Raw genomic sequence first — 56,733 nt, forward strand, 5'->3', positions numbered from 1 at the left:
GTTTCAGGGGGGAAAGATGGATAAGCAGCGATAGCGGCAGGCGGGTTTGCGGGTCCAGGGGTTCTTCCACACGAACCAGCTGGCCAGCCTGGCGTACCAGATTGAGCCAGCCTGCCAGTGTGCGAAAGTACCAGGGGGGTGCCTCCCCCATGGTCGTGCCTGCCGCGTCCAGCCCTTGCCACTGACTGTCCCGCCAGCCTTCCCGGTAGTCGCCCTGACAGGCACTCATGGGGTGGAGTGTTTGAATCAGAAGGTGCCCGTCGGGAGCAACCATTGCGAGCAGGGCGGTGATCAACTTGCGCACCGACGCATCGCCAAACAGGGAGAAGTTGCATACCGCCAGGTCAAAGTGCTGTTCCGCCAGGGGGCCGGGCAGGGCGTCGTAGTCCAGACAGTGATAGTGGCTGAGGGGGTCCTGCTGACGGGCCGTGTCTACCAGGCTTGCGACTGCATCAATGCCGGTGACGCTGATGCCTTGTGCGGCCAGCTGTCGCGCCAGCCAACCTTCCCCGCATCCCACATCCAGTACGGTGGAGGGCTGATGAGAGAGAATGGCGTACTCAATGGCCGGATTGGTAACGACGCGGCTGGGCAGGCGGTTGTGGCTGATCAGGTGTTGCCAGTGATCAGCACTCTCCCGCCAGCAGTCCAGGACCTTGTGTTCATAATCCGGTGAATCGGCAGGAGAATCAGCCATGGCAATGTCATGCCATTGGTGTCAACGGTCCGGCTGACGCCACAGCACGTTGATAGGCCGGGCGAGCCTCCATCTGTTGCAGGAAGCGCGCAATGGAAGGCAGGCTGGCGATGTCTGCCCGGGCGCTGGCTGCCTGTAGCGGGAAACTCATCATGATATCGGCGCAGCCCGGGGCATCACCGGTGAACCAGGTATGGCTGGCCAGATGCTTTTCGATGACGTCCAGTTGGGTCTGCAGCTGGGGATTGATGAAAGTGCCAATGACCTTCCCACTGATACCCTTGGCTACCGGTTTGGCAAAGAAGGGCATGGGCGTGCGGGGGATATGGCTGAATATCAGCTTCATGACCAGCAGCGGCATCAGTGAACCTTCGGCATAGTGCAGCCAGTAGCGCTCCTGCTGCCAGCGCGGGTCGCTGGCGGGAATGATCCAGTCAGGATCGCCATAGCGATGGGCGAGATATTCAATGATGGCGCCGGACTCGGCGATGACGTTATCACCGTCGGTAATCACCGGGGATTTGCCCAATGGATGGATGGCGCGAAGCTCGGCGGGCGCCAGCATGGTTTTGCTATCCCGCTTGTAATGCTTGATCTGGTATTCCACGCCCAGCTCTTCAAGCATCCAGACGATGCGAAGGGAGCGGGAGTTTTCAAGATGATGGACTGTGATCATGGATGCAGCCAGGGTTGCCTGTTAGTTGGAGGCAGTGTGAATGGGCTGGAGCCTGGCAGCAAGGTGTACCTGCTCGATCAGTTCATCCAGCACCGGTTCGGTTTTCCACGCCCGCAGGTCGTTAACCATGGCCACCACTGCCCAGGTGGTGTTGTTTTCATCTCGGGTATAACCGGCGATGGAGCGGACATCCTTGAGGGATCCGGTCTTGATGTGGCCCATGCCTGCCATGTCGGCATGGCCAAGTCGGCGGCGCATGGTGCCATCCATGGCTACCAGGGGCAGGGAGGCGATCAGCTCTGCGGAAAAACGACTGTTCCACGCATGCTGAAGCAGTTCGCCCATCTGGCGGGCCGAGATGCGCTCCTTGCGGGATAGTCCGGAGCCATTCTCGAAGACCAGATCACTGCTATCGATACCCTTGCTGGCCATCCATTCGCGAATGGTACGGTCGGCGGCTGCCAGATCATCGGCATCACTATCGATACGGTTTCTGGCGCCCAGCGTCAGGTACAGCTGGCGCACCATTACGTTGTTGCTCCACTTGTTGATATCGCGAACCATGGTGACCAGGTCGTGGGAGGACGTGGTGGCCAACAGTTCGGTGCTGCTGTCGCGGGGACGCAGGCCTTCGCGAATCTGCCCGGTGAGAGTGCCACCCAGTTGTTGCCACAGACCCACCAGCAAGGCGCCGGTGTAGTCGGCCTGATCAAGGATGGACAGATAGCTCGAGGTGGAGCAGCCCTCGGGCAATACTCCGGTGAGGGTGATTCTGGTTAGCCCGGTTTCCGTCACGGAGGGGGTGTAATCAAACTGGAACCGGCGGGGACAGGAACCGTATTTGCGCGTCACGATCTGGTTGTCGAGTTCGACACCAGCCAACTGCGGTTCCATCCAGCTATGTACGCCACGTTGATCAGCGCGGGAGCGAATGCGTAACACGTTCAAGTTGGTCAGCAAGCCATTGGGTTCCACCAGAAAGGGGGCGTTGGGGTTGCCCCCGTCGTCGTCGAAATCGGCGATGCCGTTGGGCAGGTTGAACACGCTGCCGTCCAACACCAGGTCGCCCTGAATATGGGATATGCCCATGGACCGCAATTCACGCAGCAGCAGCCAGAGGCGTTCCTCGGTGAGTTTGGGGTCTCCGCTGCCGGCGTAGTAAAGGTTGCCGTTCAGGGTGTCGCCTTCAATGGTCCCGTCAGTGTAAAGGCGGGTGTGCCATTGGTAGGTGGGTCCAAGCAGTTCCAGCGCAGCATAGGTGGTGACCACCTTCATGATGGAACCCGGATTGAACGGCTGGTCGGCGTTCATGAAATGAGCTTCGCCGGGGCCGTTCAGGGGAACGGCCACCAGGGCCAGATTGTTCTGGTCAAGATTGAGCTTTTGCGCGGTGCCCAGCACGGTTTTCACAATCGGTGTGGGTGTGTCGGCGCTGGCTGTTGCACACAACAGTGTGGCGGCAAGCATCAGCAATGCCGGGCCAATTTTAGTCTGGAATGTCGTCACCCGGGTGGCGAGTGGCAGCATAAGAGTACCCCTGAATTCAAGCATCCTCTGGATGCTCTAGGATGGTCTGTTGTTGTTGCGGATGCCGTTCGGCTGAAGAGGCACAAAAAGGGCTGCGAGAAGAACGGCAACGACTGGACTAGCCTACTCCAATCCCCGGGGCAGGTCAGTGTGCCAGTCGATGCATAAATGTAAATTTACACGGACAAAAGTACCGGTTTGTGGGGTTAATCCGGTTTGTGAATGCCCACATCGACGCCCTTGTGTTGCAGGTCGGCGTGGTAGGAGCTGCGGACCATGGGGCCAGATGCCACGGAGATGAACCCTAATTCCTCGGCAATCCGCGCATATTCGCGAAACTCGTCGGGATGCACAAAGCGTTCAACCGGCGCATGGTGTTTGCTGGGCTGCAGATATTGGCCAATGGTAATCATGTCCACGTCGTGGGCGCGCAGATCCCGGATGGTGCCAATTACCTGATCGAAGGTTTCCCCCAACCCAACCATAATGCCGCTTTTGGTGCTCACGTCCGGACGGCGCGCCTTGTAGCGTTGTAGCAGATCCAGGGAATGCTGGTAACGGGCCCCGGGACGAATGTGTTTGTACAGCTCCGGTACGGTTTCAATGTTGTGATTGAACACATCCGGGGCGGTGGCTCCGAGAGTATCGAGGGCGGTGTCCAGGCAGGGGCGGAAATCCGGGGTGAGAATTTCGATGGTGGTGTCCGGGGTGCGGCTACGGACCTGGCGAATGCATTCAGCAAAATGCTCGGCGCCACCATCTGCCAGATCATCCCGGTCTACGGAGGTAATCACCACATAGCTGAGTTTCAGGTTCTCTACAGACTCAGCCAGATGCAGGGGCTCTTCTGCATCCAGTGCATTGGGGCGACCAAAGCCCACGTCACAGAACGCGCATCGACGGGTGCAGATGTCACCCATGATCATGAAGGTGGCGGTCCCTCCACCAAAACATTCCGGCAAGTTGGGGCAGGCGGCTTCTTCACAGACGGTATGCAGTTTCTGCTTGCGCAGCAGGGTCTTGATGCGCTGGATTTCCCCGTTGGCAGGCACCCGCACCCGAATCCAGTCCGGTTTGCGCTGGTAGCTGCCTTCCTCGTTGACCAGGGGAATGGTGCGGACCTTGTCTGCGCCACGCAGCTTGTCGCCGATCTGAACCTTGCGCTTGGCCTGTGTCTGCTCGCTCATGGAATGCCTGTGTTGTGCCTGGTGGACTGACCGTGGGTCAGCCAGTGGGGGTTGAGTTACCGTTATTGTACCAGTCCGGCGCCTGGGCTGTCCGTGGTGTCACACCCAGACGTTTGGCTAAAACGGTCACAAGCTGTTGCTCCATAGTCTCTCGGCTCAGCTGGATGCCAAGTGCTTCCAGAGTAGTCATGGGCTGGCCTGCATGACCGCAGGGGTTGATGCGTTGCCATGGTGCCAGATCCATGGTGCGATTGATGGCCAGGCCATGGTAGGTGGCGCCACGGCGGATTCGCAGACCCAGTGAGGCAATCTTGGCGCCATCCACATAGACCCCTGGCGCGTCGTCGCGACTGGTGGCTTTCACCCCCAGGTCAGCAAGAAATGACACAATGCTTTCTTCGATTGCCGTCACCATGCCGCGACTGCCAAGGCCCAGCCTCTTGATGTCCAGCATCAGATAAATGACGGTCTGACCCGGTCCATGGTAGGTCACCTGTCCGCCGCGATCGGTTTTCACTACCGGAATGTCTCCAGCGTTGAGCACATGCTCGGGCTTGCCGGCCTGACCGAGAGTAAAGACAGGAGGGTGTTCCAGCACCCATAGCTCGTCAAGGGTGTCCGCGGTTCGCTGGTCGGTGAGATCTCGCATGGCTTGCCAGCAGGGCGCATATTCCACGCGGGGGAAGTATCGGATCAGGGCGTCGTTCATGGCCAAGAGTATAAAGCAAGGTGTTGGCTACGAGCTACGAGCTACGAGCTACAAGCTACAAGCTACAAGCTACAAGCTACAAGCTACAAGCTACAAGCTACGCTTGGATAGACAAACTCCCAAAAGTTCCTCAAGTCCTCTGCTTCGCTACGTTCTGCAGCAGTTCCATCTTTGGCGTCAGACGAATAAAAAAAGCCCGGTGGGGGTACCGGGCTTAAGGCAGACCCCTCTCGGGGTAACAACAGTTAATCATTGTCATGCTATTCAGATCAGTCGGTTTCCGGTTTTCTGGTTGACCAGGTGCAGGTTCAGCTCCTGAACGCTGACACCATATTCAATACCGTCATCGTCTTTGATGTTGATGGTCTTGAAAGCATCGAAATGTACTGGAGCACCATTCACGCGCTGAAGGATATTGGGGCTGCGCGGCATGGCAGGAATGATGTTTTTGGCTGCAGGCATGGTTTGAATTTGTGCCATGGGCTCCGAAGATGGGGTCAGACTGAGCCCCAGCATGACGAGCAGGGCGCCAACCAGACTGAGTAGCGTGAGCACTTTCATGCAGTATCCCCTAACGTTTTTGTTATTGGATTTACCCTAAGGGCACGGCCGTGCCAGGCCAATGCAAGGTTAGTGGCGCTTCGGTGTCGGGCTGTGAACTCGAGTTACCGTGTGTAAGAGGTGTATAGATTTAGGCGCATACAAAAGATGACATACGACGCCCGAGTCCCTGGCAGGGCGGTGGAGATAGAGTTCGACTCAAGCGGCCGCCGTCATGCATCCATTGTTAGATTGTCATCTTCACGTGGGGGCATTCGTTGAGCGCCTTGTAGATGGCTTCCACCTGATCACGGTGACGCATGACCACCTGGGCGGTGTAGGACACAAAGGTCCCCTTGCTGCTCGGCTTGCAGGTAAGGTGCGCAGTGGCTTCAAAGTCGTCCAGATGGGTGGACAGGATTTCGATCAGCGCTTCTTCCAGGGGCGCATCGGCGGCGCCCATGATCTTAAGCTGCATGGCGTGGGGAAATTCCCACAGGTGTTCCTGGATAGCCATGGGTTACTCCTGGTCCTGGTGGCCGCACAGGCGGCGTTTGAAACTGACGTAATGGCGGGCCACGGTTTTCCACAGAGGGCCGGGTTTGCCGTTGCCCACGGTGACGTTGTTGAGCTGGATCACCGGCACCACTTCCCGGGTGGAGCTGGTAAACCAGATTTCGTCTGCCTGACGCAGCTGGCTTTCGGTAATTTCCCGCTCTTCCACCGGTATATGGTGGCTATGGCACAGTTCCACAACCAGATCGCGGGTTATTCCGCCAAGAATTTCATGGCTCTTGGGCGGAGTGATCACGGTGCCATTGGCGACGATAAACACGTTGCTGGCTGAGCCCTCGGTGACAAAGCCGTCGCGCAGCAGTATGGCCTCGCTGGCCCCGGCTGCCACCGCCTGTTGGCGAAGCAGGCTGTTGGGGAGTAATGAGACGGATTTGATGTCACAGCGAGCCCAGCGGATGTCGTCCAGAGTGATGGCTTTGGAACCGGTGGCAGTGTCCGGGCTGTCGGCAGCGGGAACCGCAATGTTACCGGTCATCATGAATACCGTAGGTGTCACCGGTGGGTTGGGAAAGGCATGGTCCCGTTTCTCTGTCGCGCCACGGGTGATCTGCAGGTAAAGAGACAGGTTGCCGCCACCGTTACGCTCGATCAGTGCTTCGCAAAGCTCTCGCCACTGCTCGCGACTATGCGGGTTGTCAATTTGGATCTCGCCCAGGGACCGTTCAAGGCGCGCCAGGTGCTCCTCGAAGCGGAACAACACACCGTTGTAGGCCGGGATGACTTCGTAAATGCCATCAGCAAACAAAAAACCCCGGTCCATTGGGGATATGTGTGCATCCTGCGGGGCCATGAAGGCGCCATTGAGGTAGACCTGGCTCATGCGATGCGTGCCTGTGATTGAGCGCCAGCCGCTATATGCGTGACGCTATCTTGCTGGAGGCGCGACCCTTGCGGCGCGCGACCAAACCCGTAGCGAGTACCGAGTTGCGAGAAGCGAAAACCCTTGTTGAATGTCGAAACATGCTTCTCTTGACTCGATACTCCGGGAGTCGCGGCACTCCTGCAACCGGGAAAACCCAGCGCGGGAGCTAGCGTCAGTTAAAACAAGCCCTGGAAGAACATCAGAATATGGTGCCAGATTTTGGTCAAAAAGCCGGCTTCTTCGATGCCTTCCAATGCAACCAGTGGTTTTTCAACCAGCAGCTCGTTGTTCAGGCGCACAGTCACGGTCCCGTATTGTTGGCCTGCATTGATAGGCGCTTGCAACTGCGGTTTAACGGTTACTTCGGCTTTCAGGTTCTGGTGACTTTCCTTGGGAATGGTCAATACCAGATCCTCGGCCAGCCCGAGGCGAACCTCGCGCTTTTCACCCATCCAAAGTGCTGCGGTGTCGAGAATGTCTCCGGCGCTGTAGGCCTTGTAGGTTTCAAAGAACCGGAAGCCGTAGGTCAGCAGTTTCTGCGATTCACGGGCCCGCGCACCTTCTGAATCCGTACCCATGACCACCGCGATGAGGCGCATGTCCCCGTCTTTGGCCGAGGAGACCAGGCAGTAGCCGGCTTCTTCAGTATGGCCGGTCTTGAGACCGTCGACACGCGCGTCACGCCATAGCAGCAGGTTGCGGTTCTGCTGGGTGATGCCGTTATAGGTGAATTCCTTCTCCGCGTAGGTGCCATAGTGTTCCGGGAAATCACGAACAATGGCGCGGGCCAGTGTGGCCATGTCCTTGGCGGTGGTGAAATGGTTCTCAGCCGGCCAGCCGGTGGCGTTCATGAAATGGGTGCTGTGCATGCCCAGTCGACGGGCGTGCTGGTTCATCAGGTCGGCAAAGGCATCTTCCGAGCCGGCCACGAATTCGGCCATGGCGACACTGGCATCATTGCCGGACTGGATGATTATGCCCTTGAGCAGGTCGCCCACACTGACACGGGTCCCTTCCCTGATGAACATCTTGGAGCCGCCCATGCGCCAGGCCTTGACGCTGACCGGGGCCATGTCGTCCTCGGAGAGGTTGCCTTTCTGTAGTTCGGCCTCGGCAATATAGGCGGTCATCATCTTGGTCAGGCTGGCAGGGGGCAGGCGCTGTTCGGCGTTGTGTTCAACGATGATGCGGCCACTGGACGCATCCATCAGCAGATAGCCGCGAGCATCAATTTGCGGGGCGCGGGGAACCATGCTGGCACTGGCCTGCAAGGTGATGAGAGAACCAATAAAAGCAAAGAGCACAAAAAAAGAGCTGCGTATCGACTGGGAGCGCATGGTTATCTGCCTGTAGTTCCTTGTCTTCCTGACAAAATGAATAGGTTTAAGGGGCGGTTTGCAGGGCTTTGACACGCAAATGGCAAAAAATTCCCCGAAAAACCGTCAGCCCCTAAACACCATGATGGCGGCATTTTAGGGCCTGGGTATCAGAATTTGTACCGCCGGGTAACTGTTGTCGGACGATACTGCATTGCCCGGTCGTTTATGGAGTGACCGGCATGGGGCGGTCAAAGCCCGCGCCGGCGACTTGCTGCCGCATTTGTTGACGGCTCATGTCGTTCTGGTATGGACCGAGCCAGACCCGAAACAGGGGGGGCTGCTCACGGATCTCGGCTTCCAGTCCCAGCTGTTCCCGCAGGGATTGGCGCAGCCGTTCTGCGCTGTTGCGATCCTGAAAGGCGCCCGCTTGCAGGTACAGTCGCTCCGCTGCCGGTGCGCTGGCGGTATTGGGGGGCGGGCTGTCCACCGCAGCGCGAACGGCGGTGGGGACCGTGCCGCTGGGAGCCTTGTCATTGTTGGCGCTCAGGGCTTCAACCCGCACCCTTCCAGTGCCAGCCTGTTCGATCCCGAGGCGAACGGCCGCGGCCCAGGACAGATCAATGATCCGGTTCTCGTGGAAGGGGCCGCGGTCGTTGACGCGCACAATCAGTGACTTGCCGTTATCCAGGTTGGTCACGCGCACGTAAGTGGGCAGTGGCAGGCTGCGATGGGCGGCGGTGAACTGGAACATGTCAAAGGCTTCACCGCTGGAGGTGCGGTGGCCGTGGAATTTTCGCCCGTACCAGGAGGCATTGCCCTCGGCCACATAGCCTTTGGCATCGGGCAGTACGTGGTAGGTTTTGCCCCACACACTGTAACTGTCCATGTTGCCGTAACGGCTGCGTGGCTCCTGCCGGGGAACCGGCTCGGGCAGCTTGGACACATCCTTTTGCTCATGGGGAGCGGGAGCGGTGTCCTGCTGCAGGCTGTAGCGGTCGGAGCCGGGGGCGCCGTTTGCGTCCGTCTGTTTGCCTGCAGGGGGCGGGGTGGTGACACAGGCGCCGAGAAAGGCGCTTGCTGTCATCAGTGTTGCCAGGCGTTTCATTGCGAGCTCTCCAGCGCTGCGGCCAGCTGTCGGGACAGTTGTAGCACGGCCATGGCGTAGAGGCGACTGTGGTTATAGCGGGTGATGGTATAGAAATTGTCAGTGGCCAGCCAAAACTCTGCGCCGTCGGTGCCTTGCAGATCGAGCAGGGCAACCCGGGTGTTGTCCGGCAGATCAAAGCAGTATTCGCTGGTGATGCTGGCGTTGCAGCTGATCGGGGTAACCCCGGCCTCACGGGCCTTGGCCAGGGTGAAGCCTGGTTTGTAGCCCTTCTTGGCCAGCGGGATGTAGCCCTCGCCCTGAATGCGGGTGCGAGCCGCCACAGGCAGGCCAGGGGTCCATTTGTGTTCGCTGAAATAGTTGGCCACGGAGCCAATGGCATCTACCGGGTTGTTGACCAGGTCGGTGATCCCATCGTTATCGAAATCCACGGCGTAGGCCAGGTAGCTGGTGGGGATGAACTGGCCAAAGCCCATGGCCCCGGCATAGGAGCCGGTGATGGTGTCTGCATCAATGTGAGCCTGCTGCTCGAGGACAAATAGTGCCTTGAGCTGCTTGCTGAAGAAGGCGCCGCGGGGCGGATAGTCGAAGCCCAGAGTGGCCAGGGCGTCGACCACACGGTAGGTGCCCATGTGTTGGCCATAGCGGGTTTCCACGCCAATGATGGCGAGGATAATCTCCCGCGGCACGCCGTAGGTCTGTTCTGCTCGGGTGAGGGTGTCTGCATGCTGGCGGGCGAATTCCACCCCTTTCTGCACCCGGCTTTCCTGCAGAAAAATCTTCTGGTAAGTGGCCCATGTATGCGTCTTTTCCGCCGGACGGGCGATGGACTCGAGAATCTTCGGCTGGCATTCGGCGCTGCCCAGCACGGTACGGATACGCTGCTCATCCAGCCCTTGTTTCACCAGCTCGGCGATCATGGTCTTGGCTGCAGGGCGTTCCAGGTAGGGGCTGTTATCCGGGCAGGTGTGCTTGAGCTCAGCCTGGGCAGTGAGCGCCGCAATGGAAAGCAGGGAACCAATAAGTCCTTGATGAAATCGCCGCAAAGCCTTTACTCCTTGTTGTCTTCTTTTGCTTCTTCTGCGTGTTGCGTGAAGCGTGCTGCCTGATATGTATTGTTAATAACTGATCAGCCGCCGGTGTGTCTGTATCGACATCAACATCCCGAAGCTGGCCAGCAGGGTAACAATGGAGGTGCCGCCATAACTCACCAGAGGAAGCGGTACACCCACCACCGGTAGCAAGCCGGTGACCATGCCGATATTGACGAAGACGTAGATGAAAAACGTCATTATCAGACTGGATCCCAGCAATCGGGAGAAAGTGTCTTGCGCCTGCCAGCTTATGAAAAAGCCACGCCCCACAATCACCAGGTACATGATTAGCAGAACGCAGACTCCGATCAGACCGAATTCCTCACTCAGTACCGCCAGAATAAAGTCGGTGGAGGATTCGGGCAGAAAATCCAGCCGCGACTGGGTGCCGTCAAGCCAGCCTTTGCCATCGATGCCACCGGAACCAATTGCTGTCTTGGACTGGATAATGTTCCATCCGGTTCCCCGCGGATCCGCTTCCGGGTTCAAAAAAGTGTCTACCCGGTTGCGTTGGTAGTCATGCATGACGAAGAAGTACATCAACGGTGCTGCGGTGACGACAACAATCACGGCAACGGCGATCAGTCTCCAGGACAGTCCGGCCATGAACAGCACCACCAGGCCGCTGGCAGCGATCAAAATTGCGGTACCCAGATCTGGCTGCAGGCCGATCAGCATGGCAGGCAGGCCCAGCAGTACCATGGCGCCCAACACATCAATCAGTTTCGGTGGCAGGTTTCGTTCGCTGAAGTACCAGGCCACCATGGCCGGCACCGCCAGTTTCATCACTTCGGAGGGCTGGAAACGGCCGAGTCCGGGTATCGACAGCCAGCGTTGGGCCCCTTTGGCTTCCGTGCCGGCAACCAGAACCAGCATCAGCAAGACCAGACCGATGGTGTAGATCACCGGGGCCCAGAAGCGGTAACTGCGTGGTGGAAACTGCGCCAGCACAAACATGGCGGTCAAGCCTGCACCAAAGCGGATGCACTGGCGAATGACCAGTTCCATGCTTTCTCCGCCGGCACTATAGAGAACAGTGAGACCGCCCAACATGAGCAGCATAAGCGCCGCCAGCAGTGGTGCGTCCAGGTGCAGTCGCTCGGCCAGTCCGGGGGACAGCGATGCGCCGGTCTGGCCGGGCATCTGGCGGAAGAATTCGCGCTGGCTCATTGGCTGTCCTCGTCGCTGTCATCCGGGGTCGATGGCGGAGTGTCTGTCCCGGCTGGGCCGGTGTCGGAAAAAACCGCAGGAACGTCCAGTTCGCCCTCGTCATTGAGGAGCCAGGCGTCCATCACCTGACGTGCCACCGGACCGGCGGTGGAGCCACCATGACGGCCATTTTCCACCAGTACGCCCACTGCAATGGCGGGCTTGTCGGCTGGTGCGAAGGACACCATCAGGGCATGGTCGAGCATGCGTTCAGCCAGCTCTTCTTCTTTATAGGTTTCATCCTGGCCAACGGAAAACACCTGGGCGGTGCCGGATTTTGCGGCAATGGGGTACTGGGCATCCACGGCCATGATGCGGGCGGTACCCTTGGGGCCAGTCACATCTACCATGGCATTGGTCATCTTGTCCCAGTTGCTTTCATCCTTCAGCAACAGGTCGGTTCGCTCCACTGGCTGGCGCTCGCCCGCCAGGGTGGGGATCACGGTTTTGCCGTGGCTGGCCACGGTGGCCGTGGCGGTGGCCAGTTGCAGCGGGGTGGCCAGCACGAAGCCCTGGCCAATGCTAGCGTTGATGGTGTCGCCATGGAACCAGGGGCTGTTGCGGAACGCTTTCTTCCATTGTTTGGACGGCATCAGACCTTTGGACTCACTGTCCAGGTCAATGCCGGTGGGCTGTCCCAGGGAAAACTGGCTCATGTAGTCGTGCATGTTGTCGATGCCGAGCTTGAAGCCCATGTCGTAAAAATAGGTGTCGCAGGATTGAACCACAGCCAGATGCAGGTCAACGCGGCCATGCCCCCAGCGTTTCCAGTCACGGTAACGATGCGGATCGTTTTCCAGTTGATAGAAGCCCGGGTCGCGAATGCTGCGCTGCCAGTTGGTAACCCCAGTATCCAGCCCGGCAAGACCCAGCATGGGCTTGATGGTGGAGCCCGGTGGGTAGCGACCCTGCAGGGCACGGTTGAATAGCGGGTTGTCGTGATCGGTGCGGTAAGCGGAATAATCCTTGTGGGAAATCCCGGTCACGAACAGGTTGGGGTTAAAGCCTGGCCGGCTGACAAAGGCCAGCACGCTGCCATCGCGGGGGTCAATGGCGACCACAGCGCCACGCCTTTCGCCCAGGGCATCATAGGCGGCTTGCTGGACACGCATGGACAGCCGCAGGCGCAAATCCTGGCCCGGTACCGGCGGTTGTTCCTCCAGGACACGCAGAATGCGTCCGCGGGCATTGGTTTCCACCTGCCGATAGCCTACCTGGCCATGCAGTTGGTCTTCGTAGAAACGCTCGATACCGGTGCGGCCATAGAAGTGGGTGCCGGCATAGTCTCTCTGCTGGTCCAGGGTCATGTTGTCCAGATCCTGGGCATTGATCCGGTTTACGTAACCAATGACATGGGAGAACAGTATGTCGTGGGGGTAGTGGCGCACCGGATCGGCGGAAATGCGCAGCCCCTGCAGGCGATGCTGGTTGACGACCAGGCGGGCAATTTCTTCTTCAGTGAGTCGGCCCCGAAGCGGAACGGGTTCCCAGGGGCGGCGTGCTGCCCGGCGGCGTTTCTCGAACCGCTCCAGGTCTCCTTCGTCCAATTCCACCAGTCTGGCGACTTCCACCAGAAGAGCATCCAGATCGCGGGTCTGCTCGATGATCACTTCCAGGGAAAAATCGGGCCGGTTTTCGGCCAGAATAATCCCATCCCGGTCTGTGATCAGCCCTCTCGGAGGCGATACGGCCTGGGTTTGAACCCGGTTGTTGTCGCTTAGTGTGGTGTAGCGACTGTGCTCGAACACCTGCAACCAGATCATGCGGCTGACCAGAATTCCGGTGAGCAACAACACCAGAAAGACGCCCACGACCAGACGCACGCCAAAAATGCGTTGCTCATGATGGTGGTCTTTCAGGGTTAAAGGTCGACGCATGTTGGCGTTAGCGCACACTCATAAAGGTCAGCGATGATAGGGGTGGCCAGTGAGCAAGGTCCAGCCACGGTAAATCTGCTCCGCCAACAACACCCTTACCAGCGGGTGGGGCAGGGTCAGCTTCGACAGGCTCCACTGTTCATGGGTGCTGGCGGAAAGTTGCGGGCAGAGTCCGTCAGGCCCGCCGACCAGAATCACCAGATCTTGTCCCAGATCTTTCAGCTCACCCAGTTTACGGCTGAGTGCCGGGGTGTCCAGTGCGCGGCCTTTTACCTCCAGCGCTATTGTCTTGGCGCCGGGGCTTTTTTTCACAATCGTATCCAGCCGCTTGCGAATGACCTCGGCTTCACTGCGAATCTGGCTGTTGCTGTCGCCCTTGCCGCGTTTGGGCATGGGGATCTCTTCCAGTTCCAGACGCATCTCTGGTGGCATGCGCTTCTGGTACTCGGCGAAGCCTTCCGTGACCCAGCCGGGCATGCGGGTGCCCACCGCCAACAGAAAGATGCGCATGGCTCAGGCGTCTTGACCCTTGTTGCGGTCGGGATGGTGGTCCGGATTGCGCCACAGGCGTTCCAGATCATAGAACTCCCGGGTGGCCGGCAGCATCAGGTGGACGATCACATCACCCAGATCCACAAGAATCCACTCGCCGGTGTCTTCGCCTTCGCTGCCCACAGGGGGATGGTCCGCCTTTTTGGCGGCTTCGATCACGTTATCGGCCAGGGCCTTCACGTGGCGGTTGGAGGTACCGCTGGCGATCACCATGTGATCTGCCATGCTGGTCATGTCGCGCACGTCCAGTTCGGTAATTTTCTGGGCTTTCATTTCTTCCAGGGCATTGATGACCAGGGACAGAAGCGGGGTGTCTGCGCTCATGGTGCCTCGTGATTGGTTGATGGAGTCAAAGTGGTCGCATTATACAGGTGATGGCGGCGAATATGGGCGCTGACTGCAGGATCCAGCTCGGGGCAGTCGCCTTTTTGTTCCAGGGACTCGCGAATGGCGGTGGCCGATACATCCAGAAATGGCCGTTTCAGCATCAGGCGAAGGCCGCTGGGGTGCTGCATGAGTTGTGCCGCATCACTTTCCGGGAACGCAGCCTGCACCTGATCAGCGGCCAGTTCGCAGTCCGGCCGCGGTACAACAGCCAGATGGCAGAGGGTGGTGTAATCCTGCCAGCGGTGCCAGTGATGCAGGTTGGCGAAACTGTCTGCACCGATCATGAAGACCAGTGGCCGCCCACTGTATTGCTGGCGGAAGTGGCGCAGGGTGTTAAGGCTGTAGCTGGGGCCGGATTGACGCAATTCCCAGTCGTCGACCACCAGTTCCGGGTAGTCCTGGCAAGCAAGACGCAGCATGGCCAGGCGCTGTTCGCCATCGGCCATGGGCTGGGGCTTGTGCGGTGGCACGGCGTTGGGCAGCAGGTGCACTGGCGCGCCGCCCAGCACCTTCGAGACTGCCCGCGCGGCACTGATATGCGCCCGGTGGACAGGATCGAAGGTGCCGCCGAAGAGAACCAGCGGCTGAAGGCTGGACGCCGGATGCTGGACGCTAGGCAAGGTGCGTCCTCCTTTTCAGCGTCCGGCGCCCGGCGTCAGTCATCGGGCGCTTACTGCCTGATATGACCATCACCCAGCACCACCCATTTCTGGCTGGTCAGCCCTTCCAGCCCCACCGGGCCACGGGCGTGGATCTTGTCGGTGGAGATGCCAATTTCGGCGCCTAATCCGTACTCGAAGCCATCCGCGAAACGGGTAGAGGCATTTACCATCACCGAACTGGAGTCCACTTCCGTCAGGAAACGCCGGGCCAGGGTGTAGTTTTCGGTAATGATCGCCTCGGTGTGGCCGGAGCTGTAACGGTTGATGTGCTCAATGGCCTCATCCAGACCCTTGACGATTTTCACCGCCAGAACCGGCGCCAGATATTCCTCACTCCAGTCGGTTTCTGTGGCTTCTGCCATGCCTTCCACCAGGCTGCGTGCCTGCTCACAGCCGCGCAGTTCCACGCCGGCTTCCTGGTAGCGGGCAGCCAGCTGTGGCAGCACCTGGCCGGCGATGGCATTGGCGACCAGCAGGGTTTCGGTGGTGTTGCAGGTGCCGTAGCGCTGGGTCTTGGCGTTGTAAGCCACTTCTATGGCCTTGGTGATATCTGCCTGATCGTCGATGTAGGTGTGGCAGTTGCCATCCAGATGCTTGATTACCGGCACGCGGGCCTCGTTGCTGATGCGCTCAATCAGCCCCTTGCCGCCACGGGGAACAATTACGTCGACGAATTCGGGTTTGCTGATCAGCTCGCCCACTGCGGCGCGATCTGTGGTTTCCACCACCTGGACGGCGGTGTCAGGCAAACCGGCTTCACGCAGGCCAACGCGGATGCACTCGGCAATGGCCTGGTTGGCATTAATGGCTTCGGAGCCGCCGCGCAGGATGGCCGCATTGCCGGATTTCAGGCACAGCGCCGCCGCGTCGATGGTCACATTGGGCCGCGACTCGTAAATGATACCGATAACCCCCAGCGGTACCCGCATTTTGCCTACCTGGATGCCGGACGGACGGTAGGCAAGGTCAGTGATAGTGCCAACCGGGTCAGCCAGACTGATGATCTGCTCCAGGCCTTCCACCATGCCGTCGAAACGGGTCGGGGTCAGTTCCAGGCGATCAAGCAGGGCCGCATCCAGGCCGTTCTGGCGGCCGTTGTCCAGATCCTGCTGGTTGGCTTGCAGAATGGCGCTGCGGTGGCTGCGCAGGGCGCTGGCGATGGCTGCCAGGGCCTTGTCCTTGTCACCGGAGCTGGCGCGGGCCATGGCCCGGGAAGCCTGGCGAGCCTGCTCGCCAAGACGCTGCATGTATTGCTGGATATTCATAGGGTCACAAACTGAATGAGGTAAAGGGCGATATTATAGCGATAACTGGTGCTTTACGCTTGCACACAAATGGTGAAGAATTGAAATCCTTTGCTACACGAATAATGCTAACCCATTGTTTTGTGGTACTAAAGTGCCACTTTTATGGCGCAAATCATTAAAGCGCAGCAGCGTGTGGCTTTTGCACACACCAGAGTGGCGGGCCCCGGCCGACCTTCTGGTAGAGAAAGCATGAAAAACAGGCACTTCTAGAGGCACCCAAAAACGCCATAAGGCGTGCCAAACAACAAGAACAAGATACGGAGCCAGCCAATGGGAATCCATTACGAGGAATATACCCGCGCCTCCATCAAGGCAGACCCTCTGCAGATGTGGGTAGGTAAATGGCGGATCGATTATCTGGCGTTTGCCCATCCCGACAATGCCCACAAGCCGCCTTTGCTGGTTGTAGGGGGGGCGTTCCAGAACTTTACCTCTTACAAGTATTGCGTTGAACGCATTTACGAGGACTTCCCCGTGGTGCTGGTGGACTTGCCGTCCCTGGGCAACAACACCCAGATAGCGCCCGATCTGAGCATGGAAGATCTGGCTGATCTGCTGTACGAATTTTCCCGCCTTTCCGGTCTGGCCAAGGTGCACCTGATGGGCCTGTCCCTGGGCTCTGCCATTGCCAGTACCTTCGCCTACAAGTACCCGGAAGCCACTGGCAAACTGATTGTGGCGGGCATCGTCACCCGTCCACGCAAGAGCTGGCGCATGCTGGTGGATGAATCCAAGCGCGTACTGGCGGAAGGCCGCATGGATGAGTTCAGCCAGGCGGTGGTGTTGTACCTGGTGAACTACAACCGTATCAAGGAAACCGGCATTACCCCGACGGCTCGCAAATTGTTCTACCGGCAGATGAAGCGGCTGTCCGAGAACGAGCAGGAGCGGTATGTGATCAACGGCAGCCGTCTGCTGTCCGTGGAGGGCCTGCTGGGTTACCCGGAGTGCGACACCCTGGTGACCACCGGGGAGTACGACAGCTTTACCCTGCCCTGGGAAAACGCCTCCTTTGCCGAGAAGTGCCCCAACGCCCAGTTCGTGTTGATCAAGGATGCGGACCATTTGCCGCAGCTGGAAAAGCGCGAAGTGTCCCTGGATCTGTTCTCCACCTTCCTGCGTGGGGAGTCCATCGAAAACGTGGCAGGCACGCGCTACTTCAGGAAAGGCGAATCGAAGACACTGGATCGTCGCCGTGCAGAACGCCTGGTGCCCTGTAACAGCCATGGTCATGTCACCAGCGAATCCCGTATTGGTGATCAGTACCGTTTCAACAAGCCGGTGAAGGTGGTGGACATTAACTTCTTCGGTTGTCTGATCAAGCTGGACGAGCCGGGGTTCTCCCTTGCCGACCATGCCCGGGATTGCACCCTGACCATGGAAAGCCCGGATCTGAAACTGGACCTGCTGGTCTTCGATTACGATGACGAAGGCTATCTGCGTTGCCTGTTCAAACACGGCAACATCGCGCTGGCCGATCGTTTCACCGAACTGCTCAAGGACAGCCAGTACTTTCTGAGCCCGAAAAATGACGGCAAGGTGCACCGGATTTATGGCTAATCTAAAAAGCAATTAATAGGTAATAATGAATAATTAATAGCTAAAGGCAAAAGAAAGGTCCAAACCTAAAAGGCCGCACCAAGATTTGGGCGCGGCCTTTTTGTTTTCGGGTCTTCGTTATTAATTATTAACTATTAATTATTCATTGCCTTTCACGCTTGCTTCCATAATCCGCACCATCGGATTGCCGCGGGTTTGCGGGATGGGAAGCTGCCCGTAGTGATCCGCCGGGTTGTGGATCTGCAGGTCGTCGAAGCCGAGCTGTTTGAAGTGATTGATGGCTTCATCGTCGGCATGGAAATGAAAACCCACCTGGCTGCGCGACACGGCGCCGAGCATGTTGCCGAGCACTTTCAGGGTGCGGTAGAAGGGCATGCCGCGGTAGAGCGGATAGTTATCCGTGAGGTAGGTGCCTTGCGGGAACGCGCCCAGGGACGCTGCCAGTTTCTTCCAGAATTCGGAAATCACGTCCAGCGGGAAGTAGTTCACCAGCCCTTCGGTAATCACAACCACCGGTTTGTTCTGGTCCAGTTGCCCAAGGACATGATCCAGACTCAGTGCTCCCTCATCGGCAAAGATGTTGATCGGCATAACCCTGTGCCGATTGCTTAGCACCTTATGTTCCTGCAGCAGTTGTTGCTTGCGGCGGGCCATGTCTGGCAGGTCTGTCTCGATGTAGGTCAGTTGCGGGTATTGCTGGCAGAAACGGTGGCCGCGGGGAGACAGACCGCAGGCAATTTCCACCACCTGGGTGACGCCGCTGTCGATCAGCTGGTGCAGGCGGTGGTCGATCAGGTGATGACGTTGCAGCAGAAATGTACGAATGTTGCCGCCAACGATGTGGCGTCCCACGTATTCAAATGGCGCCAGTGCGCCGTACAGGAAGGCGCCTCCACGGGTGCGGAAGAACGGCGCAGAGATGCCGTCACGGGTCCAGACGTGGCCAGTGTACAGGGCGGTAAAGCTGATGGAGGAGGTATCGCGGGGTTCGCTCATTGTTGTTCTGCTGCTGTTGATCGTGGACTGACAGGCTAGCAGAGTTTGAGGTTCCGGTGATGGCCATTTGGGCCAAATGGCTGTTCGGAAAGGCAAGATTCAGAGTGGGAGCATGGCTGGGCTGGTGACGCGCTCTGCAGGAGCCTGCCTCCAGGCGATTCGCTTGGGTAAGGGATGAGTCTCGAGGGACAAGAAGCGAGCTGCGAAAGGCAAAAAGCCGGTAGTCTGTTTTGCGTGTTGCAGGAAGTGTGTTGTGTGCAGCGTTCCTGCTACCGCTCCATACTCCGCGGCAGCGGCTTGCCCGCCAGCCGCAGCGCCAGATTGGTAATGTGCTGCCAGGGATCGCCCTTGGCCATACCTTTGACGCACTGGTCGGCGCGGATGGCGCTGGCCTGGGCGGCGCGGATCTGTTGCGAGTTGAGTCGTTGGGCCTGGGCCTGCATGGCGCGGGCCCGTTGTGGTGGCAGACGTGGCGGCGGGCCGCCGGCGATCATGCCATCGAGCATGCGGATGTCGCGGCTCAGGGCCCACAGGAGAACCGGGGGTTCGACACCCTCGGCTTTCAGGGTCTGGATGATATGCATTACCCGATGGGCATCGCCCTGGGCGGTGGCTTCAGTGAGATCGAAAGGGGAGTAGCGGCTGGAATCGCCCACCGCCTGCTGTACGTCTTCCGGACTGACCTGGCCGTTTTCCACCAGCAGGGACAGCTTGTCCACTTCCTGTGCGGCAGCCAGCAGGTTCCCTTCGCTGCGCTCGATCAACAATGCCATGGCATCATCGTTGGCATGCAGGCCACGACTGGCGAGACGGTCCTGAAGCCAGTTACGCAGGTTGTTGCCTTCCACTGGCCACACCTCAACGATGGCGCCAACTTCATCCAGGGCTTTTACCCAGGCACTGTTCCAGTCCTTGCGACGATCCAGCTTGGAGCACTGGATCAGCAGCAGGGTGTCTGAGGAGGGCGCGGCGAAAAGATCGCGGAGGATCTGGCTGCCATTCTTGTCCGGTCGTTTGCTGCCCAGCATCAGTTCCAGAATGCGGCGGCCACCAAACAGACTCATGCTCTGGGCTTCGTTCAGCAGGGCGTTCCAGTCGATTCCGGTATCGGAAGAAAAACGATGGCGTTCCTCAAAACCTTGATCACGGGCGGCCCGGCGCAGGTCGTCGAGCAGTTCCTGTTGCTGCAGGGGTTCGTCACCGGCGACCAGATACACCGGTTTCAGGTCCGCAGACAGGTGCTTGCCGAGTTGCTCCGGGCGCAGCCGCATCTCAGTAGGGCTCCCAGCGCTGTGAGGCGGTGGCGACCTGGTTGATCAGGCGGATGGTCATGTCCTCATAGAGGTCATCACGGACCAGATCTTCTTCATCGGAAGAGGCGGTGGCGTTTTCCGGGTACCAGGGCAGGGTCCGAATGGCGCGCAGTCGGGCCGGGGTGGTGAGCAGGGCGCCGGTTTTGCGGTCCTGGAGATGCCAGTAAAGGGTATAGCGCAACTCAATTTCTGCCTGGCGGCCCTGGGCATCCACTGCTGAGGTGCGGCGCATCCAGTCTTCGTCATCAATAATCAGCAGGTAGGGGGACTCGCCGTGCACCAACACGCCTTGTTTCTCCAGCTGGTCTTCCAGGCTGTAGCGCAGCTCGGTGCTGGCCCCGCTGAGAGTGAGGCTTTCCACATTGGGTTTGTGGGTTGCGCCACGTAGCTGCCAGCCACAGGCGCTGAGCAGCAGGGTCAGTAGCAGGGTGATGATGCCAGCAACAGCCTTCATGGAAACCTCATGATCGGGCAGCGGTTCGGTTTATTTCAGGGCGGAATTCCTGCGGGAAAAGTCCGCCGGTTTCCGCCCTGCAGTTTAGTTGGCGACGATATTGACCAGCTTGCCCGGTACCACGATGACCTTGCGAATGGTCTTGCCATCAATGAATTTCTGCACATTGGGCTCGTCCTTGGCAAGGGTTTCCACCGCATCCTTGTCAGCATTGGCGGGCACATTCAGTTTGGCGCGTACCTTGCCATTCACCTGTACCACCAGCTCGATGCTGTCCTTCACCAGGGCGCTTTCATCCACGCTGGGCCACTGGGCTGTCAGTACGGTGTCATTATGACCCAGCGCTTGCCACAGGGTGTGGGCCGCGTGGGGAATGATGGGAGCCAGCAACAGTACCGCCGCTTCCAGCGCTTCGTGTTTCACTGCCGCATCGCCTTCAAAACGGCTGACTTCGTTGATCAGCTCCATCACTGCGGCAATGGCGGTATTAAAGGTATGGCGACGGCCATAATCGTCGCTGACCTTCTGGATGGTTTCGTGGGTCTTGCGACGCAGGGCCTTGGCATCGTCGTCCAGGCTTTCTGCGTTCAGAGCGCCGGGCAGGCCGGCGTCCACATGCTCGGCCACTTGCCGCCACAGACGCTTGATAAAGCGGGAGGCACCTTCCACGCCGGAATCGTTCCATTCCAGGGACTGCTCGGGGGGCGCGGCGAACATGATGAACAGGCGCACGGTGTCGGCACCGTATTGTTCAATCATTTCCTGCGGGTCCACGGTGTTACCCTTGGACTTGGACATCTTGGCGCCGTCTTTCAGCACCATGCCCTGACACAGCAGTTGCTTGAACGGCTCGTCGGAATCCACCAGGCCGCTGTCGCGCAGCAGTTTGTGGAAGAAGCGTGAGTACAGCAGGTGCAGGATGGCGTGTTCAATGCCGCCCACATACTGATCCACCGGCAGCCAGTAGTTGGCGGCGGCGGGATCCAGCATGGCCTGATCGTTCTGGGTGCAGCAGTAGCGGGCGTAGTACCAGCTGGACTCCATGAAGGTGTCAAAGGTGTCCGTTTCGCGCAGGGCGGGCTGGCCATTAAAGGTGGTTTTGGCCCATTCCGGGTCGGCTTTGATGGGGCTGTTGACGCCGTCCATTTCCACGTCGGTGGGCAGCACCACCGGCAGCTGGTCTGCCGGGGTGGGGTGCAGCTCACCGTCTTCAGTTTCCACCATGGGAATGGGGGCGCCCCAGTAGCGCTGGCGGGACACGCCCCAATCGCGCAGACGGTAATTCACTTTCTTCTCGCCAAGGTTGCGCTCGGTCAGCCAGGCAGCAATAGCATCAAAGGCTTCGGCGGAGGTTTTGCCGCTGAATTCGCCGGAGTTCACCAGCCTGCCTTTCTCGGTGAAAGCTTCGTTGTCCAGATCAATGTTCTCGCCGTTAGCCGGCTCGATAACCTGCTTGATCGGCAGGCCGTATTTCTGGGCAAACTCGAAATCGCGCTGGTCATGGGCGGGTACTGCCATGACTGCGCCGGTGCCGTAACCCATCAGCACGAAGTTGGCGATCCACACCGGAACCTGTTCACCGCTGATCGGGTGTTTGGCGGTAAGACCGGTGGCAATGCCTTTCTTTTCCATGGTGGCCATGTCGGCTTCGGCCACCTTGGTGTGCTGGCATTCTTCCACGAAGGCGGCCACGTCGGCATTGTCGGCAGCGGCTTTCTGCGCCAGCGGGTGCCCGGCGGCCACGGCCACATAGCTCACGCCCATGACGGTGTCCGGGCGGGTGGTGTAGACGCGCAGCGGGTCTTCTCCGTCAATGGCGAACTCCAGCTCGACGCCCTCGGAGCGGCCGATCCAGTTGCGCTGCATGGTCTTGACCTGTTCCGGCCAGCCATCCAGCTGGTCCAGGTCGTTGAGCAACTCGTCGGCATAATCGGTGATCTTGATGAACCACTGGGGAATGTTTTTCTGTTCCACCGGGGTATCGCAGCGCCAGCAGCAGCCTTCAATGACCTGCTCGTTGGCCAGCACGGTCATGTCGTGGGGGCACCAGTTCACGGTGGACTGTTTGCGGTAGACCAGGCCTTTTTCATACAGCCTGGTAAAGAACCACTGTTCCCAGCGATAGTATTCCGGGGTGCAGGTGGCCAGTTCACGATCCCAGTCGTAACCGAAGCCCAGGCGCTTGAGCTGGCCCTTCATGTAGTCGATGTTCTCGAAGGTCCACTTGGCAGGCGCCACCTTGTTCTTGATGGCCGCGTTTTCCGCCGGCAGCCCGAAGGCATCCCAGCCCATGGGCTGGAGCACGTTCTTGCCCTGCATGCGCTGGTAGCGGCTGATCACGTCGCCGATGCTGTAGTTACGCACATGGCCCATGTGCAGACGACCGGAGGGGTAGGGGAACATGCTCAGGCAATAGAACTTTTCCTTGCCGGCCTCTTCGGTGACCTTGAAGCTTTGGTTATCCTCCCAGAACTGCTGGGCTTGGGCTTCGATCTGATCGGGGCGATACTGTGCGTCCATCGGGTCTCTTTCTGATCACAATAACAACGGAAATGGGGTGCGGAACCTTTGGGTGGCTTTTGGGCCAGAATAGATCAAGGGTACCGGCAAAGGAGACATAGGATACATGAGCTGGGCACGGATTTCTCAATGCGCTGGGGGTATTCGCGGTTTTTGTCGGACCGGATACCGGGAGTCTTGCCCATGGCGCTGACCTGGCTGGCACTGATGGTGCTGGTGGGGGCAACCCTGCCGGCCATTGTGCGGGGGCTTTTGCCGCCGTTGCCACGACGCATTGCCGGGGTGACGCCTCAGGCGGTAGTGGTGCTGGGCGCAGGCCGACGGCAGCGAAACGGCCAGTTTTCCCTGACCACGCGCGGGTTGCGACGACTGCAGCTGGCGGCCAGATTGGCCTATGAGCATGGTTTGCCGCTCGTGGTCAGCGGCGGGATGAAACATGGGCTTAAGCTCAGCGAGCCTTCCGAGGCGGAACTGATGGCGGAGCAGGTGCGTCGCCACTGGCCTCAGTTAACGGTGTTGCTGGAAGGCGATAGCCGTAGCACCTGGGAAAATGCGGTCAAGACCGCCGAGTTGCTGGCGGATCAGCAAATTGATGAAGTGATTCTGGTCAGCGATCGCATCCATTTGCCCCGTGCGCTGCTGTGCTTCCAGAGTCAGGGGGTGCTGGCCCAGGCCGCCTGGCAAAAACGTCTCCCCAAACAGGCCTGGCGTCCCTCCGCCGGAGCGTTATCCATGGTGCCGGAGATCTGGTACGAGTGGCTGGCGTTGGTGTGGTATCACCTGCGGTACTTATAGCTACGAGCTACGAGCTACGCTCGATTTGATAGAAAAACCTGGAAAAGTTCCCCGGGTTTTCCGAAGAACGTGAATGCCTTCCAGATCGTTGAGTTCGGCGCAACCAGATATCCTGTGACCCAGTAGGAACGTGGCGCAGCGGAGTAACGCACGAAGTGTGGCCCCGAAGTGGGCGTAGTGAATAACCTATGCTTGCATGGCGATACGAGCCACAGCGAGGAATGGGAGATGCCTCTTTTCTACGAAGCCCTGCAGGAACACCGTTTAGGTTGCGAACCGTGCGTAGCACGGCATCCACTGAAGGGCGATCAGGCGCTTCAGTGCTCCACAGGTCTCTGGGAAACCTCCCCCTTTGGTTGGCTCGCTGCGCTCGGTTCGTCCCCTGGAAGGGAACGCCTACTGATTTATTGCCGCATTGCGGCTAGCGGTTTGCAGCGAGCCTACCCCCGACGCTGATCCAGCCTGCCGGTCAAACCACTCAGGTCGTAGCCTGCGGCCGCGGCAGTCTTGAGGATGGTGTCGTTGTCCAGTTCATCGGCCTGGCTCAGGGCCCACAGGGTGGTGCAGCGGGTGCCGGTGCGGCAGAAGGCGAGTATCGGGGTTTCCGCCAGGGAAACGATGGCGTCGAAACCGTCTATGTCGGTTTCGCTGATGTTGCTGCCCACTACCGGCTGATGGGCATACTCCAGTCCTGCGGCTTCGGCGGCGGCGGCCATTTCGGCGCTGCTGGGCTGGTCTTCCGCTTCACCATCGGGGCGGTTGTTGATGACCATCTTGAAGCCCGCTTTGGCCAGTTCGGCCATGTCTTGCGGTTGCAGCTGTTCGGCGACAAAGAGGGTATCGGTCAATTTCCTGGTAGTCGTCATGGGGACTCCTTGATGATTTGTTGTCAGCTTACCGGGGTGTGTGGGGGCTGCAAGTCCTCTTCGCGTTTAGGGGGCTGTTGTTCGATGCATTCCGGTGCCAGATCCTGCATGGCCAGGTAGTGGGTCAGGTAGATCTTGCCGCTGAGTTGTTCGGTAAAGTCGGCCCGTTTCATCTGGTCCATCACCGGGCCCTTGATCTCCGAGAAGTGAAGGGTGATGCCCGCGTCGTTTAGTCTGCGGTTGAGGCTGAGCAGTCCGTCAATGGCACTGGCATCAAGATGGTTGATGGCGGTGCCCATCAGGATCACGTGTTCGGTCTGTGGTCGTTGCAGCGCCGCATCGTAAATCTGGTCTTCCAGACGGCGGATGTTGGCGAAGTACAGGGATTCGTCGATGCGCATGCCCAGAATTCGTGGTGAGACCTTCACCTCGTGGCGCTGCACATTGCGGAAATGCTCGGTGCCGGGCACCAGACCAATCTCGGCCACATGGGGCTGGTTGGTGCGCCACAGATACAGGGCCAGGGAGCTGATCACTCCGGCCATGACGCCGGCTTCCACGCCCCAGCCCAGTACACCGACTATGGTGATCATCATGGCGGTGAAATCCAGCCTGGAGAAATGCCAGGTGTGCCTGAGGGTGGGCAGGTCCACCAGCGACAACACCGCCACCACAATGGTGGCGGCCAGGGTGGCCTTGGGCAGGAACACGAATAGCCCGGTGAGAAACAGTGCTGTCAGTGCGATGCCGATGGCGGTGAAGACACCGGCCATGGGGGTCTGGGCGCCGGCGTCGAAGTTCACCACCGAGCGGGAAAATCCACCGGTTACCGGGAAGCCGCCGCTGAAGGCGCTGGCCAGGTTGGCGGTGCCCAGGCCCATCAGTTCCTGGTCCGGATTAATGCGCTGGCGCCGCTTGGCCGCCAGGGTCTGGGCCACGGAAATGGATTCCACAAATCCGATCAGGCTGATCAGCAGGGCAGGGACCAACAGTTGCTGCCACAGCCCCAGGTCCATGGTGGGCAGGATGAAGCCGGGCAGGCCTCCGGGGATGTCTCCGACAATGGCCATGCCGTCCTGATCCAGACGCAAGCTGGCGGCAAGCAGGGTGGTGACCAGCACCGCCAGTACCGGCCCGGCCTTGCTGATCAGGTCCGCCCAGAATGGCGACAGCCCCATTTTTTGCAGCAGGGGCTTGAACGATTTGCGCACCCAGAACAGGAAGGCGGTGGCAAGGCCACCCAGAATCACCGTGGGCCCGTGAATATCGGGCAGGTGATGGTAAAGAGATGCCCCCAGTTCATAGAGATTGTGTCCACTGAGGGGCACGCCCAACAGGTGCTTGAGCTGGCTGGCAGCAATCAGGATGCCGGAGGCGGTGATAAAGCCGCTGACCACCGGGTGCGATAACAGGTTGGCAATCCAGCCCAGTTTGAACAGGGCCATGAGCATCAGGATGGCACCGGACAGGGCGGCCAGAATAATGGCTGCAGCAATGTATTCCGGCGTGCCAGCCGCAGCAATTTCACTGGCGGCGGCGGCGGTCATCAGCGATGCCACGGCTACCGGGCCCACGGCCAGAGTGCGGCTGGAGCCAAATACGGCATAGGCCACCAGTGGCAGAATGCTGGCGTAGAGCCCCACTTCCGGGGGCAGGCCGGTGAGCATGGCGTAGGCCAGGCTCTGCGGTATCAGCATGATGGTCACGATGATCGCCGCGACACCATCCTGGGCCGCGGTCTGCCGGTTATAAAGCGGCAGCCATCGGGAAGCGGCTACCCAGCCAGGAAGTTTCATCACTGTGCCCTACAGCTTTTCCGGTTTTGCCAGCCATTCGTGCCCTTTCAGCATCATGGAGAAGTAGATGCGTGGCATGGCGTAGCGCTTGAGCCACCACATGCTGGTGCGGGCCACAGCAGGGTTGAGCGGGAAGCTCGGTTGCAGCTTGCCACCATAACCAAACTCGGCCAGCACCACCTTGCCCTGTTCCACGGTGAGCGGGCAGGCGCCGTATCCGGTGTAGCGGGCGGTCATGGGGCGGTTGTCGAGGTGGGCGAGCAGGTTTTCTGCTACCACTGGCGCCTGCTTGCGCACGGCGGCCGCGGTCTTGGCATTGCTGGCACCACATGCATCTCCCAGGCTGAATACATTGGTGTAATGGGGGTGTTGCAGGGAGGCCTCATCCACGGCGACCCAGCCGCCTTCATTGGCCAGTTCGCTGTCGCGGATGAATGCCGGGGCGCGCTGCGGTGGCACCACATGGAGCATGTCGAAGGATTCGGTACGCTCGCGGGTGCTGCCGTCTTCAGCGGTATCACGGAAGGTGGCAGTCTTCGCCGGACCATCCACGGCAATCAGGGTGCTGGTGAAATTCAGGTTGGCGCCGTAGCGCTTCACGTATTCCATCAGCGGTGGCACAAACTCGGACACACCGAACAGTACGCCGCCGGTATTGTGAAACTGCACGTCAATGTCGCCCAGGTGGCCCTGCTTCTCCCAATGATGACAGGACAGGTACATGGCTTTTTGCGGGGCGCCGGCACACTTGATGGGCATGGCCGGTTGGGTAAACAGGGCACGGCCTTTCTTGAGCGATTGCACGCACTCCCAGGTGTAGGGTGCCAGGTCGTAACGGTAGTTGCTGGTGACACCGTTCTTGCCCAGGGTCTCTTGCAGGCCGGCAATGGCGCCCCAGTCAAGTTCCAGGCCGGGGGCCACCACCAGGCTCCGATAGCTCAGATGCTGGCCATTGTCCAGGGCCACCAGGTTGTGCTGCGGCAGGAAGCGTGTCACCCGGTTGCGAATCCACTTGGCATTAAACGGGATCAGCGAGGCAGTGGAGCGGCAGGTTTCAGCGGGGTTGAAACAACCGCCCCCCACTAGCGTCCAGGCCGGTTGATAATAATGGCGATCGCTGGGCTCCACGATCGCCATGGACAGAGAGGGGTTGCGCTTGAGCAGGCTGGCCGCCGCTGCGATGCCGGCAGCGCCGCCACCCACTACCACCACGTCCCAGACAGACATCTCATCCATTGGCATGGCGCGCTCCTTATAATGCGTTCAGCGGAATTTTCAGGTAGCTGACGCCGTTGTCTTCTGCGGGGGGCAGGTGGCCAGCGCGCATGTTGACCTGCACCGACGGCAGGATCAGGCGCGGCATGTCCAGAGTGGCATCGCGGGTTTCTCGCATGGTGACAAAGTCTTCCTCGCTGACACCTTCGTGCACATGAATGTTGTGCTGGCGTTGATCGCCCACGGTGGTTTCCCAGACAAACTCCTGGCGGCTCTCCGGCAGGTAGTCGTGGCACAGGAACATGCGGGTTTCGTCCGGCAGGGCCAGCAGTTTCTGGATGGACTGATACAGGGTGCGAGCATCACCACCGGGGAAATCGCAGCGGGCGGTGCCGTAGTCGGGCATGAACAGGGTGTCGCCGACGAAGACCGCATCGCCAATCACATGGCTCATGCAAGCCGGGGTGTGGCCTGGCGTGTGAATAGCCCGGGCTTCCAGATTGCCTACCTTGTAGGTTTCGCCATCCTTGAACAGATGATCGAACTGACGGCCGTCGCGGGCAAACTCGGTGCCGGCGTTGAAGACCTTGCCGAAGGTTTCCTGCACGGTGCGGATGTGTTCGCCAATGGCCAGCTGGCCACCCACCTGTTGCTGAATCCAGGGCGCAGCAGAGAGATGATCGGCGTGCACGTGGGTTTCCAGCAGCCAGTCGACGGTGAGGTTTTCCTGTTTCACATAGTCGACGATCTGCTGGGCACTGGCGTGTTCTGTTCGCCCCGCATTGGGGGCGTAATCCAGCACGGAATCCACGATGGCGCAGTGGCGGGTTTCCGGATCGGTGACGACATAGCTGACCGTATTGGTGTCGTGATCGAAGAACGCTTTAACTTCTGGGCGTGACATGGTGCTCTCCCGTTGGGAATCGACAATGTCACAGTTATAGGCCGCCTGGCGACCAAAGTCAAATTAGCTATAAGCATATATCAAAAAGAAATATGCGGTCATTTCCTGATTCGGAATCGTGCTCCCGCCACCAGCAAGATCACTGCCAGCACCAGCCAGGGCCAGACGCCGGTGATCATGAACGGGGTCGTGCCCTGGCGGGGCTGGTACTGACTGAGCAGTACATCCCGCTCAAATTGGGGCAGGGCATCCACCACCTTGCCGTGATCATCAATCACTGCCGTGACCCCGTTATTGGTGCCGCGCAGTAACCAGCGGCCGGTTTCCAGGGCGCGCATCCGGGCCATCTGGAAATGCTGAAGCGGGCCGGCAGAGGTGCCGAACCAGGCGTCGTTGCTGATGGTAATCAGGGCATCGGCGCCATGGCTGCGGCTGGCCACCTGTTCCGGGTAGAGGATCTCATAACAGATAAAAGGCGCGATGGTGTGGCCCAGTGCATTCAGGTTGGGCTGTGTCGGGTTGCCTGCCGTGAAGCCGGACATGGGCAGGTCAAAGAACGGAATCAGGCCGCGGATCAGCGATTGCATGGGGACATACTCGCCGAATGGCACCAGCTTCTGTTTGTGATAGACCCGCTCGAGCCCGTCCTCCCCGCGCAGGGGAATCGCCGCAATGCTGTTGCGGTAGGTGATGCCGCCGTTGTCCACCGTGCGCCAGGGGACCCCGGTGATAAAACCACCGCCCCGGGCTGCCAGTGCTTCACCTTCCTGTTCCACAAAATCAGTAATGGTTTGATAGAACTCGGTGAGCGCCGATTCCGGCCAGATCACCAGATAGCCATCAGGGATGGTGGCGGTGAGATCATGATAGATCTCCCGGGTGCGCTCACGCATGGAGAGCTGCCACTTGAGGTCCTGGGGGATATTGCCCTGCACCAGGGCCACTGGCTGCATCTCGCCACTGGGGCGAGTAAAGGTCAGCGTATGGGCGATGCCTGTGCTAGCCAGTACCAGCACAGACAAGGCCGCGGCCAGCCATCGCTGGGGGCCCGGCAGGCGAAGCTGAATTACCGTGCTGGCGAGCAGAACAGCGGTCAGGGTGAGTAGCCACACGCCACCGATGGGGGCGAGCGGGGAGAAGGGAGTATCGATCAGGCCATACCCGGCATACAGCCACGGGAAGCCGGTGAGCAACCAGCCTCGCACCCAATCCAGTACCAGCCAGCTCCCGGCAAAGACCAGGGCGGAGCGCCCCAAACGCCAGCTGACATAAAAACTCAGCCCGTAGAACAGTGCCAGGAAGGCGGCAAAGATGGCGGTAAACGGAATGGCCATCCACAGCGGCATAAAGCCGTAATCATGCATGGAAACATGCACCCAGCTGATGCCGAAACCGAATATGCCCAGCCCGTAGAGCCAACCGCGCAGAAAGGCTTCGCGGGCAGAATCGGCCTGTTGCAGGCAGAAAAAGCCGGCGCCGATGCTGACAAACAGCATGGGCCACAGGTCGTAAGGTGCAAATGCCAAGGGAAAGAGCAGGCCGGCAATCAACGCCAGCAAACGATCTCGCATGGAATTCCTCATTTCATACCGGCAAGCCAGCCGCCTGGCGGTGGGTAATGGAGCTGCCGAAAAAAATTGAATAAAGTGGCAGCAATAATAACGATCAACCGTCGGGGGGAGTTGAACTTTAAACGTTCGACTCAATCAGCCCCGAAACCGGAATGATTGCTTTGGGGGCATCATAGTGAATCGCTTTTGCAAGTACCATCCGGGCACGGAAGCGCTCTGGTTTTGTGTTCATGATGGGCTGTTTCTGTGTCAGCAATGTGTGGATGGCCATGATGACAATTACCACGAGGCCCGTTGCCTGCTGTGTAACCAGTCTGTTGAGCCCACCGAGCAGGAAGGCTCTTCGCCGCTCTGGCAGCAGGTGGATCAATACCTGCAATATCCTCTGAATTTCAAACTGCTGCCGGTGTTGCTGATCTGGGCTGTGGTGGCGGCAGTGATTCCTCCTCTTCCCATGTTGCTTGCCTTCACTGTTTTGGGCGGTATACCGGCGTTTGGTTTTGCTCAGGCGATCATGGCAGACAAGGCGCAGCCACGACGCAGTCATCAGCGTGGACGGCTGCCGGGCTGGCAGGATCTGTCATCGGGTCTGGGTTGGAAAGGGGCTCTGTTGCAGGCAGTGCCGGCCATCATATTGCTGACTGCAGCAGTGACCGTGATGATCTGGGTATCGGCCCCTGTCGGCCTGGTATTAGGGGTGGTAGCCATGTTGCTGATGCCAGCCCTGTGGTTATCGATTCAGGTTCAGGGGGTTGATCCAGGTGCCTGGGCGGCAGCGCTGACTTACATGGTTTCTGCCCCCCGGGATTATCTGGCGGCCGCATTGCTGGGCGCGGTCGGCTGGTTGTCCAGTGTGGCGATAGTCATGGTGCTCATGGATGTCCTGCCCGAACCGCTTGTTCAGGCGGTGGGCGGCGCTCTGGCCGGATACTGGTGGCTCTCCCTGGCAGCAGCTTGTGCTGCCATGCTGGGGCGTCACGGTCGTCTCTGGGGGTTGAATCCCGGTGCAACCAGGGTGACCCAGCCTCTGGCAGAGCGACGCCAGCGTGTCCTGCTTTGTGCTGGTCGTTTCGAGAAAGTGTTGCTGTCCACGGCGAAGGTGGTGAAAACAAAGAAAGCCAGGCTGGCGGACTGGAAACAGTACGATCAATTGCTGCGGATTACAGGAAAAGACCAGGAGCGCCAGCAGCAGGTGGAGCCATACCTGGATGCGCTGGTTGTGGCCGGAGACTGGGCGACCGTGATGCAAGTGCTTAATGAGCAGCGTCAGCGGGATGCCAGTTGGTTGCCTGCGGCACCGTCAATCAGGCTGGCCATCGCTCAGGGGGTTTACGATCAGGCGCCGAAGATGGCGGTAGCTCTGCTCAAGGATCTGCACCAGCGTCACCCGGATTTCACCGGGTTGGGGGAGGCGTATTTGTTGCTGGCCAAAACCCTGAATGAAAAATTTGGCCTTGCCGGTAAAGCGGAGCAGTATCTGCGCTTTGTGGAAGGGCATTGCCGGGAAGCGAAATTGCGGATGCAGGTGAGCGAGTTGCGACAGGCATGGTCAGAATAGTCTTCTGTCTTGACTGGTCAAGGTGGGATCAAATTTTTGATTGTTGTAACTCGACCTTTTTATTTCCGCTGACTCTAGTCCGGCAGCGCCTTGGCCCGGTGATTCAGTCCTTCCCTGAGCAAAGCTTCCCGTAGAATCTGTAGCGCCGTTTTGCAGTGTTCCTTCTCGGCTGGGTTCGCGGCGTGTTGCATGGCAAGCTGCTCTGCATGCTGGAATTCCCGGGCGTGGGTGAGTGTGATCACCAGTTGCCAGAGGGTGGCTTCCGGTAGTGGTTCTGCGGTGCGTTGCTTGTACTGTTTCCAGTGATGAACGATCTGGGTGGCCTGGCCTGTATCGTTGGCGTTGTGGTTGAACAGGGCGGTGGCGGTTTGCTGCAAGTCTTCCTCCGTCGCCTGTCGCATTTGCTGGGCAGTGAAAAGACCTGTGAGTGCGTCAAACAGCTGCGGATCGGTTTTCAGTGCGTCCTGGAAATGCCGTTCGGCGCTAGCGCCTTCCAGTTTGCCCAGTGCATCCCATCCCCGCGCCAGGGCCTGCTGTTGATCGGGACTGAGCGATGGTCCGAATTGCCGGGTTTCGGGTGCAGCATTCTGCCGTGGCTGTATCAGTATGGCGAGCAGGGCGCCGCCAAGACCTGCCAGCAAGCCCGCTGACAGGTTCGCCACCCAGGGCGGCTGGCTCAAAGTGAGGGCTGCCAGCAGGGTGATCGGAAGCAATACCAGGCTCCAGGCCGGAAGTGTCCGCGTCGTGCGTTTCGTCTTGCCGGTGGGTAGAGAGAACACCACGGGCGTGCGTGATAGGGCGCTAGTGGCTGCAAGCAGCCCAACGATACTGGGAGCCAGACCATGCAGAGGAGCCTGCCCCGGGGTAACCATAATCAGATAGCCGGCACCTGCCAGCAGGCTGCTGGCTAGCCAGATCACTACGACACGACCCGGGCCTAGCTGTCGTTCAAGGCGCAAAGCCGCCAAGCCAAGTAAAAACAGTGCCAGCAAGGTCAGCCACAGGGCGCCGCCAGTAAAAGGCGCAGTGAAGAAACGGGATGGACGGGGATCTGCGGCCGGCAGCCCCCAGCGGTACAGGGGGGACTGGGCCAGTTGCTGTGGCACCTGGTCGCGCAGCGTTCGCCATTGCTCGATCTGCTGGGCAGACCAGAAGTCGCCGGCACGTTTGTTGCTGTCTTCGATAAATTGTGGCGACAGAAGCGCGCTGGCATAGGCGTGCGGATTCCCGCTGCGGGCTTGCTCATCCAGGGTTTTGGCCTGCCTGGCGTTGCCGTTGAAGCGCAACCAGGAAAGATAGTTATTCCACTCCAGTTGTTGTAGGCCGCTGTTTGCATACCAGCTCAGGGCCGTTTGCTGGCCTTGCCCCGAATTCAGGAACTGGCTGGCCAGCAGCAGGCAACCCAATACCATGAGTGCCCAGGGAAGCGTCTTCCAATTGATGCCGGGACTGTTGTCAGTCGCTGGTCTGTTCTGTGGTGGGTTCATTATTGTTTTCCCCCGGTGGTGTTACGCGCAGCAATCGTATGGTTCGGCCATCGGCGCTGAGTACAGTGAAGCGGTAGCCGTTCAGGTCCACGCTTTCATCGCGCCCGGGTAGCCGCCCGAACTTCTGCATCACCAATCCCCCGATGGTGTCGAACTCTTCGTCGCTGAAGGTGCAATCAAAGTGTTCGTTGAAGTCGTCGATGGGCGTTAGCGCCTTGACGGTATATTCGTCGTTATCCAGATCCTTGATCAGGTAATCGTCGTCCTCGACATCATGTTCATCCTCGATTTCGCCGACGATCTGTTCCAGCACGTCTTCAATGGTGACAAGACCTGCAACCCCGCCGTATTCATTGACGACGATGGCCATATGGTTACGGCTGATGCGGAATTCTCGCAGCAGTGAATCGAGACGTTTGGATTCCGGTACTACCATAGCGGAACGGATGTGATCCTTGATGGCAAAACGGTCCATACGGGCAGGATCGAGGATCAGCGGTAGCAGATCCTTGGCCAGCAGCACCCCAATGACTTCATCCGGATCGTCACCAAGCACCGGGAAGCGCGAGTGCGCACAGTCGATGATGGTGGGCAGGAAGTCGCGTGGGTCCGAGCTGGAGCGGATGCTGACCATCTGCGAGCGCGGAATCATGATTTCCCGCACTTGCATGTCGGCCACACAGATGGCCCCTTCAATGATGCCGAGGGTATCCCCGTCAATAACGTCGCTATCGCGCATGGAGCGAATCAATTCCAGTAATTCTGACCGGTCACCCGGTGTGGATGTGAAGAACTGGCCGACACGCTCCAACCAACTTCGGCTGGTACCGTTATCCGAATAATCGTCTGACATCAGGGGGCTTGCTCCATGGTGTTGTCTGTTGCCTCGGCATAGGGATCATCAAACCCCTGGTCTGCCATGGCACGAATTTCCAGTGTTTCCATCACGATGGCGTCATCATCGTCGATATGGTCATAGCCGAGCAGGTGCAGCACGCCATGGGTGACCATGTGTGCCCAGTGTGCCTGCAGGGTTTTGTTTTGTTCATTGGCTTCCTGGCGCACCACGCTGTCGCAGATGATGATATCCCCAAGCAGGGGCTCGACAGCATCAGCGGGTAAGCCTTCCGGCATTTCGAAGGGGAAAGACAGCACATTGGTGGGTTTGTCCTTGCCGCGATAATCCCGGTTCAGTTCGCGGATTTCGTCTTCGTCCACAATGCGCAGGGTGATGTCTCCCACCACGCCACCTGCCACCTGAACGGCATGGCGCGCCCACGCCGATAACTGGCCGTCGTCCGGGGCATCCGGGGCCTCAGTTGCCCATTGGATATCAACGCTGGGTATCGGTATCCCGTTCATGGCGGTCGTAGGCCTCTACAATACGTTGAACCAGCGGATGACGAACCACGTCCTTGCTGTCGAATTTAGTAACGCCAATGCCTTTTACGTCTTCCAGCACTTCCAGGGTGTTGACCAGCCCGGAGCGTTGGTGGCGGGGCAGGTCCACCTGGGTGACGTCGCCGGTGATCACGGCACGGGTGCCGAAACCAATCCGGGTCAGGAACATCTTCATCTGTTCCGGGGTGGTGTTCTGGGCTTCATCCAGAATCACGAAACTGTTGTTGAGGGTGCGGCCGCGCATGTAGGCCAGCGGGGCAACTTCGATGATCATGCGATCCATCAACTTGGCCACTTTTTCGAAGCCCAGCATTTCGTACAGGGCGTCGTAAAGCGGGCGCAGATACGGGTCAATCTTCTCTGCCAGATCCCCGGGCAGAAAACCCAGCTTCTCACCGGCTTCCACCGCGGGGCGCACCAGCAGGATGCGCTGCACTTCTGCCTTTTCCAGGGCGTCCACCGCGCAGGCTACCGCCAGCCAGGTCTTGCCAGTACCCGCCGGACCCACGCCGAAATTGATGTCGTATTTCTGCACGCTTTTGACGTATTCGCGTTGATGTGCGCCGCGGGGCTTGATCTTTACCCGGCGGGTGCGGATGACCACATCGTCAGAAGGGAAGGGCACGGTATTGTCGGCACTGGTGCCGGTGGCTTTTTCGGCCACACTGGATTGCTGCAGGTGCAGATGCACCATTTCCGGCGTCAGTTCAGTGCCATCCAGAGTCTGCTCATAGAGTTCTGAAAGAATGGTCCCGGCAGCATCCACGAGATCTGCTTCACCAGACAAGTGAAACTGGTTACCGCGGTTGTGGATATCCACGTGCAGTCGGGTGGCTATCTGTTTGATGTGCTCGTCCAGATGGCCGCACAGACTGGCCAGGCGACGGGAATCGTTGGGTTCTAGACGAATGTGCTGTGAAGCGAGTGGTGTGTCCAAGATGGAAAAGGTGGCCCTGCGGGCTGTTGCAAAGGGTTTCAGAATACTCCGAAGGCGGGCTTCGGGGAAGTGAATTTGCTGTGTCGGATGATGGGCACCCTACCGCCGCAGACCACCAGGCTGCAAGAGGGGATGAATGACTGTCTGACAAGGAGGTCGAGGGGCCTTTTTGTGGCCTCTGGTTTGGTTACCCTTGAGCTACGAATCATTGCCGTTTGCTACATCTGACAGGCCCACTGTGCCGTAACTCTTCGGTGCACCAGTTTTTCTCCCCCTGGTGCCAATTCACGGACTCAATCAGATCAGGAGCGTCAAGATGAAGCGGGAATTACAGTGGTTGACGGGGTTTACAGTGGCAGCGACCCTGACAATGGCCGGGTGCGGCGGTAACGGCTCCAGTAACAGCAACAGACAGCCCTCGCCTCCCAGCGCCCGTTCGGCGCCTCTTCTGGTGGTCCATAACGGGACGGGGAACAAGGGGGTTATCGACCGTCTGGGACCCAATCTTGCTGTGGAGGCCAGTTTCCAGTCCGATGCCAATGAAGGCATCGTGCTTGACTTGCTGGGCAACCTGTATGGCGCCAGTGACATCACGGCGTCTCCCAGCCAGTTTCAGGTGGTCCATAAAGCCTCGTCTCGCCTGGATGGGGCCATGAGCAATCTGGCACTGGATCGTGCCGTGGCTGCGCCGGGCTCCACCAATTTGAAGGGCATTGCCATTGCTCACCAGGCGGGGCTGCTTTTCGCCGCCAACGTAGGTGGTAACAGCATCGAAGTGTATGGCACGGCAGCGGGGGGCAGTGCCACGCCGTTGGCGACTACCGCTCTGCCCGGCAATGCCTGGGATCTGGTCTACAACGAAAGCCAGGATCGCGCCTTCCTGGCCATGACCAATGGCACGGTGCTGGTGATCGATAACTATGTTGCCGGTGACTTTTCCGCCATGAACGCTCGCACCATTACCCCTGGCGATGGTATGACGGTCTCTAATATTCATGGCATTGCCTACCGGGCTGATATCGACACGCTGGTGGTGAGTGATGTGGGCGATGCCGGGGTGGCAGATGATGGCAAGATCTATGTGATTTCCAGCGCCAGCACTGCTGAGGGAATGGTGACGCCGGATCGCACCCTGGCTGGCCCGTCTACGTTGTTGGGCAATCCGGTAGACCTGATTCTGGAGGGGAACCGGGCCTTTATCGCTGAAAAATCCAATGATGCCATCCTGGTCTACAACAATATCTTTGTCGGCGAGTCCGGCGATGTGGCGCCGTCCCGGGTGGTGGACTCGGTGAAACCGGAATCCCTGGTCCGTGATGCCACGGTGCCTCTGGGCGAGGATGTGTCCGACATTGATGACACCCGCATCGCCATTGACGGTGTGCTGGTAACCAGCAACCCGCCATTGATGGGCGAGCCGGATGTGGTGGTGCTGGATACGGCGCTTTCCGGTATTGCCCGCAGCTTCACGGTGGGTGAATCGCTGGAGAGTGTCAGCGTGAATCAGCTGGGTGATGTGTACTTGACTGCGGATGATGGCACCAATACCAAGGGGATACTGGCCGTGATCAACCGTCTCGGCGTGGCCCGGGACGGTGAGATGTTCTCGCTGAGTCGTGATCGCATGGTGAGCGGCTCTAACACCGGCCTGGTCAGCCCGAAAGGCTTCGATGTGGCCGACGGCTTGGGGCTGGTGCTGGTCACCGACAATGGCGACCCGGCAGTGAAGGTGTTTGGTGCCCAGGCTGGCGGCAACGTGGCGCCGTTGTACACGACCGCGCTAAGCGTAGCGCCATGGGATCTGGATTATGACCCGGACAGCGATACCCTCTATGTGGCTCTGGTGAATGGTACCGTGGCGGTGTTCGAGGATTACAGTGTCGACCGCGGCACCGGTGGCCCCGACCGCACCATCACGCCAACCATCGGCGGCATGCCCGTGGCAGCACCCACCAACCTCCATGGCATCGTCTACGTGGCGGACCGCAAGGCCCTGATCGTGTCTGATGTGGGCAGCGGTGCCAACCCCACTGACGGCAAGCTCTACGTGATCGAAAAGGCTGACCGCGCCGACGGCAATACCCCGGTGGTGATCAGTATTGATGATGGCGACAACAATGCGGTGGGCAATACACAGCTGGGCAACCCGGTGGATATCGCCTGGGATGGCTCAAGCCTGTATGTGGCAGAGAAGTCCCAGAAGCAGGTGTTGCGTTTCGACAACCTGTTCAACAGTGCCGGTGGCGATGTGACGCCGGATGCCAGCTTTGCCCAGAACAACCCGGAATCGGTGGTGTTGCTGCCGGACTATCTGGCGCCAGCGGGGGACAATGACGGGCTGTTGCAAAGCAACCCGTAGTTAGCCTGAACCAAGACAGTCGCAATCCGGGCGTTTAGCCCGGGTTGCGCGGATCACTGCCCAACAGTGAATTGCTGTAGGCCTCGGCGATGGTTACATCCACAAACTTGCCGATCAGGTCGGTATCGTCACAGCGGAAGTTTACTACCCGGTTATTCTCGGTACGGCCTTTGAGTTGGCCGGGGTCCTTCTTGGAAAAACCGTCCACCAGAATGCGCTGGGTGCTGCCCACCATCTTGCGGGAGATGTCCTGGGCGTTCTGGTTGATGCGTTGTTGCAGAATGGCCAGACGCTGCTTCTTTACCTCCATGGGCACATCATCGGGCAAGTCTGCTGCCGGAGTGCCGGGGCGGGCGCTGTAGATGAAGCTGAAGGACATGTCGAAGCCAATCTCGTGGATCAGATCCATAGTGTCTTCGAAGTCCCGGTCGGTCTCTCCTGGAAAACCGATGATAAAATCAGAGCTGAAGGAAATGTCCGGGCGAATACGCTTGAGCTTGCGCAACTTGCTCTTGTATTCCAGCACCATGTGATTGCGCTTCATCATTGCCAGAATGCGATCGGAACCGGATTGCACAGGCAGGTGCAGGTGGCTGACCAGCTCCGGCACTTCTTCGTATACCTGAATCAGGGCATCGGAAAATTCCACCGGGTGGCTGGTGGTGTAGCGGATACGGTCGATGCCGTCGATATCCCGGATCAGCAGAATCAGGTCGGCCAGGTCGAGGGTTTCGCCACTGGCGCCCTTGCCCTGATAGGCATTGACGTTCTGCCCCAGAAGGTTGACCTCACGCACGCCCATTTCCGCCAGATGCTCGATTTCCGCCAGCACCGGCTGCACCGGGCGGCTGACTTCCTCGCCACGGGTGTACGGCACCACGCAGAAGGTGCAGTACTTGGAGCAGCCTTCCATGATGGAGACAAAGGCGGATGGGCCGTCGACGCTGGGTTCAGGCAGGTTGTCGAACTTTTCGATCTCCGGGAAGGTCACATCAATGGCCAGCTCCCTGGTGCTGGCGGCCTGGGTGATCAGGCCGGGCAGGCGATGCAGGGTCTGGGGACCGAAGACCACATCCACATAAGGGGCCCGCTCGCGGATGGCGTCCCCTTCCTGGCTGGCCACGCAGCCGCCCACGCCGATAATCATGTCGGGGTTGGCGTCTTTGAGCTTTTTCCAGCGACCCAGCTGGTGAAAGACCTTTTCCTGGGCCTTTTCACGGATCGAACAGGTGTTGAGCAGCAGGACATCCGCTTCATCGGGGTTGTCGGTCTGCTCAAGGCCGTGGCTGGATTCGAGCAAATCCACCATGCGGGTGGAATCGTACTCGTTCATCTGGCAGCCATGGGTCTGGATAAACAGCTTGCGTGCCAAGGGGCACCTCCATCAATGGGCGGCAAGGCCTGTTTGGCCTTGCCTAACCGCTGAATCGCGTCAAAATGGGCGCGGATTATACCAACCGGAGCGATCATGCGAAAACTGCCGTACATCCTGCCATTTCTGCTCATGCTTCTATTGGCCGGATGTGACAAACCGGAAAGTGATTTGCCGGTAAATACACGTCTGGGCGGTGAGTTTACGCTTACCGACCATAATGGCGAGCCTTTCAGTGATTCCGATTTGAAAGGGCAGGTATCGATACTGTTCTTCGGCTATACCCATTGCCCGGATATTTGTCCGGCAGTACTGGCGCGGGTGGCCCAGGTGTACCGGACCCTGGATGAAGCCGGTCTTGCAGGCCAGGTCCAGCCCGTGTTCGTCACCTTTGATCCGCAAAGGGATACGGCTGCACACCTGAGGGAATACCTGCCCTGGTTCAAGGCGGACATGATCGGACTCACCGGCTCCCTGGACGAGATTCGCCAGGTGGCGGAACAGTTCGGAGTGGTATTCATTAAAGGTGAAGAGACCAAAGGGGATGAGGGGGCTGGCTATCTCTTTACCCACAGTGACTATATCTACCTGCTGGATGATCAGGCGCGGGTGCGCAAGCTGTATCCGGCGGATTTCAATATTGATGAGGTGGCAAGTGATGTGGAAAGTCTTCTCTAGAGTGACGGGTGTGGGCCTGGCAATGCTGCTGGCGGGCAACGCGCAGGCTGATCTGGTGCTTAGTGATGCCTGGTTGCGTGCGGTGCCGCCGGTTTCGCCGACCATGGCAGGCTATGTCACGGTGACCAATAACGGAGAAACGCCGGCGATTATTACCGGGGCGCATACCGAAATTGCCGGGCATGTGATGCTCCATGACATGGCCACGCAGAAAGACGGTACTCGCAAGATGCGCCATCTTTCCCGGGTGGAGATTCCGCCGGGAGAGAGCGTCTCTTTTGCGCCGGCGGGCATACACTTGATGTTGATGCATCTGTCCCGGGTGCCAGTGGAAGGGGAAAGCGTGTCCATTTGTATCGAGCAGGGCCCGGAAAGCGCTGTATGCAGTGATTTTCAAGTGAGCAGGACGTCCCCTTTTGACGCTTGATGTGTCCACAAAGATCCGCATAATGTCACCCGTTTGTCGTATTTCTTTATAATGAAAACGACGTAGAAGATGGGGCGATCATGAAAAGAACCATATCAGCCGCGCTGATGCTGGCGCTGGGCACGGGTCCGGCCTTGGCGGAAACGGCGGACAATAATATCGAGCAACAGCTCAAAGAGTATGAGCAGCGTTTGCAGCGCCTGGAGCAACAGGAGCTGGACGGAGCCATCAACGAAGAACAGCGAATTACCATCAACGGTTTCCTGTCAGCCGGTATGAGTCAGGCTGATGCCCCGACTGAGACTGGCAATGCGTCCTACGTGGATGGTTCCGGCAAAGACTGGAGCCATGACTCTCTCACCCGTGCCGGGGTCCAGTTCAACGCCAAGATCAACGAAAAGGCGCAGGCAGTGGTTCAGCTGTTTGCCTCTGGCGAGGACGATTTCGATGCTGAAATCCAGTGGGGGTATCTGGATTACGAGATTACCGAGTCTGTCAGTGCCAAGGCCGGTCGAATCGTTGCGCCTTTCTACATGCATTCCCAGTACGTGGATGTGGGGTATGCCTACCCTTGGGTGACCCCTCCGGCAGAGGTGTATCTGCTGGCACCGGTTAAAACCATGGAAGGGATGGAGCTTGCCTGGTCCTTCGCCACTGGCCCCGTGTTCCATCGCGTTTCCGGTTTTTGGGGCTCCAGCACCGTTGATGGCGGTGCCCGTACGAGCAATGCGCAATTTCAGGCCGACGACCTCAGTGGCATCAATCTGACTAGCCGCTGGAATGACTGGACCTTCCGTGCGGCCTATTCCGGTGCCTCTGTCACCGTGCCGCAGGATGACCTGGATATGTTGATCCCGGCTACAGCTCTGGGATTGAGCATTGACGATGTTTACACCTACTTTGCCGGGGCCGGACTGCAGTTTGACAACGGCAGCTGGTTCTTCGCCACGGAAGTGGCACAGCTGAGCTTCGGCAACTGGTATCCCTCCAGTGAAAGCGGTTATGTCACCGCGGGGAAATATCTGGGCAAATGGATGCCGTTGGTGACCTGGGCAGCGGTCTACCCCAAGAAACTGGATGATGATCTGCCGCAAGCCTTGAATGATGGTCTTGCTGAGCGCCAGAAGAGCTGGACGGGGGGGCTGCGATATTCGTTGACCGATTCCATAGCCCTGAAAGGGGAATATAGCTATTACTACGATTTCGCAGAGGAAGACGTGAGCACCACCGGCTTCTTCGTAACCGATAGTCCGCTGAAAGACGACCATGCATCCGTGGTTCGCCTGTCTGTCGATCTGGTTTTTTAAAGGGGAATTACGGTGAAGAAAGGATTGTTAGCCAGTTTCCTGATTGCAGTCGGAGTCTTATTTGGCGGGGTTGCACTAGCCGGTCCGGTAGTCGTGGTCAGTGCCGACAGCACGATTGGCACCCTGTCCAAAAGCCAGGTCCGACAGTTGTTCAATGGCCAGTTGCGACGGGTATCCGGCGTGGCCGTCAAGCCGCTTGATTTGCCCGGTGGCGGGGCAACCCGTGATGACTTTTACAGACAAGTGATTGGCAAGTCAGCGGAGCAGATGAAAAGTTACTGGGCCAGGATGATCTTCACTGGCCGAGGCATGCCGCCCCGGGAAGTCTCCAGCGAGCGCGAGCTGGGGATGCTGGTAATCAGTGATCCTGCGTTTGTCGGCTATCTGGAAGAAACCCGGGTGCCATCGGGTATGAAGGTGGTGTATCGCCCTTGAATAAGGAGTAGCCCGGCTTAACACCGCCGCGCTTTGCGGGCTGATGCTCCAGGGCCGGTGGTGCTAGGTGAGTGTCGGGTGGCGAAGGATTCAATAAACGGGGGCATGTCAGCACTGCCGGGTTCCGTCCTTTGAAACTCGAAACTCCCTCTCGCTATTTCCTACTCTGAAATCAGTGATTGTCCACTGTCTCCTCCGCCAGTCAGACCCTAAACTGTGGTCATGCGACTGATACTGATATTGCTTGTCCTGCTTTTTGCTGTTCCGGTTCAGGCGGATTGCCGGAATCTGGAGGCTCCCCGTGGTGTGTCTGCACCGGCCGAGAATCAATTGACACTGGCCACACTGAATCTGTGGCGATTACGGGATGAGCGCAAGGATGCGGATTTTGATGATCCGCTTTCTCCCTCGCTGCTCTCCCAGCGCCTGGATGCCATTGCCAGAACGGTGGCGGATTCCCTGAACGCTCCGCACCTGTTGGCCGTGCAGGAAGTGGAGAACCGTGCCCTGCTGGATTCGCTGGCGGCGCGTCTGGCTCGTCGGGGCTGGCAATATCGAACCGTGCTACTGGAAGGCAATGATCCCTCGGGAATGGATGTGGGGCTACTTTATCGTGCGCCGGTGGCACTGAATGGTGCGGATGCCCTGTTCGCCAGTGAACGCTTTCGTGGGCACCACCTGTATTCGCGTCCGCCACTGAAAGTATCAATCCGCGAACCGTTTCGTGCTGATCTGGTGGTGGTACACCTGCGCAGCGCGCGGGATCTGAAATCTTCCCGGGTGTTCGAGAAGCGCAGGCGTCAGGCAGCGACACTGGCCGCATGGGCAGAAGAACAGGAGGCCCCGCTTATCATTGCCGGAGACTTCAACAGCACCTGGGACGCAGGCCGTTTTTCCGATAGTTACCAGCATTTTTCCGCTTCGGGCTTGTTCAATGTATGGCAGAAGCTGGCGCCCAATGAACGATACAGCTATCGCCACCGGTGCCGCCCCCAGGCGCTGGATCACATCTGGGTGTCTGCGACGGTGAAAAGCCGGGTTGAGGCCGTGGCTGTCACCCGTGGCAATGCCGGACGCTACAACGCCCTGTATGGCTCAAACGGGGTGTCACCCATTTCCGATCACGAGGCACTGGTGGTGTATTTTTCAGAGGGAAATTAAAAGCAAGGTTTTGCGTGTTGCGTGGGGGCTAGCGGATTGACTAAAAAGACGCCGCGGGGTTGCTTGCGTGTTTGCGAGGACCAGGGAGAGCCCCGCGGCGTTGAAACGTTGGGCGGCCTAAGCCGCCCGTGTGTTCTGTCTTACAGGGCGAATTCGTAAGCAACGCTCAGTACGACATCGTCGTCCCAGGTGTCTACGCCTGCTACATCTTCCTGATCAACGATCTTGGAAGCAGTGAAGGTGAATTGATCAGTCACTGCATAGCTGACATCGACATGGGTGTAATCGGCGAGAGTGCCATCCACTTCCGGGTCACCGTCAAAGTCATAGTAACCGGCAGTGATGCCGTACTTGTCGTAGCCATAGCCCAAAGCGAAGTAATTGTCTTTGTTGTCAGTGGCGTCGTCACCGTGATCCACTTCGCCAACACCGATAAACGCGTCAGCGCTGAAACCTGCGAAGCCCAGACCGAGGTGCACTTCTTCGAAGTCTGCACTGGACGCCGGTGAAGCAGCGGTAGTACCACCAGTGGTGTAGTTGTAGTCAATGTAGCTGATGTCGTAGCTCAGGCCTTCAATTTCACCACCGAAACCTGCGTACAGATCGTACTCGGTATCATCGGTTTCAGAAGACGCCCAGGCACCAGCATAGAGACCGGAAGCGTGGGAGTAGTCAACGCTACCGTAGACCGCAGCACCGTCGGTCAGCTGCTGGCCACGCCACAAGTACTGGCTGGACGCACCCAGTGTTCCGCTGACTTCAGCAGCAGCGATGGCAGGCGCCATGCTGGCAGCGACAACAGAAGCGGCCAAAACGGTTTTCTTCAGGCTAAATACGTTTTTCATTTGCAACCCTCTTAACAAGTCTAATTCGTTCAGTGTGCGCTGGTGACGCACCGCCTTCTTCGGCTCGCATGAGATATTGCAGAGAGTGTGCCAACTATTTTTTATCTAATTAAAACAGCGGCCTAGCTATCGAGGAAGGAGGAAAGAGTAGGTTAAGTGATGCCTGGGGTGCGCAAAAATGGTGCTGCGCACCGCATTGGTGCAACCGTTATGGGCACTGCCAGTCGATTTGCACAGCATCGACGTTCGCCCCCGAGGCGTCCTCCAGCGACAGCCCACACTGACCCTTGTCGTACACAAAGTGCGCGCGGTACTGGGCATCGGCCTGAGGCGAAAATTGCAGGGCAACACGGCAGCGGTCGCGACTGTTGTCCGCCTGGCGACGGTTGTAGATCACTCCGATGCGGCTTGCGTGGCTGGTAGAGAGGGTTGTCGTGACCTGTGGGCTTTTCTTCATGGTCTCCAGCAGCTCGTTCAGGGCGTCTCCGCTCATCGGATTCTGTGATATCGCATATTCGGTGGGCTTGAAGCCTTTGCCGGGCACGCAGACGACAGGCTGGGCGGCGGTGTTGTTACTGGTAAACGTGATCTGGGCGGTGTCGCCAGTGGCAGGCGCCTGGTAGTTGAGGTGCTGACAGCCGGCGAGTAGTGCCAGGGGAACGAAAATCAGGGCTTTCATGGTGTGTCCTTTTTAAGGCGTTTTGCGAAGTGTAAGTCAGCCGGGCGGCGGACCCAATGGCTAAGCAGCTGCAAAGTCGGGGCCATGGTTGGATTGGCAGGTTTTTTTTTATCAAAGGGTGGCGGTGGTGACGGGAAATCCAGGGTTCCTGTCAGTCTGTTTCTCCAAACCAGTGCACAGCAGCCTGGTGAGTCAGTGTGGATTTTTCCCGCGTCGTGGGCAGCCAGCTGCCCGCATTGGCTGTCATGGCGGTGAGAAATTCAAACAGCGGCAAATGCTGACGTAGCACCCGGTGATGACGATGGGAAATGACCGGGTTGAAGTAGCCAAAGAAATCCAGCATCTGGCGAGGGTTTTTGCGTACCCAGAGCCAGGACCCCATTTCCAGTGTGAAGGGCAGAAAAGTATGGGCCGGGGCCCGTTCCTGGGCATCATCATAAAGATAGTCCCAGAGATCCCCATGGGTGGTGTAGTTGATGGACTGAGGCTCAATCAGATAGGGATGGTGATGGGGGTAGGTCTGTTCCAGAACCTGTTTCAGCCGGAACACCTCGCCGATATGCGGAATCGGGCGATGGGAGCGTGCATAGCAGCACCAGATCCGGTCCCGTCGACCAAAGCCGCTGTGGCAATCAATACTCATGGAGAAGGGCGCCGGGAACAGTTTCTCCTGTACCACCCGGATCATGGCCTGGGCTTCCGGCTCCATGGGGGCGCCGCTCTTGCCCCGATACCAGGGCAGATGCCGGCTGATGCGGTGACCGCCGACCAGAAACGGGACTTTGCCCATGGCATCCACCGGCGCGTTGCGCATCAGATCCACGCCATTGGGGTTGCTGCGGGTGCGCTTCCAGATGCCGCCAGGGTTGATCATTGGCATGAATACCAGTCTGACCTGTTCCAGGCGGCGATGCAGCTGATCATCCCACTGCAGGCGGTGGATCAGACTATGCAGCCAGGACATCAGCACCTGGCTGCCGATCCGTTCCACCCCGTGCACACCGCCGAAGAAACCAATGACGGGCACCCGCGGTGATGTGGAGCCCATCTCGATGACTTTCACTGGCAGGGAAAGCTCCCCCATGGGCACCTGATGCACCGTGCTCACTCGCAAGTGCCGCTCCCCCTCACGAATCAGCGCTTCCAGATCCAGCATTTCCGGGAGGTGGCGTTGTAGCAGATAGAGTCGGTCTTCCATAGGTGAGGGGCACACAGGGCGCGGAAAGTGTCGGAAAGGTTACCGTAGCGAGATAACAGAAATGTGACGGACGGGACTCCCTTCTCTCCACGAAGCCGCTGTAGGAGCGGAGCTTGAGCCGCGATCCGAGCCTAAGCGAGGAGTGAGTTTAGAGTTACCACAAGCGCGTTTCGAAAGGCAAAACCGCACACCTCTTTCTCGGCAGCTATCTTTGGATTTTCGCAATTCGTGACTCGAAAATCGCCTCTGGAATCCTTACCTCGCCAAGGCTCGGATCGCGAGCAGGCTCGCTCCTACAGCGGCTTCGCAGATTTGCGGGAGGCGCCGTCATCAAACCGTGACGTTGTTGTCAGCGATCTGTCACTCGACAGGCATAGCGTGCTCTCAACGGGATCAATCAGAAATCTGGGAACGTCTGCGATGACACTCACTCTGGATTCTGCTTTTACCCTGCGTACCGGGGATATCCTGCTGTTCTCGGGACGCGGTCTGACCAGTGAGGTGATTCGGGTATTTACCCGAAGCGCCTGGAGTCATATCGGCATGGTGGTTTTTCTGCCCGGTAGTGCCGAGCCGCTGGTGCTGGAGTCGACCACCCTCGGAGAGTCGGAGGATGTGCGGCTCGGGAAGCCGGTGGCAGGGGTATCGCTGGTGTCCCTGGCCAGCAAGCTGCAGGACTATCCTGGCTCCGTGGTGGTGCGTCGCCGTCATGGCCCCGATTTAACCCCCCGGCAGGAAAAGTTGTTGCAGCGCCTGCTGCGGCGGCTCATGCATCGCCCTTACAAGAATTACCTGCTTTGTAACGCCATTGATGTGCTCACCGGATTCCAGCGCAAGCCGGACCAGCGTGGCTGGTTCTGCTCCGAGCTGGTGGCAGAGCTGTATCGCAGGCTTGGCTGGCTACCCAGAGACACGCGGGCAAGTACTCTGGTGCCGGGTCATTTCGGTTCCCGATATATGCGACTGCAGAACGGCAAGCTGGGGCAGGCGCATTGGCTCAAGCAGGGACCGGGAAGTCAGCGGATCAGATCCAGCGTCGGGTTTTGCGGCAGTAGTCCTTCCACGCCTCAGCAAACCTTTCGGCATGAAACGCCTCTTCCGCGGCAATTACATGGGAATGGATAACCCAGACCACGGGAATCAGCATCAGCATCATGCCGGCGCTGTGCTGGCTCAGCGCCATGGCTGCCGCCAGACAGGTGAAACCCAGGTAAATGGGATTGCGACTCAGGGCAAAGATACCGGTTGTCAGCAAGGTGCTGGCGGCCCGGTGGGGCATGACTGTGGTTTTTGCCAGCCGTAACTGAATGGCGGCAGCGAGCACCAACAGTATCCCGATAACGGCCAGTGCCAGTACCAGCCACTGGTCGCCGGCAAAGCCAACGGGAGGAAAGTGAATGGCTCGGTCAAGGCCATAGCCCATCAGCAGGCCGCCGAGGTAGAGCGCTGGCGGGGGCATCATTACCTGTGGGTGTTCGAGAGACATGGGCGCCGTCTTTGGGTTGTCGGGTCGGGAGCCTAGTGTAGCGAAGAGAGACAACGGACAGAACGGGCGGATGAGCCGCTGACGAAAAAGTTTTCGGGAGTAACTATTGATCGATTCAAAAAAACTGGGTTATGGTAATTCCAACACCCGCCATAGCGGGAGTGATCGCGATCAAAAGCTGTAACAGCTTAATGCAACTGAACCGCCAAAAGGTATAAAACCAGGGCGGCAGGTGTAGGCGTCACTCTCGCATTTTCAGCGACGCCCCAGCCAGCTTCCCTACAATGCAACTAACGTGCACCTGCACAGGGGATACGCATGGAAGAGCGCGCGGCCAGACTCCACACCCTTTCCATCAACCACCACGCGAGCGCCAGCCAGAACGACAGCACCATCGAGCAAGAACAGAAAAAAACCTACGTTATCGACACCAACGTCCTGATCCACGATCCCAACTCCCTGCTGAACTTTGAAGAACACCGCGTGGTCATTCCCATGACGGTGCTGGAAGAACTGGACAAGCTGAAGAGCGGAAAGTCGCATACGGCGGCAGATTGTCGGGCTGCCATCCGGCAGATCGACAAGGTGCTGGGGCATTGCACCCCGGAGCAGGTTGAAGCCGGCATCCCCATTCCGCGCGGCCCGGATAATTCCACCCAAGGCACGCTGACGGTGCTGATGTCTTCCGTGGAAGACGTGAAATCCCCATTGCCGGACCATCTCAACGACAATCGAATCATCAATGATGTACTTGCCATGAAAGCCCAGGCACCGGATGAACGTTTTATTCTGGTGACCAAGGACATCAACATGCGCCTCAAGGCGCGGGCCTGTGGCATTGAGTCCGAGGATTATCACAACGATCAGCTGGTCACCGATATCAAACAGTTGACCCGCGGTTACTTCGAAGTGCCGGGATCATTCTGGGACCAGGTGACCCAGGTGGAGACCGAGCAAGACGGTGCGGATACGTTGCATTACCTGTCTCATGGTTTGCTTGTCAGCGAAATCCTTGGCGAGGAGGTATACCCCAATCAGTACATCATTGACGAGCAAGGCTTTGTCGGCCGCGTCATGAGTATCGAGAATGGGGTGGTGATGCTGAAGCACTACAAGGCGGACAGCATGCTGGAGCAGGAAGCTTGGGGCCTTAAGCCCATGAATATCCAGCAGGCCATCGCGCTTCAGTTACTGCTGGATCCGGATGTGCATCTGGTGAATCTGACCGGTGCCGCGGGGTCCGGTAAAACCATTCTGGCCCTGGCCGCCGCCATCGAAATGACCGTGGAGCAGAAACGCTTCAATAAGATCATCGCTACTCGCTCCACACCGCCGCTGGCGGAAGATCATGGCTTCCTGCCCGGTACTGAAGAGGAAAAAATGGATCCCTGGCTGGGTGCCATCAACGATAATATCGAAGCCTTGCACCTGAACGATGAAAATCCCACCGGCAGCATCCAATATGTGAAGGAGCGGGCCAATATCCAGTTCAAGGCCATGAACTACATCCGTGGCCGCAGTTTCCAGAAATCCCTGATCCTGATTGATGAGAGCCAGAATCTGACGCCTCATCAGATGAAGGCCATCATTACCCGGGCTGGGGAGGGCTCGAAGGTGGTGTGTCTTGGCAACCTGGCGCAGATCGATACGCCTTACCTGTCACCGACAAGTTCAGGACTGACCTACATGACCGAACGTTTCAAGCGATTTGTGCATGGTGGCTCGGTGCAGTTGAATGGTGTGCCGCGTTCATTGCTGGCGGAATATGCGGAGTCGTTCCTTTAATTAATAATGAATAGTTAATAACGCCGCGACCCTCATTGGGTTTAACCTGGAATGCAAGAGGCCGCACCCGTTTGGGTGCGGCCTCTTTGTTTTCAAAAAAAGAAAAAACTGGCTGGTGTTAACTATTCATTATCTTCTTGCACGTTTCAGACTCGTAAAAATCATCCAGCGACCAGGCAATAAACGGTTCCAGTACGCCTTGCTCCACCAGAACGGATGCGCCTTTGGCGAGGGCGGGGGCGGTGAATTCACGAATCTTTTCTTCGCTGATCTGCATGCCTGAAAGGATGTCAGTCAGCGATTTTTCGCACAGGGCCTCCACGGCAGCCTGGATGCCAACACGGATCAGGCGGCGGGTGTAATCAAGGCGTGCGCTCTCGTCACCGATCTGACAACCCTGTTCCACCAGCTCCTTGACGGTGCCAGCCGGAATCTGGGAAAGGTAGTCCGCTGGCTTGAGCGGAGAGACGCGACGATAGCCGTCGCGGGCCAACTGCTCGATACGCTCGTTGGTGAGCTGCCTGTTGAGCCATTGCTCACCGGTCTTGAGGGTTTCACGAATATTCTTCTGCAAATACCCGCGAATGGATTCCTCCATGCCGCCCATGGCTTTACCAACCACACTCTTGCGGCCCATTTTCATGACGCTGCTGACGCCAGGCAGTTTGGCCAGCGCGTTCTCTTCCAGCAGGAAATTCTTGATGCCGGTGTAGAGCATCTCGCTAACCATTTCGCTGACCAGCGGATGGTTCATGCCGGCATGAATCGCTTTTTCTCGCAGTGATTTTAGCTGCAGGGATTTCTCCAGCACCGCCTCGAAGTGTGCTTCGCTGAGTAACTCGCCAACCGTGGCGTCGTCCTGCTCGGCCGCCTTGATTACCGCCTCTGTGGTTTGCACGATGACGTCCTGCAGACCCTGTGCGCTGTTCGCTTCCAGTACCCACTGCTCCACTACCTGACACAGACTGTCACTGTCCACCAGGTTGCCAAGAGGGGTGTCACCCAGGGTGGTGCTGACCTGGATCATGATGGCTTGCCAGTGATCCGGATTTTGAAGTTGTTGGCAGAGATGTTCCTTGTGGGCGTCGCGCAGTGCGCTAATCAGTTCAGAAGACGACATAGTGACAGGCCTCGTTTTTATTGATTTGGAGCAATGCTCATTGTTGCGTGGAGTTGTTCAATAGCTGTGTAGAGTGAACGTTGACTATCTTGCCCGGCAATCGGGGCGTGGTCATTGACTGTATATTGCGTTATCAAAGGGGATCTGTATGCAACTGCGAGGACAAGTGAAAGGGGCGCTACTGCTAACTGGTATGCTGCTGGGGAGTCCGCTGATAGCCCATGAAGCGGGAGATTTTATTGTGCGTGCTGGCGCGATCAAGGTTGATCCCGATGTCAGCAGTGATGCCTTTAATCCAGCGTTGCCGGCTGTGGGGGGGCTGGAAGTCGATGTCGATGATGATACCCAGTTGGGATTGACGTTCGCCTATATGGTGAATGACTCCTTTGGCGTGGAGCTGGTAGGAGCTACCCCGTTTACCCATGACATTCTGCTCGATACCGGGGGCGGCGTTGTGATTGGCGAAACCAGCCATTTGCCGCCGACGCTGCTGGCCCAATACTATGCTCCGCAAGTCGGCCCCATGCGGGCGTATGTTGGTGCGGGTTTGAACTACACGATTTTCTTTGATGACAGTATCGATGATGCGGTGGTCAGCCCGTTGCTGGGTGGCGCTGACGCCGATGTGAAGCTGAGTAACTCCCTGGGCTTTGCCTGGGAAGTCGGTGCGGATTTCGACCTCACGGACCACTGGCTTTTCAATGTCAGTGTCTGGAACATCGATATCGATACCGAAGCAAGGCTGTACGTGAATGATGCCCGGGTAGACAAGATCGATGTAGAGATTGATCCGTGGGTGTATATGGTGGGGCTGGGTTACCGGTTCTAGTCACGCTGGACGTTTGAGGCCTGATGCCGGACGCAGGGAGGCGATTGGCGGATGGCCCAGGCGATACGACTTTGGCCATTCTGCGAAGCCGCTGCAGGAGTGGCCGTTCGGCCGCGATGCGAGTCCAGGCAAGGACTGCATTTCGAGCTGCGAGAAGCAAAACCAGATGCACGGAGAGAGGTTTGGCTTTCGATCTTGGAGACTGGATTCGGGAAGCCTTACTTTGCCGAGGCTTGGGTCGCTTGCTGGCAGGTTATTCGCTTCGGTCCGCACTGCGTGCGTTACTTCGCAGCGCCAGGTTCCTGCAGCCAGGGATAGCGAAATTTGGAGGCCCGTCCGGCTTATCGAGCGGGCCTTGCTGTTTCAAGCGTCAGGCGCTTCCAGTGTGTCCGGAAACTGTTGTTTGAACACCTCGTAGCCGCCATCCAGACTCACCGCTTGAAAGCCCTGCTCGGTCAACCAGTCCGCTGCCCCCTGGCTACTATTACCGTGGTAACAGTAAATCACCAGAGGGCGAGTCTTGTCGGTATCGGCAAGAAACTGATCCACATTGGCATTGCTCAGGTGCACGGCACCACCAAGGTGGCCGTTGGCAAAGCTGTGCGGATCACGAATATCTACAAACAGCGATTCGCCTGCGTCATAACGCGCCTTGCCTTCCTGAGGGCTAATGCGTTCAGGCATTGCTGGCTTCCTTTTCCTGCAGCAGGTCGGCTGGTGGGTATTCGCATTCCAGCTTCATGCTGATGGCGTTTTCCAGTTCCGGCAGCAGGAAGGCGTCGTCTTCGCAGGCGAAGCTTATGGACATGCCGCTGGCGCCCGCCCGGCCGGTACGACCGATGCGGTGTACGTAGTCCTCCGGGTCTTCCGGCAGGTTGTAGTTCACCACGTGGGATACGCCATCGATGTGGATGCCGCGACCGGCCACGTCGGTGGCAATCAGCACCTGCAGATCGCCGGAGCGGAATCGCTCCAGGGTTTTCATGCGCTGGTTCTGTGGCACATCGCCGGAAATCATGGAGACTTTCAGGCCTTTCTTCTGCAGCCTGTCGTTCACCCGGCGGGTGATGTCCCGACGGTTGGCGAACACGATGACCTTGTCCATGTTCAAACCGGTGATCAGGTTGTAGAGCAGCTTGAACTTGTCTTCGGTGTTGGTGATGTAGACCTTCTGTTCCACGGTTTCCGTGGTGACCTGGGTCGGCTCGATCTCCACGACTTCCGCGTCTTCGGTCCAGCGACGGGCCAGATTCATGACATCATCGTTGAAGGTGGCGGAAAACAGTTGAGTCTGACGGTACTTGCTGCGCGGGGTCATGCTGACAATGCGTTTCACATCGGGGATAAAGCCCATGTCCAGCATGCGGTCGGCCTCATCCAGCACCAGAAACTCGACTCGATCCAGCCACAGGTCGCGGCGCTTGGCGAAATCCAGCAGGCGCCCCGGGGTGGCCACCAGAATATCGATTTCGCGGGTTTGCAGACGTTCCTGCTGGCGGTTGAAGTTCATGCCGCCTACCACGCTCATCACCTGCAGGTCGGTGTATTTGGTCAGTCCTTTGGCGTCTTTCTCGATCTGCATGGCCAGTTCCCGGGTGGGGGCCACGATCAGGGCGCGGGGTTCGCCAGCGTAACGCTTTACTTCCAGCGGATGGTTGAGCAGATCGTTGATCACAGTAAGCAGGAAGGCTGCTGTTTTGCCGGTGCCGGTCTGGGCCCGGCCGATGGCATCGGCACCGGCCAGGGTGTGCTCCAGCACTTCGGCCTGAATGGGGGTGCAATACTGGAAGCCCAGATCCGCAATGCCGCGCATCAGGCGCAGATCCAGATCAAAGTCGTGGAAGCGGCGCTCGCCGTCTTTTTCGGGTACCTGGAATTGATCCAGGCTCCAGGCATTTGCCTTGTCTTTTTGCATGTATTCGCTCAGTCTGAATGCGAGTGATTGTTTTTGCTTTGTCTGCGTCAGGCAGAGTCGGCGTACGGGATCAGGGTGGTGTTTGTGATTGTCAGTGCACCCCGGCCCTCGCCCTAATCACGCATTGTAGAAAAAATAGCCAGCGCTGTCAGAGGATCTTTAGCGATGAACATCCTGCGTGGAGGCATTGTAGTGTTTTGGCTGGGGGTACTGTTAGCCATTTTCATGGATTTACCGGCCCCTTTCGACCGCTTGTTGCTGATTGCCGGTGCGGTAATCGCCTTTCTGCATCTGCTGGAACTCATGGGGTTTGCCTTCTGGATTCGGCGCCATGGCGTGTTTCACTGGCGAGATGGGCTGATGACCATGCTGTTTGGTGTGCTGTATCTGAAGCCGAGAATGCATGCGGTGCGCATGGCGGCACGGGTGCCGTAGCCTGGAGGCGTGTCCAGTATCCAGCCTGCTGCTGAGGTAGTGGGGGAGGAAGTGACGCGCTTATTTGATACACCAAGCCCGAGCAGGTGCTTCCCCTGTCAGGCACTGCCTTCAATTACCCAAACACCAGCACCTTGTTATTGGCCGGTAGGGCATGATCCGCCACCAGCCCCAGGCCATGGCGTGCAAACTGCGCCTCGATCCATGCCTGATCCCGAATGCCGCGCTGCGGGTCGATTTCCCTGAGCCACTGGTCGAAGCTGGCGTTGGATTCACTGGTGAAACGGCCATCCACATTGAAAGGACCATAGATCAGAAAGCGGCCACCCTCGGACAAGTGTCCGCAACCTGCGTCGATACAGCGCACAACCTGATCCGCAGACATGATGTGAAAGGTGTTGGCGGTATACAGATAGTCAAACCGCTCTTCAGGCCAATCCCCAGCCACATCCAGTACCAACGGCTCCAGGGCACGGCTACACGCATCCTGTAACCAGAGACGAATCCCCGGGAGGTTGGCGGCGACGTCGGTGGGTTGCCAGATAAGATGGGGCAGCTGCGCTGACAGCCAGGCAGCATGCTGCCCGGTGCCGGCGCCGATTTCCAGCAGCGTCCCGGCTGCCTGACAGTGCTGTTGCAGTACTGCCAGGATAGGCCCCTTGTTGTTCTCGCAGGCCTGGGAGAAGGGGCGCTCGCCGGAGGCCATTACTTCTTGGCCATGTACTTCTGGCCCATGGCGATCAGTTTCTGGTAGCTGGTGGGCAGCAGACGTTGCATGGTGTCCACTGCGACCGCATCAGAGCCAATCAGCACTCGACGCTTGTTGCCACGCACCCCCTTGAGAATGGTGCTGGCCGCTTCTTCCGGGGTGGTGCGGAACATTTTCTCGAAATCCTGGATGGATTGGTCCTTGCCAGCACCGGTAAGCTTTTCAGCGCTTGCGTCAAAACGGGCAGCCTTGGCGATATTGGTTTTGATGCCGCCGGGATGGATAGAAGTGCAGGATACCGGGCTGCCTTCCATCTCCAGCTCAATGCGCAGGGACTCGGTGAAGCCGCGGACGGCAAATTTGGCGGCGTTGTAGGCAGACTGGGTAGGGATGCCCACCAGGCCAAAGATGGACGAGATGTTGATGATATGGCCTTCGCCGGCCTGCTTCAGGTAAGGCAGGAAGGCCTTGGTGCCGTAGACCACGCCCCAGAAGTTGATGTTCATCAGCCATTCGAAGTCATCGTAGTTCATGTCTTCAACGGTGGCGCCAAGGGCCACGCCGGCGTTGTTGAAGATCATGTTGGCATAGCCAAAGTGGTTTACCACGTCATCAGCGAAATCATAGAACGCCTGACGGTCTGCCACGTCCAGTACGCGGGTCATCAGGCGATCCTCTGCCAGGCCCAGGTCGGAGGCAGTCTTTTTCAGGCCTGCTTCGTTAATGTCGGACAGGGCCAGCTTGGCGCCAGAAGCAGCCAGTTCCTGGGCCAGTGCGCGGCCAATCCCTGAGCCGGCACCCGTGATGACGGCAACTTTGTCTTTGAAATTCTTCATGATGACTCCTCGATTCGCTCCGCAAAGGAGACGTGATAACGGTTCGAGTTTCAAGCTGAACCTGCAGATGGCAGAAAGTGCTGCTCTCTGCAGGGGCTATTCAACGTTGGTTTGGCAAGGAGTGTAGACACTTTGTCAGTGCAGAATGGGCCAATACCGCCGGGTATGCTTCTCAGTGGCTGGCAGCAACGCCGGACCATGCCGGCGCTGGGGATATTCCGTTCAGGCGAGTACCTGGGGGCCGGGCTGGCTCAACGGCGCGGCGATGGCGTCGTGACTCAGCTGCATGAGCTTGTTCAGCTCGGTGTCGTCATGCCCACTGACTGGCAAGGGTGCGTGCAGGGTAAGGGTGGCCTGGTGGCCAGGCTGCAAGCGAATGGTGCCAGGAGGAAGAATGTCAAAGGTGCCGGTGAGAGTCACCGGCAGCACTGGCAGCTGGAGTTCCTGGGCCATCTTGAAGGCCCCTTTCTTGAACGGCTTCAGCTTGCCGTCGCGGCTTCGCGTGCCTTCCGGAAAAAACAGCACGCTGGCACCATTGTTAAGTCGGGCGCGGGCCTCATTGAGGCTGGCAATGGCGGCCTGCTTGTCGGACCGATCGATGAAGATATGGCCGAGCTTTTCGCAGCAAATGCCGATGATCGGTACCTTGCGCAGCTCATGCTTCATGACCCAGCGGAAATCCATGCCCAGATAGCCATACAGCACAAGGATGTCGAACTGGCTCAGGTGGTTGGCGACAATCACATAACTTTGGCCGGGTTGCAGGTCATGCCCGCCATATATATCCACGCGAACGCCACTGTAGAGCAGACACAGTTTGGCCCAGGGCACGGCGGTGTAACGGGCGACCCGGTCAGCAGGAAGAAAAGGAGTCAGTATCAGGCACACAAGCCCGCAAATCAGGGTGGTGGCAGCCATCAGCGGTACAAAGACCAGCCAGCTATAAAGAAAGAAAAGCAACCGTGACATGGCGGTCCTCTCCGATTACCAGTGAGGGGCTATGGTAACGGAGAGCTGGCCGAAAATGACAGGGTGATAATCACTTTGTTACGTTTTCATTATTTGTTCTGGCTGGCCACGCTGCTGGCGTTGTCTGGCCGGCCCGGCCCATTGAGCTTGTCCAGATAATCGTAGTAGTGGTTCTGGTATTCGGGCTTGCGGATGATCCGGCGAAGCCGTTCCAGCGTGAAGTAGGGGGCATCGCGCAGCAGGATGTTGGCAATCCAGGCGGGGATGTAGCCGCCGGGATCGAGGATCAACTCGTAGGTCATCTCCACCTGGTTGTCCCCCAGACGAACAAAGCCCAGCTTTCCCCACATTTCCGGGAAGCGGATATAGTCGTTATTGGGAGGCAGGGCGTCGGGCTGATTGATCAGCTCGATCATCACAGACTGCTGCTCTTCGGTCATTTTTTCGTGGACATCGGCCTGCAGGACCGCTTCCCTGTCAGCCAGCGGCCAGGGCAGCTGGGTGGTGAAGCGAAGACTGCGATCCAGGG

Annotated in this window: 55 protein-coding genes (2 of these 55 cut by a window edge); 13 read left to right on the plus strand and 42 right to left on the minus strand. The window is 58.5% G+C overall.

All coding sequences use genetic code 11. From position 1 onward, the window contains the following. The 17 genes from GQF00_RS12240 to GQF00_RS12320 all read right to left on the minus strand — a co-directional run. Positions 1-697 carry the 5' portion of a bifunctional 2-polyprenyl-6-hydroxyphenol methylase/3-demethylubiquinol 3-O-methyltransferase UbiG gene (locus tag GQF00_RS12240; protein ID WP_161319444.1) on the minus strand. 20 nt of this gene lie to the left of the window's left edge, so 697 of the gene's 717 nt are visible here — the first part of the coding sequence; it begins with the start codon at positions 695-697; its stop codon lies beyond the left edge, outside the window. A 7-nt stretch (positions 698-704) separates the two neighbouring features. Next, positions 705-1,373 (minus strand): glutathione S-transferase family protein, encoded by a 669-nt coding sequence (locus GQF00_RS12245; protein ID WP_161319445.1) that lies wholly within the window; start codon positions 1,371-1,373, stop codon positions 705-707. A gap of 21 nt (positions 1,374-1,394) precedes the next feature. Continuing rightward, positions 1,395-2,900 (minus strand): D-alanyl-D-alanine carboxypeptidase/D-alanyl-D-alanine-endopeptidase, encoded by a 1,506-nt coding sequence (gene dacB, locus GQF00_RS12250; RefSeq protein ID WP_237440511.1) that lies wholly within the window; start codon positions 2,898-2,900, stop codon positions 1,395-1,397. Positions 2,901-3,106: 206 nt separating this feature from the next. Next, positions 3,107-4,087, minus strand: coding sequence for a lipoyl synthase (gene lipA / locus GQF00_RS12255; RefSeq protein WP_161319446.1), 981 nt, complete (start codon positions 4,085-4,087; stop codon positions 3,107-3,109). A 37-nt stretch (positions 4,088-4,124) separates the two neighbouring features. Continuing rightward, entirely contained in the window at positions 4,125-4,796 is a 672-nt protein-coding gene (gene lipB / locus GQF00_RS12260; RefSeq protein WP_161319447.1) for a lipoyl(octanoyl) transferase LipB, read from the minus strand. 264 nt (positions 4,797-5,060) lie between these two features. Beyond that, entirely contained in the window at positions 5,061-5,357 is a 297-nt protein-coding gene (locus GQF00_RS12265) for a hypothetical protein (RefSeq protein ID WP_161319448.1), read from the minus strand. Between the two features lie 226 nt (positions 5,358-5,583). Beyond that, positions 5,584-5,853: a YbeD family protein gene (locus GQF00_RS12270; protein WP_161319449.1), complete on the minus strand. Its 270-nt coding sequence runs from the start codon at positions 5,851-5,853 to the stop codon at positions 5,584-5,586. Between the two features lie 3 nt (positions 5,854-5,856). After that, positions 5,857-6,732, minus strand: a complete 876-nt coding sequence (gene dat, locus GQF00_RS12275) for a D-amino-acid transaminase (protein WP_161319450.1) — start codon at positions 6,730-6,732, stop codon at positions 5,857-5,859. Positions 6,733-6,950: 218 nt separating this feature from the next. After that, on the minus strand, positions 6,951-8,111 hold the full coding sequence (locus GQF00_RS12280; protein WP_161319451.1) for a D-alanyl-D-alanine carboxypeptidase family protein: 1,161 nt from the start codon (positions 8,109-8,111) through the stop codon (positions 6,951-6,953). A gap of 205 nt (positions 8,112-8,316) precedes the next feature. After that, positions 8,317-9,198, minus strand: a complete 882-nt coding sequence (locus GQF00_RS12285; protein ID WP_161319452.1) for a septal ring lytic transglycosylase RlpA family protein — start codon at positions 9,196-9,198, stop codon at positions 8,317-8,319. Then, a complete protein-coding gene (mltB, locus tag GQF00_RS12290) occupies positions 9,195-10,244 on the minus strand; it encodes a lytic murein transglycosylase B (RefSeq protein ID WP_202560490.1) in 1,050 nt (349 codons plus the stop codon). Before mltB ends, GQF00_RS12285 begins: the two co-directional genes overlap by 4 nt. A gap of 72 nt (positions 10,245-10,316) precedes the next feature. Next, positions 10,317-11,462: a rod shape-determining protein RodA gene (gene rodA, locus GQF00_RS12295; protein WP_161319453.1), complete on the minus strand. Its 1,146-nt coding sequence runs from the start codon at positions 11,460-11,462 to the stop codon at positions 10,317-10,319. After that, positions 11,459-13,378 carry a penicillin-binding protein 2 gene (gene mrdA, locus GQF00_RS12300; protein WP_161319454.1) on the minus strand — a complete coding sequence of 640 codons (1,920 nt, stop codon included), beginning with the start codon at positions 13,376-13,378 and terminating at the stop codon, positions 11,459-11,461. The genes rodA and mrdA overlap by 4 nt, the downstream gene beginning before the upstream one ends. 27 nt (positions 13,379-13,405) lie before the next feature. After that, entirely contained in the window at positions 13,406-13,888 is a 483-nt protein-coding gene (rlmH, locus tag GQF00_RS12305) for a 23S rRNA (pseudouridine(1915)-N(3))-methyltransferase RlmH (RefSeq protein ID WP_161319455.1), read from the minus strand. 3 nt (positions 13,889-13,891) lie between these two features. Next, complete coding sequence (gene rsfS, locus GQF00_RS12310; protein ID WP_161319456.1) at positions 13,892-14,254, minus strand: ribosome silencing factor; 363 nt, start codon at positions 14,252-14,254, stop codon at positions 13,892-13,894. Further along, entirely contained in the window at positions 14,251-14,937 is a 687-nt protein-coding gene (nadD, locus tag GQF00_RS12315; protein ID WP_161319457.1) for a nicotinate-nucleotide adenylyltransferase, read from the minus strand. The genes rsfS and nadD overlap by 4 nt, the downstream gene beginning before the upstream one ends. A gap of 50 nt (positions 14,938-14,987) precedes the next feature. Then, complete coding sequence (locus GQF00_RS12320) at positions 14,988-16,244, minus strand: glutamate-5-semialdehyde dehydrogenase (RefSeq protein ID WP_161319458.1); 1,257 nt, start codon at positions 16,242-16,244, stop codon at positions 14,988-14,990. A 312-nt stretch (positions 16,245-16,556) separates the two neighbouring features. Between GQF00_RS12320 and GQF00_RS12325 the strand changes: the two genes are divergently transcribed. Then, positions 16,557-17,846, plus strand: coding sequence for an alpha/beta fold hydrolase (locus GQF00_RS12325; protein WP_161319459.1), 1,290 nt, complete (start codon positions 16,557-16,559; stop codon positions 17,844-17,846). A 138-nt stretch (positions 17,847-17,984) separates the two neighbouring features. On the opposite strand, the gene GQF00_RS12330 is transcribed toward GQF00_RS12325, so the two are convergent. From GQF00_RS12330 to leuS, 4 genes are all read right to left on the minus strand, one after another. After that, positions 17,985-18,842 carry a class I SAM-dependent methyltransferase gene (locus GQF00_RS12330; protein ID WP_161319460.1) on the minus strand — a complete coding sequence of 286 codons (858 nt, stop codon included), beginning with the start codon at positions 18,840-18,842 and terminating at the stop codon, positions 17,985-17,987. A 269-nt stretch (positions 18,843-19,111) separates the two neighbouring features. Continuing rightward, positions 19,112-20,113 carry a DNA polymerase III subunit delta gene (gene holA, locus GQF00_RS12335; RefSeq protein ID WP_161319461.1) on the minus strand — a complete coding sequence of 334 codons (1,002 nt, stop codon included), beginning with the start codon at positions 20,111-20,113 and terminating at the stop codon, positions 19,112-19,114. A gap of 1 nt (position 20,114) precedes the next feature. After that, positions 20,115-20,609, minus strand: a complete 495-nt coding sequence (lptE, locus tag GQF00_RS12340; RefSeq protein ID WP_161319462.1) for an LPS assembly lipoprotein LptE — start codon at positions 20,607-20,609, stop codon at positions 20,115-20,117. A gap of 84 nt (positions 20,610-20,693) precedes the next feature. Further along, positions 20,694-23,129, minus strand: a complete 2,436-nt coding sequence (gene leuS, locus GQF00_RS12345) for a leucine--tRNA ligase (RefSeq protein ID WP_161319463.1) — start codon at positions 23,127-23,129, stop codon at positions 20,694-20,696. A 183-nt stretch (positions 23,130-23,312) separates the two neighbouring features. Here leuS and GQF00_RS12350 point away from each other — a divergent pair, with 183 nt between their 5' ends. Further along, the gene (locus GQF00_RS12350) at positions 23,313-23,924 is read left to right on the plus strand and encodes a YdcF family protein (protein ID WP_161319464.1); all 612 of its coding nucleotides are present in this window, start codon (positions 23,313-23,315) and stop codon (positions 23,922-23,924) included. 440 nt (positions 23,925-24,364) lie between these two features. On the opposite strand, the gene GQF00_RS12355 is transcribed toward GQF00_RS12350, so the two are convergent. From GQF00_RS12355 to lnt, 5 genes are all read right to left on the minus strand, one after another. Further along, positions 24,365-24,790: a TIGR01244 family sulfur transferase gene (locus GQF00_RS12355; RefSeq protein WP_161319465.1), complete on the minus strand. Its 426-nt coding sequence runs from the start codon at positions 24,788-24,790 to the stop codon at positions 24,365-24,367. Positions 24,791-24,813: 23 nt separating this feature from the next. Further along, positions 24,814-26,586 (minus strand): SulP family inorganic anion transporter, encoded by a 1,773-nt coding sequence (locus GQF00_RS12360; RefSeq protein WP_161319466.1) that lies wholly within the window; start codon positions 26,584-26,586, stop codon positions 24,814-24,816. A 9-nt stretch (positions 26,587-26,595) separates the two neighbouring features. Then, on the minus strand, positions 26,596-27,828 hold the full coding sequence (locus GQF00_RS12365) for an FAD/NAD(P)-binding oxidoreductase (protein ID WP_161319467.1): 1,233 nt from the start codon (positions 27,826-27,828) through the stop codon (positions 26,596-26,598). A 10-nt stretch (positions 27,829-27,838) separates the two neighbouring features. Next, on the minus strand, positions 27,839-28,705 hold the full coding sequence (locus tag GQF00_RS12370) for an MBL fold metallo-hydrolase (RefSeq protein WP_161319468.1): 867 nt from the start codon (positions 28,703-28,705) through the stop codon (positions 27,839-27,841). A gap of 98 nt (positions 28,706-28,803) precedes the next feature. Then, on the minus strand, positions 28,804-30,276 hold the full coding sequence (lnt, locus tag GQF00_RS12375) for an apolipoprotein N-acyltransferase (protein ID WP_161319469.1): 1,473 nt from the start codon (positions 30,274-30,276) through the stop codon (positions 28,804-28,806). Between the two features lie 175 nt (positions 30,277-30,451). Between lnt and GQF00_RS12380 the strand changes: the two genes are divergently transcribed. Further along, the gene (locus tag GQF00_RS12380) at positions 30,452-31,834 is read left to right on the plus strand and encodes a hypothetical protein (protein WP_161319470.1); all 1,383 of its coding nucleotides are present in this window, start codon (positions 30,452-30,454) and stop codon (positions 31,832-31,834) included. Positions 31,835-31,908: 74 nt separating this feature from the next. Here the strand turns inward: GQF00_RS12380 and GQF00_RS12385 are convergent, their stop codons facing one another. The 4 genes from GQF00_RS12385 to GQF00_RS12400 are packed head-to-tail and all read right to left on the minus strand — an operon-like array spanning position 31,909 to position 35,659. Next, positions 31,909-33,321, minus strand: a complete 1,413-nt coding sequence (locus GQF00_RS12385; protein WP_161319471.1) for a rhomboid family intramembrane serine protease — start codon at positions 33,319-33,321, stop codon at positions 31,909-31,911. Further along, positions 33,290-34,174, minus strand: coding sequence for an HlyC/CorC family transporter (locus tag GQF00_RS12390; RefSeq protein ID WP_161319472.1), 885 nt, complete (start codon positions 34,172-34,174; stop codon positions 33,290-33,292). Before GQF00_RS12390 ends, GQF00_RS12385 begins: the two co-directional genes overlap by 32 nt. Then, the gene (ybeY, locus tag GQF00_RS12395; protein WP_161319473.1) at positions 34,174-34,683 is read right to left on the minus strand and encodes an rRNA maturation RNase YbeY; all 510 of its coding nucleotides are present in this window, start codon (positions 34,681-34,683) and stop codon (positions 34,174-34,176) included. Before ybeY ends, GQF00_RS12390 begins: the two co-directional genes overlap by 1 nt. Further along, entirely contained in the window at positions 34,655-35,659 is a 1,005-nt protein-coding gene (locus tag GQF00_RS12400; RefSeq protein WP_161319474.1) for a PhoH family protein, read from the minus strand. Before GQF00_RS12400 ends, ybeY begins: the two co-directional genes overlap by 29 nt. Before the next feature lie 316 nt (positions 35,660-35,975). On the opposite strand from GQF00_RS12400, the gene GQF00_RS12405 reads away from it, so the two are divergent. Beyond that, complete coding sequence (locus GQF00_RS12405) at positions 35,976-38,018, plus strand: YncE family protein (RefSeq protein WP_237440512.1); 2,043 nt, start codon at positions 35,976-35,978, stop codon at positions 38,016-38,018. 34 nt (positions 38,019-38,052) lie between these two features. Here the strand turns inward: GQF00_RS12405 and miaB are convergent, their stop codons facing one another. Further along, positions 38,053-39,390 (minus strand): tRNA (N6-isopentenyl adenosine(37)-C2)-methylthiotransferase MiaB, encoded by a 1,338-nt coding sequence (gene miaB, locus GQF00_RS12410; RefSeq protein WP_161319475.1) that lies wholly within the window; start codon positions 39,388-39,390, stop codon positions 38,053-38,055. Between the two features lie 96 nt (positions 39,391-39,486). Here miaB and GQF00_RS12415 point away from each other — a divergent pair, with 96 nt between their 5' ends. The 5 genes from GQF00_RS12415 (at position 39,487) to GQF00_RS12435 (ending at position 43,398) form a co-directional block, all read left to right on the plus strand. Further along, the gene (locus GQF00_RS12415) at positions 39,487-40,068 is read left to right on the plus strand and encodes an SCO family protein (protein ID WP_161319476.1); all 582 of its coding nucleotides are present in this window, start codon (positions 39,487-39,489) and stop codon (positions 40,066-40,068) included. A 10-nt stretch (positions 40,069-40,078) separates the two neighbouring features. Beyond that, entirely contained in the window at positions 40,079-40,495 is a 417-nt protein-coding gene (locus GQF00_RS12420; protein WP_370519497.1) for a copper chaperone PCu(A)C, read from the plus strand. A gap of 80 nt (positions 40,496-40,575) precedes the next feature. Continuing rightward, a complete protein-coding gene (locus GQF00_RS12425) occupies positions 40,576-41,802 on the plus strand; it encodes a carbohydrate porin (RefSeq protein ID WP_161319477.1) in 1,227 nt (408 codons plus the stop codon). Between the two features lie 12 nt (positions 41,803-41,814). Further along, positions 41,815-42,237: a hypothetical protein gene (locus tag GQF00_RS12430; protein WP_370519498.1), complete on the plus strand. Its 423-nt coding sequence runs from the start codon at positions 41,815-41,817 to the stop codon at positions 42,235-42,237. A 222-nt stretch (positions 42,238-42,459) separates the two neighbouring features. Further along, a complete protein-coding gene (locus tag GQF00_RS12435) occupies positions 42,460-43,398 on the plus strand; it encodes an endonuclease/exonuclease/phosphatase family protein (RefSeq protein WP_161319478.1) in 939 nt (312 codons plus the stop codon). A gap of 140 nt (positions 43,399-43,538) precedes the next feature. Here the strand turns inward: GQF00_RS12435 and GQF00_RS12440 are convergent, their stop codons facing one another. From GQF00_RS12440 to GQF00_RS12450, 3 genes are all read right to left on the minus strand, one after another. Further along, positions 43,539-44,243, minus strand: coding sequence for a TorF family putative porin (locus GQF00_RS12440; protein ID WP_161319479.1), 705 nt, complete (start codon positions 44,241-44,243; stop codon positions 43,539-43,541). A 208-nt stretch (positions 44,244-44,451) separates the two neighbouring features. Continuing rightward, positions 44,452-44,922, minus strand: coding sequence for a hypothetical protein (locus tag GQF00_RS12445; protein ID WP_161319480.1), 471 nt, complete (start codon positions 44,920-44,922; stop codon positions 44,452-44,454). 151 nt (positions 44,923-45,073) lie between these two features. Beyond that, positions 45,074-46,120: a M14 family zinc carboxypeptidase gene (locus GQF00_RS12450; RefSeq protein WP_161319481.1), complete on the minus strand. Its 1,047-nt coding sequence runs from the start codon at positions 46,118-46,120 to the stop codon at positions 45,074-45,076. Between the two features lie 420 nt (positions 46,121-46,540). Here GQF00_RS12450 and GQF00_RS12455 point away from each other — a divergent pair, with 420 nt between their 5' ends. Beyond that, positions 46,541-47,245, plus strand: coding sequence for a hypothetical protein (locus tag GQF00_RS12455; protein WP_161319482.1), 705 nt, complete (start codon positions 46,541-46,543; stop codon positions 47,243-47,245). Here the strand turns inward: GQF00_RS12455 and GQF00_RS12460 are convergent. After that, positions 47,145-47,606: an isoprenylcysteine carboxylmethyltransferase family protein gene (locus tag GQF00_RS12460; protein WP_237440513.1), complete on the minus strand. Its 462-nt coding sequence runs from the start codon at positions 47,604-47,606 to the stop codon at positions 47,145-47,147. The two genes, GQF00_RS12455 and GQF00_RS12460, sit on opposite strands and share 101 nt — an antisense overlap. Positions 47,607-47,924: 318 nt before the next feature. Here GQF00_RS12460 and GQF00_RS12465 point away from each other — a divergent pair, with 318 nt between their 5' ends. After that, positions 47,925-49,391, plus strand: coding sequence for a PhoH family protein (locus GQF00_RS12465; protein WP_161319483.1), 1,467 nt, complete (start codon positions 47,925-47,927; stop codon positions 49,389-49,391). Between the two features lie 118 nt (positions 49,392-49,509). On the opposite strand, the gene GQF00_RS12470 is transcribed toward GQF00_RS12465, so the two are convergent. Next, the gene (locus GQF00_RS12470) at positions 49,510-50,511 is read right to left on the minus strand and encodes a hypothetical protein (protein WP_161319484.1); all 1,002 of its coding nucleotides are present in this window, start codon (positions 50,509-50,511) and stop codon (positions 49,510-49,512) included. 148 nt (positions 50,512-50,659) lie between these two features. On the opposite strand from GQF00_RS12470, the gene GQF00_RS12475 reads away from it, so the two are divergent. Beyond that, positions 50,660-51,340, plus strand: coding sequence for an OmpW family protein (locus GQF00_RS12475; RefSeq protein ID WP_161319485.1), 681 nt, complete (start codon positions 50,660-50,662; stop codon positions 51,338-51,340). Positions 51,341-51,703: 363 nt separating this feature from the next. Here the strand turns inward: GQF00_RS12475 and glpE are convergent, their stop codons facing one another. Both glpE and rhlB read right to left on the minus strand, forming a co-directional pair. Continuing rightward, the gene (gene glpE / locus GQF00_RS12480; protein WP_161319486.1) at positions 51,704-52,024 is read right to left on the minus strand and encodes a thiosulfate sulfurtransferase GlpE; all 321 of its coding nucleotides are present in this window, start codon (positions 52,022-52,024) and stop codon (positions 51,704-51,706) included. Further along, entirely contained in the window at positions 52,017-53,255 is a 1,239-nt protein-coding gene (gene rhlB / locus GQF00_RS12485) for an ATP-dependent RNA helicase RhlB (RefSeq protein WP_161319487.1), read from the minus strand. The genes glpE and rhlB overlap by 8 nt, the downstream gene beginning before the upstream one ends. Before the next feature lie 165 nt (positions 53,256-53,420). Between rhlB and GQF00_RS12490 the strand changes: the two genes are divergently transcribed. Then, positions 53,421-53,690, plus strand: coding sequence for a DUF1145 domain-containing protein (locus tag GQF00_RS12490; RefSeq protein WP_161319488.1), 270 nt, complete (start codon positions 53,421-53,423; stop codon positions 53,688-53,690). A 115-nt stretch (positions 53,691-53,805) separates the two neighbouring features. Here the strand turns inward: GQF00_RS12490 and GQF00_RS12495 are convergent, their stop codons facing one another. The 4 genes from GQF00_RS12495 to GQF00_RS12510 all read right to left on the minus strand — a co-directional run. Next, positions 53,806-54,396, minus strand: coding sequence for a DUF938 domain-containing protein (locus GQF00_RS12495; protein WP_161319489.1), 591 nt, complete (start codon positions 54,394-54,396; stop codon positions 53,806-53,808). After that, positions 54,396-55,235: an SDR family oxidoreductase gene (locus tag GQF00_RS12500; RefSeq protein ID WP_161319490.1), complete on the minus strand. Its 840-nt coding sequence runs from the start codon at positions 55,233-55,235 to the stop codon at positions 54,396-54,398. Before GQF00_RS12500 ends, GQF00_RS12495 begins: the two co-directional genes overlap by 1 nt. Before the next feature lie 222 nt (positions 55,236-55,457). Then, positions 55,458-56,204 (minus strand): 1-acyl-sn-glycerol-3-phosphate acyltransferase, encoded by a 747-nt coding sequence (locus GQF00_RS12505; protein WP_161319491.1) that lies wholly within the window; start codon positions 56,202-56,204, stop codon positions 55,458-55,460. An 89-nt stretch (positions 56,205-56,293) separates the two neighbouring features. After that, positions 56,294-56,733, minus strand: the 3' portion of a protein-coding gene (locus tag GQF00_RS12510) for an START domain-containing protein (protein WP_161319492.1). Its footprint extends 283 nt past the window's final position; 440 of the gene's 723 nt are visible here — the last part of the coding sequence; the start codon falls outside the window, past its right edge; the stop codon is at positions 56,294-56,296.

Origin of the sequence: Alcanivorax sp. DP30 (genome assembly GCF_009882945.1) — a bacterium.
Taxonomy (GTDB): domain Bacteria; phylum Pseudomonadota; class Gammaproteobacteria; order Pseudomonadales; family Alcanivoracaceae; genus Alcanivorax.

Coding starts and splice junctions, on each gene's coding strand:
- GQF00_RS12245 (WP_161319445.1), bottom strand. CDS start 1,373: ATGATCACAGTCCATCATCTTGAAAACTCCCGCTCCCTTCGCATCGTC.
- dacB (WP_237440511.1), bottom strand. CDS start 2,900: ATGCTGCCACTCGCCACCCGGGTGACGACATTCCAGACTAAAATTGGC.
- lipA (WP_161319446.1), bottom strand. CDS start 4,087: ATGAGCGAGCAGACACAGGCCAAGCGCAAGGTTCAGATCGGCGACAAG.
- lipB (WP_161319447.1), bottom strand. CDS start 4,796: ATGAACGACGCCCTGATCCGATACTTCCCCCGCGTGGAATATGCGCCC.
- GQF00_RS12265 (WP_161319448.1), bottom strand. CDS start 5,357: ATGAAAGTGCTCACGCTACTCAGTCTGGTTGGCGCCCTGCTCGTCATG.
- GQF00_RS12270 (WP_161319449.1), bottom strand. CDS start 5,853: ATGGCTATCCAGGAACACCTGTGGGAATTTCCCCACGCCATGCAGCTT.
- dat (WP_161319450.1), bottom strand. CDS start 6,732: ATGAGCCAGGTCTACCTCAATGGCGCCTTCATGGCCCCGCAGGATGCA.
- GQF00_RS12280 (WP_161319451.1), bottom strand. CDS start 8,111: ATGCGCTCCCAGTCGATACGCAGCTCTTTTTTTGTGCTCTTTGCTTTT.
- GQF00_RS12285 (WP_161319452.1), bottom strand. CDS start 9,198: ATGAAACGCCTGGCAACACTGATGACAGCAAGCGCCTTTCTCGGCGCC.
- rodA (WP_161319453.1), bottom strand. CDS start 11,462: ATGAGCCAGCGCGAATTCTTCCGCCAGATGCCCGGCCAGACCGGCGCA.
- mrdA (WP_161319454.1), bottom strand. CDS start 13,378: ATGCGTCGACCTTTAACCCTGAAAGACCACCATCATGAGCAACGCATT.
- rlmH (WP_161319455.1), bottom strand. CDS start 13,888: ATGCGCATCTTTCTGTTGGCGGTGGGCACCCGCATGCCCGGCTGGGTC.
- rsfS (WP_161319456.1), bottom strand. CDS start 14,254: ATGAGCGCAGACACCCCGCTTCTGTCCCTGGTCATCAATGCCCTGGAA.
- GQF00_RS12320 (WP_161319458.1), bottom strand. CDS start 16,244: ATGAATATCCAGCAATACATGCAGCGTCTTGGCGAGCAGGCTCGCCAG.
- GQF00_RS12325 (WP_161319459.1), top strand. CDS start 16,557: ATGGGAATCCATTACGAGGAATATACCCGCGCCTCCATCAAGGCAGAC.
- GQF00_RS12330 (WP_161319460.1), bottom strand. CDS start 18,842: ATGAGCGAACCCCGCGATACCTCCTCCATCAGCTTTACCGCCCTGTAC.
- holA (WP_161319461.1), bottom strand. CDS start 20,113: ATGCGGCTGCGCCCGGAGCAACTCGGCAAGCACCTGTCTGCGGACCTG.
- lptE (WP_161319462.1), bottom strand. CDS start 20,609: ATGAAGGCTGTTGCTGGCATCATCACCCTGCTACTGACCCTGCTGCTC.
- leuS (WP_161319463.1), bottom strand. CDS start 23,129: ATGGACGCACAGTATCGCCCCGATCAGATCGAAGCCCAAGCCCAGCAG.
- GQF00_RS12350 (WP_161319464.1), top strand. CDS start 23,313: ATGGCGCTGACCTGGCTGGCACTGATGGTGCTGGTGGGGGCAACCCTG.
- GQF00_RS12355 (WP_161319465.1), bottom strand. CDS start 24,790: ATGACGACTACCAGGAAATTGACCGATACCCTCTTTGTCGCCGAACAG.
- GQF00_RS12360 (WP_161319466.1), bottom strand. CDS start 26,586: ATGAAACTTCCTGGCTGGGTAGCCGCTTCCCGATGGCTGCCGCTTTAT.
- GQF00_RS12365 (WP_161319467.1), bottom strand. CDS start 27,828: ATGCCAATGGATGAGATGTCTGTCTGGGACGTGGTGGTAGTGGGTGGC.
- GQF00_RS12370 (WP_161319468.1), bottom strand. CDS start 28,705: ATGTCACGCCCAGAAGTTAAAGCGTTCTTCGATCACGACACCAATACG.
- lnt (WP_161319469.1), bottom strand. CDS start 30,276: ATGCGAGATCGTTTGCTGGCGTTGATTGCCGGCCTGCTCTTTCCCTTG.
- GQF00_RS12385 (WP_161319471.1), bottom strand. CDS start 33,321: ATGAACCCACCACAGAACAGACCAGCGACTGACAACAGTCCCGGCATC.
- GQF00_RS12390 (WP_161319472.1), bottom strand. CDS start 34,174: ATGTCAGACGATTATTCGGATAACGGTACCAGCCGAAGTTGGTTGGAG.
- ybeY (WP_161319473.1), bottom strand. CDS start 34,683: ATGAACGGGATACCGATACCCAGCGTTGATATCCAATGGGCAACTGAG.
- GQF00_RS12405 (WP_237440512.1), top strand. CDS start 35,976: ATGAAGCGGGAATTACAGTGGTTGACGGGGTTTACAGTGGCAGCGACC.
- GQF00_RS12415 (WP_161319476.1), top strand. CDS start 39,487: ATGCGAAAACTGCCGTACATCCTGCCATTTCTGCTCATGCTTCTATTG.
- GQF00_RS12425 (WP_161319477.1), top strand. CDS start 40,576: ATGAAAAGAACCATATCAGCCGCGCTGATGCTGGCGCTGGGCACGGGT.
- GQF00_RS12435 (WP_161319478.1), top strand. CDS start 42,460: ATGCGACTGATACTGATATTGCTTGTCCTGCTTTTTGCTGTTCCGGTT.
- GQF00_RS12440 (WP_161319479.1), bottom strand. CDS start 44,243: ATGAAAAACGTATTTAGCCTGAAGAAAACCGTTTTGGCCGCTTCTGTT.
- GQF00_RS12445 (WP_161319480.1), bottom strand. CDS start 44,922: ATGAAAGCCCTGATTTTCGTTCCCCTGGCACTACTCGCCGGCTGTCAG.
- GQF00_RS12450 (WP_161319481.1), bottom strand. CDS start 46,120: ATGGAAGACCGACTCTATCTGCTACAACGCCACCTCCCGGAAATGCTG.
- GQF00_RS12455 (WP_161319482.1), top strand. CDS start 46,541: ATGACACTCACTCTGGATTCTGCTTTTACCCTGCGTACCGGGGATATC.
- GQF00_RS12460 (WP_237440513.1), bottom strand. CDS start 47,606: ATGTCTCTCGAACACCCACAGGTAATGATGCCCCCGCCAGCGCTCTAC.
- GQF00_RS12465 (WP_161319483.1), top strand. CDS start 47,925: ATGGAAGAGCGCGCGGCCAGACTCCACACCCTTTCCATCAACCACCAC.
- GQF00_RS12470 (WP_161319484.1), bottom strand. CDS start 50,511: ATGTCGTCTTCTGAACTGATTAGCGCACTGCGCGACGCCCACAAGGAA.
- GQF00_RS12475 (WP_161319485.1), top strand. CDS start 50,660: ATGCAACTGCGAGGACAAGTGAAAGGGGCGCTACTGCTAACTGGTATG.
- glpE (WP_161319486.1), bottom strand. CDS start 52,024: ATGCCTGAACGCATTAGCCCTCAGGAAGGCAAGGCGCGTTATGACGCA.
- rhlB (WP_161319487.1), bottom strand. CDS start 53,255: ATGCAAAAAGACAAGGCAAATGCCTGGAGCCTGGATCAATTCCAGGTA.
- GQF00_RS12490 (WP_161319488.1), top strand. CDS start 53,421: ATGAACATCCTGCGTGGAGGCATTGTAGTGTTTTGGCTGGGGGTACTG.
- GQF00_RS12495 (WP_161319489.1), bottom strand. CDS start 54,396: ATGGCCTCCGGCGAGCGCCCCTTCTCCCAGGCCTGCGAGAACAACAAG.
- GQF00_RS12500 (WP_161319490.1), bottom strand. CDS start 55,235: ATGAAGAATTTCAAAGACAAAGTTGCCGTCATCACGGGTGCCGGCTCA.
- GQF00_RS12505 (WP_161319491.1), bottom strand. CDS start 56,204: ATGTCACGGTTGCTTTTCTTTCTTTATAGCTGGCTGGTCTTTGTACCG.